General features: G+C 71.4%; 45 protein-coding genes and 2 pseudogenes (2 of these 47 cut by a window edge). 35 read left to right on the forward strand and 12 right to left on the reverse strand.

Going from position 1 to position 57,671, the window contains the following annotated elements; all coding sequences use genetic code 11:
• Positions 1-1,317 carry the 3' portion of a DUF4407 domain-containing protein gene (locus tag BLS25_RS05455; RefSeq protein WP_074694704.1) on the forward strand. It extends 324 nt beyond the left edge of the window, so the window shows 1,317 of its 1,641 coding nt (coding positions 325-1,641); its start codon lies off the left edge, out of view; it ends in the stop codon at positions 1,315-1,317.
• Positions 1,317-1,796, forward strand: a complete 480-nt coding sequence (locus tag BLS25_RS05460; RefSeq protein WP_074694705.1) for an NUDIX hydrolase — start codon at positions 1,317-1,319, stop codon at positions 1,794-1,796. The genes BLS25_RS05455 and BLS25_RS05460 overlap by 1 nt, the downstream gene beginning before the upstream one ends.
• A gap of 169 nt (positions 1,797-1,965) precedes the next feature.
• Here BLS25_RS05460 and BLS25_RS05465 read toward each other — a convergent pair whose 3' ends face one another.
• The gene (locus tag BLS25_RS05465) at positions 1,966-2,940 is read right to left on the reverse strand and encodes a zinc-binding dehydrogenase (protein WP_074694706.1); all 975 of its coding nucleotides are present in this window, start codon (positions 2,938-2,940) and stop codon (positions 1,966-1,968) included.
• Between the two features lie 113 nt (positions 2,941-3,053).
• Here BLS25_RS05465 and BLS25_RS05470 point away from each other — a divergent pair, with 113 nt between their 5' ends.
• A complete protein-coding gene (locus tag BLS25_RS05470) occupies positions 3,054-3,629 on the forward strand; it encodes a TetR/AcrR family transcriptional regulator (RefSeq protein WP_235556908.1) in 576 nt (191 codons plus the stop codon).
• Between the two features lie 30 nt (positions 3,630-3,659).
• Here BLS25_RS05470 and BLS25_RS05475 read toward each other — a convergent pair whose 3' ends face one another.
• On the reverse strand, positions 3,660-3,974 hold the full coding sequence (locus tag BLS25_RS05475) for a YbjQ family protein (RefSeq protein ID WP_056224521.1): 315 nt from the start codon (positions 3,972-3,974) through the stop codon (positions 3,660-3,662).
• Between the two features lie 144 nt (positions 3,975-4,118).
• Here BLS25_RS05475 and BLS25_RS05480 point away from each other — a divergent pair, with 144 nt between their 5' ends.
• The 5 genes and pseudogenes from BLS25_RS05480 to BLS25_RS05500 form a co-directional block, all read left to right on the forward strand.
• Positions 4,119-4,748 carry a GntR family transcriptional regulator gene (locus BLS25_RS05480; protein ID WP_056224519.1) on the forward strand — a complete coding sequence of 210 codons (630 nt, stop codon included), beginning with the start codon at positions 4,119-4,121 and terminating at the stop codon, positions 4,746-4,748.
• The gene (locus BLS25_RS05485) at positions 4,745-6,271 is read left to right on the forward strand and encodes an MmgE/PrpD family protein (protein ID WP_074694707.1); all 1,527 of its coding nucleotides are present in this window, start codon (positions 4,745-4,747) and stop codon (positions 6,269-6,271) included. The genes BLS25_RS05480 and BLS25_RS05485 overlap by 4 nt, the downstream gene beginning before the upstream one ends.
• Positions 6,272-6,449: 178 nt before the next feature.
• Positions 6,450-7,349: a methylisocitrate lyase gene (gene prpB / locus BLS25_RS05490; protein WP_056224515.1), complete on the forward strand. Its 900-nt coding sequence runs from the start codon at positions 6,450-6,452 to the stop codon at positions 7,347-7,349.
• Between the two features lie 142 nt (positions 7,350-7,491).
• On the forward strand, positions 7,492-8,676 hold the full coding sequence (locus BLS25_RS05495) for a bifunctional 2-methylcitrate synthase/citrate synthase (protein WP_074694708.1): 1,185 nt from the start codon (positions 7,492-7,494) through the stop codon (positions 8,674-8,676).
• Positions 8,676-9,851: pseudogene (locus BLS25_RS05500) on the forward strand (thiolase family protein); the annotation flags it as partial. The gene BLS25_RS05495 and the pseudogene BLS25_RS05500, both read left to right, overlap by 1 nt.
• Before the next feature lie 114 nt (positions 9,852-9,965).
• Here BLS25_RS05500 and BLS25_RS05505 read toward each other — a convergent pair.
• Positions 9,966-10,400 (reverse strand): GNAT family N-acetyltransferase, encoded by a 435-nt coding sequence (locus BLS25_RS05505; protein ID WP_074694823.1) that lies wholly within the window; start codon positions 10,398-10,400, stop codon positions 9,966-9,968.
• A gap of 108 nt (positions 10,401-10,508) precedes the next feature.
• Between BLS25_RS05505 and BLS25_RS05510 the strand changes: the two genes are divergently transcribed.
• Positions 10,509-11,240, forward strand: a complete 732-nt coding sequence (locus BLS25_RS05510) for a Type 1 glutamine amidotransferase-like domain-containing protein (RefSeq protein ID WP_056224509.1) — start codon at positions 10,509-10,511, stop codon at positions 11,238-11,240.
• A 109-nt stretch (positions 11,241-11,349) separates the two neighbouring features.
• On the opposite strand, the gene BLS25_RS05515 is transcribed toward BLS25_RS05510, so the two are convergent.
• Complete coding sequence (locus BLS25_RS05515; RefSeq protein WP_074694709.1) at positions 11,350-15,096, reverse strand: choice-of-anchor I family protein; 3,747 nt, start codon at positions 15,094-15,096, stop codon at positions 11,350-11,352.
• 150 nt (positions 15,097-15,246) lie between these two features.
• On the opposite strand from BLS25_RS05515, the gene BLS25_RS05520 reads away from it, so the two are divergent.
• From BLS25_RS05520 to BLS25_RS05530, 3 genes are all read left to right on the forward strand, one after another.
• Complete coding sequence (locus BLS25_RS05520; protein WP_074694710.1) at positions 15,247-15,981, forward strand: VIT1/CCC1 transporter family protein; 735 nt, start codon at positions 15,247-15,249, stop codon at positions 15,979-15,981.
• An 80-nt stretch (positions 15,982-16,061) separates the two neighbouring features.
• Positions 16,062-17,240, forward strand: a complete 1,179-nt coding sequence (locus BLS25_RS05525; protein WP_056224505.1) for an acyl-CoA dehydrogenase family protein — start codon at positions 16,062-16,064, stop codon at positions 17,238-17,240.
• A 217-nt stretch (positions 17,241-17,457) separates the two neighbouring features.
• Positions 17,458-18,246 carry an enoyl-CoA hydratase-related protein gene (locus BLS25_RS05530; protein ID WP_056224502.1) on the forward strand — a complete coding sequence of 263 codons (789 nt, stop codon included), beginning with the start codon at positions 17,458-17,460 and terminating at the stop codon, positions 18,244-18,246.
• 109 nt (positions 18,247-18,355) lie between these two features.
• On the opposite strand, the gene BLS25_RS05535 is transcribed toward BLS25_RS05530, so the two are convergent.
• Positions 18,356-18,883 (reverse strand): MarR family winged helix-turn-helix transcriptional regulator, encoded by a 528-nt coding sequence (locus BLS25_RS05535; RefSeq protein WP_056224499.1) that lies wholly within the window; start codon positions 18,881-18,883, stop codon positions 18,356-18,358.
• Positions 18,884-19,060: 177 nt separating this feature from the next.
• Here BLS25_RS05535 and BLS25_RS05540 point away from each other — a divergent pair, with 177 nt between their 5' ends.
• From BLS25_RS05540 to BLS25_RS05550, 3 genes are all read left to right on the forward strand, one after another.
• Positions 19,061-19,837: an electron transfer flavoprotein subunit beta/FixA family protein gene (locus BLS25_RS05540; RefSeq protein ID WP_074694711.1), complete on the forward strand. Its 777-nt coding sequence runs from the start codon at positions 19,061-19,063 to the stop codon at positions 19,835-19,837.
• Positions 19,837-20,814 (forward strand): electron transfer flavoprotein subunit alpha/FixB family protein, encoded by a 978-nt coding sequence (locus BLS25_RS05545; protein ID WP_074694712.1) that lies wholly within the window; start codon positions 19,837-19,839, stop codon positions 20,812-20,814. The genes BLS25_RS05540 and BLS25_RS05545 overlap by 1 nt, the downstream gene beginning before the upstream one ends.
• Before the next feature lie 615 nt (positions 20,815-21,429).
• Positions 21,430-22,803 (forward strand): cytochrome b/b6 domain-containing protein, encoded by a 1,374-nt coding sequence (locus tag BLS25_RS05550; protein WP_256335541.1) that lies wholly within the window; start codon positions 21,430-21,432, stop codon positions 22,801-22,803.
• A 34-nt stretch (positions 22,804-22,837) separates the two neighbouring features.
• On the opposite strand, the gene BLS25_RS05555 is transcribed toward BLS25_RS05550, so the two are convergent.
• Positions 22,838-23,392: a TetR/AcrR family transcriptional regulator gene (locus BLS25_RS05555; protein ID WP_056224492.1), complete on the reverse strand. Its 555-nt coding sequence runs from the start codon at positions 23,390-23,392 to the stop codon at positions 22,838-22,840.
• Positions 23,393-23,446: 54 nt separating this feature from the next.
• Here BLS25_RS05555 and BLS25_RS05560 point away from each other — a divergent pair, with 54 nt between their 5' ends.
• The 5 genes from BLS25_RS05560 to BLS25_RS05580 are packed head-to-tail and all read left to right on the forward strand — an operon-like array spanning position 23,447 to position 27,473.
• Entirely contained in the window at positions 23,447-24,043 is a 597-nt protein-coding gene (locus BLS25_RS05560) for a biotin transporter BioY (protein WP_056224490.1), read from the forward strand.
• Complete coding sequence (locus BLS25_RS05565; RefSeq protein WP_074694714.1) at positions 24,040-25,113, forward strand: AMP-binding protein; 1,074 nt, start codon at positions 24,040-24,042, stop codon at positions 25,111-25,113. The genes BLS25_RS05560 and BLS25_RS05565 overlap by 4 nt, the downstream gene beginning before the upstream one ends.
• A gap of 4 nt (positions 25,114-25,117) precedes the next feature.
• Complete coding sequence (locus BLS25_RS05570) at positions 25,118-26,203, forward strand: thiolase family protein (RefSeq protein WP_074694824.1); 1,086 nt, start codon at positions 25,118-25,120, stop codon at positions 26,201-26,203.
• Positions 26,200-26,883 carry an energy-coupling factor ABC transporter ATP-binding protein gene (locus BLS25_RS05575; protein WP_074694715.1) on the forward strand — a complete coding sequence of 228 codons (684 nt, stop codon included), beginning with the start codon at positions 26,200-26,202 and terminating at the stop codon, positions 26,881-26,883. The genes BLS25_RS05570 and BLS25_RS05575 overlap by 4 nt, the downstream gene beginning before the upstream one ends.
• Positions 26,877-27,473 carry an energy-coupling factor transporter transmembrane component T gene (locus BLS25_RS05580; RefSeq protein ID WP_074694716.1) on the forward strand — a complete coding sequence of 199 codons (597 nt, stop codon included), beginning with the start codon at positions 26,877-26,879 and terminating at the stop codon, positions 27,471-27,473. Before BLS25_RS05575 ends, BLS25_RS05580 begins: the two co-directional genes overlap by 7 nt.
• A 115-nt stretch (positions 27,474-27,588) precedes the next feature.
• On the opposite strand, the gene cofE is transcribed toward BLS25_RS05580, so the two are convergent.
• Both cofE and BLS25_RS05590 read right to left on the reverse strand, forming a co-directional pair.
• Entirely contained in the window at positions 27,589-28,365 is a 777-nt protein-coding gene (cofE, locus tag BLS25_RS05585; RefSeq protein WP_074694717.1) for a coenzyme F420-0:L-glutamate ligase, read from the reverse strand.
• Position 28,366: 1 nt separating this feature from the next.
• Positions 28,367-28,873 carry a GNAT family N-acetyltransferase gene (locus BLS25_RS05590; protein ID WP_074694718.1) on the reverse strand — a complete coding sequence of 169 codons (507 nt, stop codon included), beginning with the start codon at positions 28,871-28,873 and terminating at the stop codon, positions 28,367-28,369.
• Between the two features lie 142 nt (positions 28,874-29,015).
• Between BLS25_RS05590 and BLS25_RS05595 the strand changes: the two genes are divergently transcribed.
• Positions 29,016-29,576 (forward strand): acyl-CoA thioesterase, encoded by a 561-nt coding sequence (locus tag BLS25_RS05595; protein ID WP_056228042.1) that lies wholly within the window; start codon positions 29,016-29,018, stop codon positions 29,574-29,576.
• 13 nt (positions 29,577-29,589) lie between these two features.
• On the opposite strand, the gene BLS25_RS05600 is transcribed toward BLS25_RS05595, so the two are convergent.
• Positions 29,590-30,567 carry an acetylxylan esterase gene (locus BLS25_RS05600; protein ID WP_074694719.1) on the reverse strand — a complete coding sequence of 326 codons (978 nt, stop codon included), beginning with the start codon at positions 30,565-30,567 and terminating at the stop codon, positions 29,590-29,592.
• A 265-nt stretch (positions 30,568-30,832) separates the two neighbouring features.
• On the opposite strand from BLS25_RS05600, the gene BLS25_RS05605 reads away from it, so the two are divergent.
• Positions 30,833-36,340, forward strand: coding sequence for an alpha-L-arabinofuranosidase C-terminal domain-containing protein (locus BLS25_RS05605; protein WP_081349694.1), 5,508 nt, complete (start codon positions 30,833-30,835; stop codon positions 36,338-36,340).
• A 247-nt stretch (positions 36,341-36,587) separates the two neighbouring features.
• Here the strand turns inward: BLS25_RS05605 and BLS25_RS05610 are convergent, their stop codons facing one another.
• Positions 36,588-37,688, reverse strand: a complete 1,101-nt coding sequence (locus tag BLS25_RS05610) for a S1 family peptidase (RefSeq protein ID WP_235556906.1) — start codon at positions 37,686-37,688, stop codon at positions 36,588-36,590.
• A gap of 224 nt (positions 37,689-37,912) precedes the next feature.
• Here BLS25_RS05610 and BLS25_RS17295 point away from each other — a divergent pair.
• The 5 genes and pseudogenes from BLS25_RS17295 to rocD form a co-directional block, all read left to right on the forward strand.
• A pseudogene (locus BLS25_RS17295) lies at positions 37,913-38,968 on the forward strand (proline dehydrogenase family protein); the annotation flags it as partial.
• 207 nt (positions 38,969-39,175) lie between these two features.
• On the forward strand, positions 39,176-41,626 hold the full coding sequence (locus BLS25_RS05615; protein ID WP_442586993.1) for an aldehyde dehydrogenase family protein: 2,451 nt from the start codon (positions 39,176-39,178) through the stop codon (positions 41,624-41,626).
• Between the two features lie 201 nt (positions 41,627-41,827).
• Positions 41,828-43,342 carry an arabinosylfuranosidase ArfA gene (gene arfA, locus BLS25_RS05620; protein WP_074694722.1) on the forward strand — a complete coding sequence of 505 codons (1,515 nt, stop codon included), beginning with the start codon at positions 41,828-41,830 and terminating at the stop codon, positions 43,340-43,342.
• Between the two features lie 241 nt (positions 43,343-43,583).
• Positions 43,584-44,468: a dimethylargininase gene (gene ddaH / locus BLS25_RS05625; protein ID WP_056224470.1), complete on the forward strand. Its 885-nt coding sequence runs from the start codon at positions 43,584-43,586 to the stop codon at positions 44,466-44,468.
• On the forward strand, positions 44,465-45,682 hold the full coding sequence (gene rocD, locus BLS25_RS05630) for an ornithine--oxo-acid transaminase (protein ID WP_074694723.1): 1,218 nt from the start codon (positions 44,465-44,467) through the stop codon (positions 45,680-45,682). Before ddaH ends, rocD begins: the two co-directional genes overlap by 4 nt.
• A gap of 84 nt (positions 45,683-45,766) precedes the next feature.
• Here the strand turns inward: rocD and BLS25_RS05635 are convergent, their stop codons facing one another.
• Positions 45,767-47,305 carry a molybdopterin-dependent oxidoreductase gene (locus BLS25_RS05635; protein WP_074694724.1) on the reverse strand — a complete coding sequence of 513 codons (1,539 nt, stop codon included), beginning with the start codon at positions 47,303-47,305 and terminating at the stop codon, positions 45,767-45,769.
• A 145-nt stretch (positions 47,306-47,450) separates the two neighbouring features.
• Here BLS25_RS05635 and BLS25_RS05640 point away from each other — a divergent pair, with 145 nt between their 5' ends.
• The 7 genes from BLS25_RS05640 to BLS25_RS05670 all read left to right on the forward strand — a co-directional run bounded on the left by BLS25_RS05640 (position 47,451) and on the right by BLS25_RS05670 (position 55,533).
• Positions 47,451-48,497, forward strand: coding sequence for an acyl-CoA dehydrogenase family protein (locus BLS25_RS05640; protein ID WP_256335542.1), 1,047 nt, complete (start codon positions 47,451-47,453; stop codon positions 48,495-48,497).
• Positions 48,494-49,858 (forward strand): bifunctional PIG-L family deacetylase/class I SAM-dependent methyltransferase, encoded by a 1,365-nt coding sequence (locus tag BLS25_RS05645; protein WP_256335543.1) that lies wholly within the window; start codon positions 48,494-48,496, stop codon positions 49,856-49,858. The genes BLS25_RS05640 and BLS25_RS05645 overlap by 4 nt, the downstream gene beginning before the upstream one ends.
• Positions 49,855-50,574, forward strand: a complete 720-nt coding sequence (locus BLS25_RS05650; RefSeq protein ID WP_074694725.1) for a glycosyltransferase family 2 protein — start codon at positions 49,855-49,857, stop codon at positions 50,572-50,574. Before BLS25_RS05645 ends, BLS25_RS05650 begins: the two co-directional genes overlap by 4 nt.
• Before the next feature lie 85 nt (positions 50,575-50,659).
• Positions 50,660-51,841 carry a zinc-dependent alcohol dehydrogenase gene (locus BLS25_RS05655; protein ID WP_056224462.1) on the forward strand — a complete coding sequence of 394 codons (1,182 nt, stop codon included), beginning with the start codon at positions 50,660-50,662 and terminating at the stop codon, positions 51,839-51,841.
• Between the two features lie 143 nt (positions 51,842-51,984).
• On the forward strand, positions 51,985-53,715 hold the full coding sequence (locus BLS25_RS05660; RefSeq protein WP_074694726.1) for a circularly permuted type 2 ATP-grasp protein: 1,731 nt from the start codon (positions 51,985-51,987) through the stop codon (positions 53,713-53,715).
• The gene (locus BLS25_RS05665; RefSeq protein WP_056224458.1) at positions 53,709-54,641 is read left to right on the forward strand and encodes an alpha-E domain-containing protein; all 933 of its coding nucleotides are present in this window, start codon (positions 53,709-53,711) and stop codon (positions 54,639-54,641) included. Before BLS25_RS05660 ends, BLS25_RS05665 begins: the two co-directional genes overlap by 7 nt.
• Positions 54,642-54,687: 46 nt before the next feature.
• Positions 54,688-55,533, forward strand: a complete 846-nt coding sequence (locus tag BLS25_RS05670) for a transglutaminase family protein (RefSeq protein WP_056224456.1) — start codon at positions 54,688-54,690, stop codon at positions 55,531-55,533.
• Between the two features lie 6 nt (positions 55,534-55,539).
• Here BLS25_RS05670 and BLS25_RS05675 read toward each other — a convergent pair whose 3' ends face one another.
• Entirely contained in the window at positions 55,540-56,160 is a 621-nt protein-coding gene (locus BLS25_RS05675) for a TetR/AcrR family transcriptional regulator (RefSeq protein ID WP_056224455.1), read from the reverse strand.
• Between the two features lie 83 nt (positions 56,161-56,243).
• Here BLS25_RS05675 and BLS25_RS05680 point away from each other — a divergent pair, with 83 nt between their 5' ends.
• Positions 56,244-57,671, forward strand: the 5' portion of a protein-coding gene (locus BLS25_RS05680) for an MDR family MFS transporter (RefSeq protein ID WP_074694727.1). The gene runs 45 nt beyond the window's last position; 1,428 of the gene's 1,473 nt are visible here — the first part of the coding sequence; the start codon lies at positions 56,244-56,246; its stop codon lies off the right edge, out of view.

Raw genomic sequence — 57,671 nt, forward strand, 5'->3', positions numbered from 1 at the left:
CCCGACGAGGCGCCCGAGCCCGTGGCATCCGAGCCCGCGGCATCCGAGCCGCGCCAGCCCCGCCTGCGCCGTCACGATCCTCGACGACCGCGTCTGTCCCTGATCCGCCGGATGGCGGTGCTCGGCGGCGCCGACAACGACGTCCTCGACGAGGTGCCCGAAGAGGTGCCGCGCTTCGTGCAGATGTTCCTCGTGCTCGCCGGAACCGCTCTGGTCTCGTCGCTGTCGATGATGTTCGCGCTGCTGACGGGAGTGCGCGTGAGCCTGTGGCTCGCCGTGCCGCTCGCGATCGTGTGGGGCCTCATCATCTTCAACCTCGACCGCTTCCTCACCTCGACGATGCGTTCGACGAAGAACATCTTCCGCCTGCTCGGCCTGGCCATGCCCCGCGTGATCATGGCGGCACTGATCGGCATCGTCGTCGCCGAGCCGCTCGTGCTGCAGGTGTTCCAGAACGACATCGTGCGCGAAGTGAACTCCACCAACGTCACACAGGCCCTCACCGACCAGGATGCCGTGACCAGCGGCCCCGAGAAGCAGGCGCTCGACGCCGCGAGCGCGCAGGTGTCGGCGCTCGAGAACCAGGCGGCGACCGGCATCGTGACCGGAACCTCGTCGACCTCGGCCGAATCCGCCGCGGCTCAGCAGAGCGTCGATCAGCTGACGCAGCAGCTCGCCGCGCAGCAGACCGTCATCGACCAGGCGCGCGCGGTGTACCAGTGCGAGCTCACGGGCCAGGGCGCCGGGACGGTTCCGGGCTGTACGGGCGTCGCCGGCAACGGCGCGAGTTCCGATGCGGCGCAGGCGCAGCTCGCTCAGGCGCAGTCGGCCTACGACTCGCTGTCGACCCAGCTCGCGCAGGCGCAGTCGACCCTCGCCGCCGCGAACTCCGCCGGGGCCGAGGCCGCCGCCTCGTCGGCCGACCAGAACAAGCAGCAGGCCGAGGACCAGTTGCCCGCCGCGCGAGCGCAGTACGAGTCGGCGCTCGCCGCGTACAACGCGCGGGCGTCGTCCGTCGCCGACGGCAACGCGGGAGCGGTGGGTCTGCTCAGTCAGATCACGGCCCTCGAACGCCTGTCGGACCGCGAACCGACGCTGCGCTGGGCGCACTACCTGATCGCCGCGCTGTTCTTCATGATCGAGCTGCTGCCCGTGCTCGTGAAGGTGCTCACCGGGTTCGGTGGTCCCTCCCTGTACGAGAAGGCGGAGAAGATGCGCGGTCAGATCGCCCTCGACCGCGTCTCGGCGCGGACGTTCCGCAAGCGCGCCGACATCATCGCCGACGAGGCGAACCGCGTGCCGGCCACCGTCACCTGATGGTCGTGTGGAGCGCGGGACTGCTGCTGTACCGGCTGACGCCGGAGCCGCAGGTGTTCATCGCGCACATGGGCGGACCGTTCTGGGCGAAGAAGGACGCCGGCGCCTGGTCGATCCCGAAGGGCGAGTTCGACCCCGAATCCGAAGGGGCTCTGGATGCCGCGCGCCGCGAGTTCCGCGAAGAGCTCGGCGTCGAGCCGCCCCAGGTCGAGTGGGCGGAGCTCGGCACCTTCGCGTCCTTGAGCGGCAAGAAGGTGGTCGTCTTCGTGGGCGACGGCGCCGGGTTCACGGCATCCGACTTCACGTTCGGCACATTCGAGATGGCGTGGCCGCCCCGCTCCGGGAAGACGGCGTCGTTCCCCGAGGTCGACCGCGCGGAGTGGATGGCTCCGGATGCCGCGCGCGAAGCGCTCGTGAAGGGCCAGCGCCCCGCGATCGACGCGCTCGAAGCCGCGCTGTCGGAGCTGCCCGCGTCCTGACGCGCCCCGGGCAGAACGCAGGAGAAACGGCGACGGCCCCGACGCCGACCCGCGTGATTGCGGGGGCGCCGGGGCCGTCGGCGTGCGGATCTCCGGAGTTCTGCACGCGAAGCGCGGCGGACACCGGGCCCGCGGCGCCGCGCAAGAGCGGCACCGCGGGCCCGGGACGTCACGGACGCAGCAGGATCTTGCCGACGCGGGGCGCGTCGCTCGCGGTGACGGCCTCGACGATGTCGTCGAGACCGAAGGTGGCCGCGACCGGGAGCGTCAGGGTGCCGTCGGCGAGGTAGCGCGACAGCTCGCCGAACAGGGCGCCGCGGGTCTCGGCATCCATCGTCTTGCTGACGACACTGCCCCAGAAGCCCTTCACGGTGGCCTGGCGGAAGATGAGGTCTCCGGCGCCGAGTTCGAGCTTGCCGGCGCCCATCGATCCGAAGATCACGAGCGTGCCGTTCTCGCTCAGCAGCGACAGCACCTGGCCGGCCGCGGGGCCGCCGACCGAGTCGACGCCCGCGACGACCGTGCCGTCGCCGACGAGGGCGAGAGCCTGCTCGCGCCAGTCGTCGGCGTCGGTCGACACGACGTTGTCGATGCCCTGGGCGGCGAGCTCCTCGACGGCGCTCTGGCGGCGCACGAGACCGACGACGTTGACGCCGCGGGCCTTGGCGATCTGCGCGACCATGCGGCCGACGGCACCGTTGGCGGTGTTCTGCACGATCCAGTCGCCGGCCTTCAGGTCGAGCGAGTGCAGCAGGCTGATGGCACTGAACGGCATCGAGACGAGCTGCGAGGCGACCTCGTCGCTCAGGCCCTCGGCGACGGGGATGAGGCCCGCGGCCTTGGTGACGACCTGCTCGGCCCAGACGCCGAAGGTGCCGCCGGTGGCGACGCGCTCGCCGACGGCCAGGTTCTCGACGCCCTCGCCGAGCTCTTCGATGACGCCGACGGCTTCCGTGCCGGCGCGGGCGGGCAGCTCGGGCTTGAAGCCGTAGGTGCCGCGGATGGTCCACAGGTCGTGGTTGTGGATGGGCGACAGCAGCACGCGCAGGCGCACCTCGCCGGGGCCGGGGGTCGGGGTCTCGACCTCTTCGACGCCGAGGACGTCGGCCGGCTCGCCGAACTCGTGGTGGATGACTGCGCGCATGGAATGCCTCCTGTGGTTATTTTGTAACGACTGGTCTAATATAGACCTCGGGCCTGTGAATGCAACCCGGACGACGCTGGACAGCCGAAAGGCGGAGGAAGAACATGGGCCGGATGCCGAGCTTCGATCGCTCCGCCGTCGTCGACGCCGCGCGCGACGTGTTCTGGCGGCGCGGGTACGCCGAGACGGGCATCGCCGAGCTCGAGGACGCCACGGGGCTGACCCGCTCGAGCCTGTACAACGCCTTCGGTAGCAAGCGCGGACTCTTCGACGCTGTCCTCTCGGCCTACCTCGACGATGTGGTCCGCACGCGCCTGCGCCCACTGGGCGGAGGTGACCCCGGCGCCCTCGAGGCCTACGTCGACGACATGCGTTCGGCCATCGAAGCCGACGCCCCGCGCGCTCGCCTGGGATGCCTACTGCTCAACGCCGGCTCCTCGCCCCTCGCGAGCGAGGACGCCGAGGTGCGCACGCTCGTCTCGGACTACGCGGCCGAGATGCGCGCCGCGATCCGCTCGGCGGTCGCCGACCGTCGCCCCGACCTGACCCCGGATGCCGTGGACGCGCTCGCCGCGGTCTGCGCCTCGCTCGTGGTGGCCGGCCTCACCCTCGCCCGCGCGGATCGCGACGCGGCGCTGGGGACGTTGGCATCCATCCCCTCGACCCTGGAGTCGTGGGGGCGGAGCTGATCCCGCCGCGGCGTCCACTCGAAGGTCGGGTCAGCCCAGCTTGACGGCCGTGCCGTAGGCGACGACCTCTTGGAAGTTCTGCGCCACCTCGCTCGTGTCGAAGCGCATCGCGATCACCGCGTCGGCGCCGACGGCCTGGGCCGCCTCGACGAGACGCTGCTTCGCCTCGTCGCGGCTCTCCTGCAGCTGCTGGGTGAGACCCTGCAGCTCGCCGCCGAAGATCGATTTGAGGCCGGCGCCGAACTGCACCCCGATGTTGCGGGCGCGCACGGTGAGGCCGGTCACTTCGCCGTACACTTCGACGATCTGACGGCCGGGGACATCGTTCATGGTCGTGACGAGCATGCGCTCAGTGTGTCAGGTGATCTAGCGGTGCGCGAGGGGGTGCGCGGAACCACTTTGTGTATACCTAAGACGCGTCCATGGTAGCGTTTTCGCCTTTCGGGGCGCGGAATGCATACACTGGAGGGATGACGGCGAGGGGGCAGCATGCGAGCGAGTGAACGCGCGTACGCGACGCTCCTCGACGAGATCCAGACGGGGGTGCTTTCGCCGGGCACCGTGTTGGGCGAGGTCGACCAGTCCACCCGGCTCGGCGTCAGTCGCACCCCGCTTCGCGAGGCGCTGCGCCGGTTGGCATCCGATGGTCTCGTCGCTCAAGCATCGGCCCGCGTGACCGTCGTCGCCGGCATCGACGTCGACGACATCCGCTCCCTCTTCGATCTGCGGCGCGCGCTCGAGACCGAGGCGGCACGCCTGGCGGCCCGGCGCGGTGACCGCGCCGCCTTCCTCGAACTCGCGACCGAGTTCGCCGGCGTCGACACCGCGGACGCCGACGCGTACTACGCCCTCATCGCCCGCTTCGACTCCGCGATCGACGACGCCGTCGACAACGCCTATCTCTCCGCCGCGCTGCGGAGCGTCCGTACTCATCTCGTACGGGTGCGACGCATGGCGCGAGACAACCCCCTTCGCCTCTCGGCATCGACCGGGGAGCATGAACTGATCGCGAGAGCGATCGGCGCCGGCGACCCCGAACTCGCCGCCCACGCCACCCACGTGCACCTGCACAATGCCCTCACCACCATCCTCGAAGCCCTCACGGAGGACCCCTCATGACGATCACCCACCACGTGCGCGTGCACCGCAGCGACGAGAACCTCGCCCGCGAGGGCCAGCTCGCCTGGGCGCTCGCGCGCGTCGCGGTCGACCCGGTGGCCGTCGACGACGACGTGACCGAGATGATCGTCAACCGCCTCATCGACAACGCCGCGGTCGCCGCAGCCTCGCTCACGCGTCAGCCCGTGAGCGCGGCGCGCCAGCAGGCGCTGGATCACGCCGTGTCGATCGGCGGAGCGGGCGCGACGGTGTTCGGCTGCGCGCTCGAGCGGCACTCCAGCCCCGAGTGGGCGGCCTGGGCCAACGGCGTGGCCGTGCGCGAGCTCGACTACCACGACACCTTCCTCGCCGCGGACTACTCGCACCCCGGCGACAACATTCCGCCCGTACTGGCCGTCGCCCAGCACACCGGTCGCGACGGCGCCGCCCTCGTGCGCGCCCTCGCCACGGCCTACGAGATCCAGATCGACCTCGTGCGCGCGATCTCGTTGCACAGGCACAAGATCGACCACGTCGCGCACCTCGGACCCGCCGCCGCAGCCGGCATCGGCACCCTGCTCGACCTGGACCAGGAGACGATCTACCAGGCGATCGGCCAGGCCCTTCACGTCACCACCGCCACGCGCCAGTCGCGCAAGGGAGAGATCTCGACGTGGAAGGCGCATGCCCCCGCCTTCGCCGGCAAGATGGCGATCGAGGCCGTCGACCGCGCGATGCGCGGCGAGACGAGCCCCTCGCCCATCTACGAAGGCGAAGACGGCGTGATCGCCTGGATGCTCGACGGCCCCGACGCCTCGTACGACGTGCCCCTGCCCGCCGAGGGCGAGAGCAAGCGCGGCATCCTCGACTCGTACACGAAGGAGCACTCCGCCGAGTACCAGGCGCAGGCGTGGATCGACCTCGCCCGACGCCTCGGCACCGAGCGCCCGGAACTGCGGGACCCCGCCAACGTGGCATCCGTTGTCCTGCACACGAGCCACCACACGCACTACGTGATCGGTTCGGGGGCGAACGACCCGCAGAAGTACGATCCGACCGCCTCGCGCGAGACGCTCGACCATTCGATCCCGTACATCTTCGCCGTCGCCCTGCAGGACGGCGCGTGGCACCACGTCGACTCGTACACCCCTGAGCGCGCGGGCCGTGCCGACACCGTCGAGCTGTGGCACAAGGTCACCACGGCCGAAGACGCGGAGTGGACGCGCCGCTACCACTCCGAAGACCCCCACGAGAAGGCGTTCGGCGGCCGCGTCGTCATCACGCTGACCGACGGGTCGATCGTGGAGGACGAGATCGCCGTCGCCGACGCCCACCCGCTCGGCGCGCGGCCGTTCGCCCGCGAGGACTACGTGCGCAAGTTCCGCCTGCTCGCCGAGCCCGTGCTGCTGCCCGACGAGATCGAGCGCTTCCTCGAGCTCGTGCAGCGCCTGCCCGAGCTGACCCCGGCCGAGGTCATGCAGCTCTCGATCGTCGCGAAGCCGGGCGTGCTGGCGCTGGCACCCGCGCCGAAGGGGCTGTTCTGATGCGCGTCGGCGGGTGCGCGCCAGAGAAGCCTGAGCCGCCGGTGGAGGCGCGTTCCGCGTCGTGCGAAACTCCTGACTCTCGTGTAGTCAACGGGCCCCGACGCGCACGGTTCCGCGGAAGCCCGCCCGTTGCGGCACGGTTTTTCAGGAGTTTCGCACGGAGTACGGGAGAGAACTGATGCTGTACGCCCAGACCACCGCTCAGCAGAAGCGTCGCGCGCTGCGCGAGAAGCTGGCATCCGGAGAACTCGTCCGGATGCCGGGAGCCTTCAACCCGCTGTCGGCTCGACTCATCGAGCGCAAGGGCTTCGAGGGCGTCTACATCTCGGGCGCTGTCATCTCGGCCGACCTGGGCCTGCCCGACATCGGACTGACCACGCTCACCGAGGTCGCCGGTCGCGGACAGCAGATCGCCCGCATGACGGAGCTGCCCGCGATCATCGACGCCGACACCGGGTTCGGCGAGCCGATGAACGTCGCACGCACGATCCAGACGCTCGAAGACGCGGGGCTCGCGGGCACCCACATCGAAGACCAGGTCAACCCGAAGCGCTGCGGTCACCTCGACGGCAAAAGCGTGGTCGACGCCGACACGGCGATCAAGCGCATCCGCGCGGCGGTCGACGCCCGGCGCGACCCCGACTTCCTCATCATGGCCCGCACCGACGTGCGCGCCGTCGAGGGGCTCGATGCCGCGATCGACCGCGCGAAGGCCCTGGTCGACGCCGGCGCCGACGCGATCTTCCCCGAGGCGATGCGCGACCTCGGCGAGTTCGAGGCGATGCGCTCGGCGCTCGAGGTGCCGATCCTCGCGAACATGACCGAGTTCGGAAAGAGCGAGCTGTTCTCGACGCAGCAGCTGCGCGACGCCGGCGTGAACCTCGTCATCTGGCCGGTCTCGCTGCTGCGCCTCGCGATGGGCGAAGCGGGTCGGGGCCTCGACGCCCTGGCATCCGAGGGTCATCTGCGAGAGCAGCTCGGACAGATGCAGCACCGCGCCGACCTCTACGACCTCATCGACTACGAGGGCTACACCCGCTTCGACGCCGACGTGTTCGACTTCACCGTCGAACGCTGAGGCCCCGCAGGGCCAGTGAGGTGACCATGTCCCGAAATGCGCAAACCATGTCCCAAAAGTGGTCGTCTGGGCAGGGCTCAGACAACCGAAATCGGGACATGAGCCCCCGTACGAACACTGCACACGACTCAAGGGAGAGACGATGACCGACATCAAGAAGGGCCTCGCCGGGGTCACGGTCGACGAGACCGCCGTCAGCAAGGTGAACCCCGAAACGAACAGCCTGCTGTACCGGGGCTACCCCGTGCAGGAGCTCGCGGCCACGCAGTCGTTCGAGGCGGTGGCGTTTCTACTGTGGAACGGAGAGCTTCCGGATGCCGCGCAGCTCGCCGACCTGCGAAAGACCGAGCGAGCGCACCGGGCGTTGACCGACGACGTCCGCGCCGCGATCGACCTGCTGCCCACGAGCGCCCACCCGATGGACGAGGTGCGCACCGCCGTCAGCGTCATCGGTGCTCGCGAGACGGCCGGGATCTCGAACGTGATGGATGCCGTGGGCACCCCCGAAGAGAACCTCGAGCGCAGCATCCGCCTGTGGGCGCAGCTGCCGGCCGTGGTCGCGTACGGCCAGCGCCGCCGCCGCGGCGAAGAGCTCATCGAACCGCGGGACGACCTCGACTACGCGGCGAACTTCCTGTGGATGACGTTCGGCGAGGAGGCGGACGAGGTCGTCGTCGACGCGTTCAACCGCTCGATGACCCTCTACGCCGAGCACTCCTTCAACGCCTCGACCTTCACCGCCCGCGTCATCGCCTCGACGCTCAGCGACCTGTACTCGGCGGTGGTCGGTGCGATCGGAGCGTTGAAGGGCCCGCTGCACGGCGGGGCCAACGAGGCCGTGTTGCACGTGTTCACCGAGATCGGCTCGGCCGAGAACGTCGGACCCTGGCTCGACACCGCCCTCGCCGAGAAGCGCAAGATCATGGGCTTCGGCCACCGCGTCTACAAGCGCGGCGACTCGCGCGTTCCCACGATGAAGGCCGCGCTCGACACCCTGGTGGAGCACTACGACCGCCCCGACGTCGCCGCCCTCTACGACGCCCTCGAGTCGCAGTTCGTCGAGCGCAAGGGCATCTACCCGAACCTCGACTACCCCTCGGGGCCCGCGTACGACCTGATGGGCTTCGACACCCTGACCTTCACCCCGCTGTTCGTCGCGGCGCGCGTGACGGGCTGGACCGCGCACATCCGCGAGCAGCAGGCCTCGAACGCGCTGATCCGGCCGCTGTCGGAGTACGTCGGTGCCGACGAACGGCACATCGAGGGCTACGTTCCGGATGCCGATGACCTCGAGGCCCAGGCACGCCCCGAGGAAGCAGCGGGCTGATGTCGGCGCCGAAGATCGTCCTCGTCTCGGGAGCGCGCACGCCCATCGGGTCGTTCGGCGGCGCCCTGTCGGGCGTCGACGCGTACGAGCTCGGTGCGGTCGCGGTCTCGGAGGCCCTGCGTCGCGCTGGCGTCGCGAAAGACGACGTCGACGAGGTCGTCATGGGTTGCATCGCCCAGAACGGCCCCGACGCCTACAACGCGCGTCGCGTCGCGCTCGCCGCGGGACTGCCCACGCGCGTGCCCGCTTTCACGGTGAACCGCCTCTGCGGCTCGGGCCTGCAAGCCATCTGGTCGGCGGCTCAAGAACTGCGGTGGGGCGGCATCGACGTCGCCGTGGCCGGGGGCGACGAGAGCATGTCGCGCACGCCCTTCCTCGAGTACGGCGCGCGGGGCAACTCCCGCCTCGGCGACCGGACGCTGCTCGACGGCACGCTCGCGATCCTCACCGACCCGTTCAGCGGCCGGCACATGGGGACGACGGCCGAGGTCGTGGCATCCCGATTCTCCGTCTCTCGAGAAGAGCAGGACGCTTTCGCCGTCGAGAGTCAGCGGAGAGCTGCGACGGATGCCGCGCGCGCGGCCTTCTCGGAAGAGATCGTGCCCGTGACCACCGGTGGCCGGAAGCCGATCGAGGTCTCGGTCGACGAGCACCCGCGGCCGGGGACGACCATGGAAGCCTTGGCGGGGCTTCGGCCCGCGTTCGAGAAGGACGGCTCGGTCACGGCGGGCAACTCCTCGGGCATCAACGACGGGGCTGCGGCGACCGTGCTGATGCGCGAGGACGACGTGCGCGAGCGCGGGCTGACGGGCCTCGCGACCCTCGAGGCCGTGACCACCGCGGGCGTCGACCCCGAGATCATGGGCTACGCCCCGATCATCGCCCTGCAGCGGCTGTGGGAGCAGACGGGGCTCACCCCCGCCGACGTCGACGTGATCGAACTGAACGAGGCCTTCGCAGCTCAAGCGGTCGCGGTGATCCGCGACGGCGGCCTCGACCCCGAGAAGGTGAACCCGTACGGCGGGGCGATCGCGCTCGGCCACCCGGTCGGCGCGACGGGCGCGATCCTCACCGTGCGCGCGGCCCTCGACCTGCAGCGCCGCGACCTCGAGTACGCGGTCGTGACGATGTGCATCGGCGGCGGTCAGGCCCTCGCGGCGCTGTTGCGGCGGTACCGACCCGGGGCGGGCGCTCGCGCGCTCGCGCGAGGGGTCAGAAAGTGTCGCCTGGCCGCGCTCCAGGCGACAGGAAACGACCCCTCACGCGGGGTGCGGGTTCGGTCCGACCCCTCACGCGGGAGGCGTGAGGGACAGGAACACGTCGACCTCGTCTTCGGAGTCGAGAGAGAAGCCGGCACGCTCGTAGAGGCGGCGGGCGGGGCTGCCCTGCAGCACGTTCAGGCGCGTCGGGCCGTCGTGCGGTTCGGCCAGCACCTGTGCCAGCACGGCGCCGCCGACGCCGCGACCCTGCAGCGCGGATGCCAGGTAGAAGTGCTCGATCCAGCGGCTCGCTCCGTCGGGCCGGACCGTGATGGAGCCGGCATCCGCCCTGTCGACGACGATGATGCGCGTCCGCTCCGGGTGGAAGCCGTCGCGCAGGCGCTGGCGCACGCGATGTTCGTCGAAGCGGCCGAGGCGTTCGAGGTCGGCGCGCAGCACCTCGGCGCGCAGCTCGACGAGCCACTCGATGTCACCGGCGACGGCCGGGCGCAGGCGAAACTCCACCCCTGAAGCCTAGAACCGCGTGAGTCGCCAGATTCTGTCGCCGGCGGGCCGGTTGAAGCGACACATTCTGGCGACTCACGCGCGGCGCGGCCCCGGGATACTGGTCGTATGAGCGTGTTCCTTCTGGGCGGCGGGCGCGATGTCGCGCGCTGCGGCGAGCTTCTGCGTCCTTTCGTCGCCGAGGCGCGACAGCGAGCCGCGGATCGCGCGCCCGAGATCGCGCTGCTGCTCGTGCTCGAAGCCGACGACGATTCGTCGGTCGCGCGCTTCACGGCGATGCTCGAGAGCGCGGGCGCGGCAGCGGCGGAGATCCGCGTCGAGTCGATCGTCGAGGGTGAGGTCTTCGCGGCCGCGGCGCTCGAGGCCGATGCTCTGATCGTGGGCGGCGGCCTGACTCCGGCGTACCTGGACGCATTCGAAAAGATCCGGGATGCCGTGACCGACCGCGTCCGCGAGGGAGTCCCGTACGCGGGGTTCTCGGCCGGATCGGCGATCGCCGCCGGGCCCGCGCTCGTCGGCGGATACCGCGTGCGCGGAGTCGAGGTCGGCTCGGAGGACGCGGCCGAAGAGCTCGAGGAGGTCGAGGTGCGCCCGGGCCTGGGGCTTCTGGACTTCGCCGTCGACGTGCACGCCGCCCAGTGGGGGACCGTGTCGCGCCTCGTGGCCGCGATCGACGCGGGGCTCGTCGCCGAGGGCGTGGCGATCGACGAGCACACGGCCCTGGTGATGTCGGCGCAGGCGGCCCCGGCCGTCCGGGGCAGTGGGCAGGTCTGGCGCGTCGAGTCCGCGGCATCCGGAGTGCACGTCCAGGTGCTCCGCACAGACGTCTCACCCGCGTGAGGGGTCGATAAGCGTCGCCTCCCGCGCGTCCGGGCGACACTATCTGACCCCTCACGCGAAGGGGAACGGCCCCCACCCCATCGGGTGAGGGCCGTTCCGCTGTCCAGCGTCAGACCGCGCGACGTCGGCGCAGTGCGAAGGCGAGACCGCCCGCGACCACGAGCATGCCGCCCGCGAGGGCGATGCCCCAGGGGCCCTGTGCCCCGGTCGCGGCGAGAGTGCCCGCGCGGGCGACCTGGATCGTGAGCGCGGGGAGCACGGTGCCGTCGGCGCGCGCGATGACGACCGTGTGCGCGCCGGGCTCGAGAGCCGCGGGTACGCCCACCCGGAAGGTCACCGTGCCCGAGGCATCGGCGGCCGGGATGCCGGTGATGACGATCGGCGTGCTGTTCAGCGTGGCCGTCAGCTGCTCGCCCGCGTTCAGCCCCGAGACGGTGACCGTGAACGATCCGCCCTGCTCGACGCGGGTCGCGCTCGCACTCACCGTGACCGAGGTCGACGGCGACGACGTCGGGGTGCCGCCGGGCTGACCCGTGGGGCTCGTCGTCGGGGTCGGGGTCGGGGTCGGCGTCGGCGTGGCAGTTCCCTCGTCGACGGGCTTCGTGCCGGTCAGGTAGGCCCGACCCAGCGGCGACGGGGCGATGCTCTTCTTCGCGGTGAAGAAGTCGACGGTGGCCTGCAGGTCGATCTGACCGGAGTCGGCCTTGCTCGTGCCCTGTGCGAAGGCGGTGAAGTTGTCGCCGCCGGCCGCCAGGAACGAGTTGGTCACGACGCGGTAGGACGCCTTTTCGTCGATCGCCTTTCCGTTCAGCTGGACCGACGTGATGTGTGAGCCGGCGGCGGCGTTCGGGTCGTATTCGAAGGTGAAGCCCTTCGAGACGCCGAGCGCGAGAACCGGTCGCGCGGCACCCGAGGGCTGCCACTGCTGCTCGAGCACCTGCTTCAGCTGGGCCCCCGTGAGCGAGAGCGTCACGAGGGTGTTGCCGAAGGGCTGCACGTTCGCCGCCTCGCGGTACGAGACCGAACCGTTGTCGGAACCGTAAAGCAGGTCGGCGCGCAGGCCGCCGGGGTTCATGAACGCGATCTGTGCGTCCTGTCCGTTGAATGAGGGGTTCTCGCTCGTGGCCCAGAGGTAGACGTCGGCCACGGTGTTGCCGAGGGTGGAGTACGCGCCGCGGTCTTCACCTCCGGAGCCGTTCTTCGCGCGGGTGATGTCGGCGGTGATGGTGCCGACCTCGACCTTGCCCTTCGTCTCGGCGGTGGCCTTGGCCTCGGCCACGATCTTCGCCGTCGCCGCCTGCGGATAGGCGATGTACTGCGTCACCGCGGGGTCGAGCAGCGCGCGCACACCGGGCGTGATCGAGGCGAGCGTGCCGTCGGCATTCAGATCGATGTCGAGCGTGCCGAGGTTCGTGCCGTACGAGCCGGTCTGGATGACCGAGCGACCGCCGATGGTGCACGAGTACTTCTGGTGCGTGTGCGCCGAGACGATCGCGTTCACATCGGCCGAGGCGCCGCGGACGACGGCGCCGAAGTCGGTCGTCTCGGTGGCGATCGTGGTGCAGTCCGTGCTCTCGGAGCCGTCGTGAACCAGGACGATGACGATGTCGGCACCCGCCGCGCGGGCGTTCTTCGCCTCGCGGTTGATGGCCTCGGTCTCGTCACCGAACTCGATCGTGGTGATCTTCGACGGGTCGACCATGCCCGCGGTCTGGGGCGTCACGGTGCCGACGAACGCGACCTTCGTGTTGCCGACCTGCTTGATCGTGTACGGCTTCAGAGCGGGGGTCTTCGTGCCCTTGTTGTAGACGCTGGCCCCGAGGGCGAAGTCGCTGAAGGCATCTGCGTTCGGATCGGCCTCGTACTTCTGGATGACTCGTCCGGTGAGGTCGGCGAAGCCGCGGTCGAACTCGTGGTTGCCCACCGCGCTGACATCGAGCGTCGCGGCCCGGAGGGCTTCGATCGTCGGGGTGTCCTGGTCGATGAACGACTCGAAGGCGCTCGCGCCGATGTTGTCACCCGCCGACACGAACAGCGTGTTCGGGTTCTGCTGGCGGTACTTCTCGACCGCCCCCGCGAGCACGCCTGCGCCCGCGACGCCCCCGGTCTCCTGGAGCAGGCGCCCGTGGAAGTCATTGATCGTGAGGATCTGCAGGTCGGGCGTCTTCGGCTGCGTCGGGCGGACCTCGAACACGGTGGTGGTGCCCGAGACCTCGTTGCCGGTGACCAGCAGCGGCACGCCGGTCGGCGAACGCAGGGCCGACACGAAGGCGATGCCCTCGGGGCCGAGGTCTCCGGCGGCGGCCGTCTTGACGTCGGCTGCGGCGTTGCGGTTGTTGACGTAGGTGACGTACGTCGCCGTGGTCGGGTCGGTGATGTCGTAGACCATCACGCCGCCCGCGCGCTCGAGGCCGATGAAGGCGTAGGTGCGACCGTCGACCACGCCGATCGTGACGTTCTCGGGCTCGGGGCCCTTGTCGTCGCTGCGGTCGTCGACGGTGTTGTTGTCGTTCGAGACGTTGAACAGCTGCGGGGCGACCTCTTTGAGCTTCTGCTCGAACTGGTCGCCCGAGTCGAAGACGAGCGCACCCTTGGTGTCCCAGATCGAGAACGAGCGGCCGCCGTAGGCGTAGAGCTCGCTGTAGCAGCCGTCGGCGGTCTTGCCGAGGTCGGTCACGACCTTCAGCCGACCGAGGTCGGTGTCGGCCGAGCGGCCGGCCAGCGGTGAGGTGGCGCAGACCGCGCCGAGGCCGTTCTTGCCGAGGTCCTTGATGCGGGCCTCGTCGGTGAACGTGCCCCACTCGCGGCCGTCGCCCTCGTTCGCGGTGACGAGGTACGTCGCCGCCTTGCCGTTGGTGGTCGCCGAGTACGACGCGATCCCGTCCGGCATGTACAGGCCCTTCAGGCCCGCGACGGTGCGGATGTTCGCGCCGTCCTTGTCGCTCGGGTCGAGTCCGACGGTGCCCCAGTCCTTGTAGCCGAGGGGCAGGATGCCGGTCACCTCGGCCTTCGTGAGATCCACCGTCGCGACGGCGTTGTTCTCCTGCAGGGTGACGTAGGCCACGGTGCCGTCGGTCGTGATGTACTCCGGCTCGAGGTTGCGCGAGACGCGGTTGGTCGACAGGGGCTCGGCACCCTGGTTCGGGGCGGCGACGTCGGGGCCGAACACGCGAACCTTGGAGTCGAGCGTCTTGCTCCCGCCGGGCTCGAAGGCGCGGAAGCCCGCCGTCTTGACGGCGCTCTGCGCGGGGGCAGAGAGCGCGGACGACAGCGCGATGACGCTGACCGAGCCCTCGGGGTCGACCGAGAAGTTCGCCGCCGGCTCGCCCTCGTTGGCGACGACGGCGTAGGAGCCGTCCTTCGAGAAGGTCACCATGTCGGGAAGAGCGCCGACGGTGACCTCGCCGAGCTTCGCGCTCGCGGCATCCGTCTTGTTGGCGTCGAAGAAGACGAGGTGACCGGGGTCGGTCTTCGTGGTCGCCTCGAAGGCGATGACGCCGAGGCCGTCGTCGCGGACCGCGACCGAGTTGGCGACACCGTTCGAGGAGATGTCGAACAGCTTGACCGGCTTCTTGGGGTCGCTGTTGTCGAGCACCGTCACGGTACCGGCTTGCGCGTTGACGACGAAGAGGCGGTCGCGGTAGGCCTGGACGATCTCGGCCGCGGATTCCTTGTAGACGCCGGTGTCGTAGGAGCCGACCGGAGTGACCGACAGGGCGGCACCGGCGGCGCTGTTCGAGACGGGCTGGGGGACGATCGCGGCGGAGGCCGCGGTGGCGCTCGACAGGGCGAGCGCGCACACCGCCGCGGTCGTCGCGGTGAACGCGGCGGCGCGGCGGAGGAAGGTCGAAGGCATGGCTGTGTCCTCGGGTTCGGGTGGGGGAACGACCCGCGCGGGCGGCGCGATCTTGTGGATTTTGCCTGCAGTTCGTGACGACCCGGTGAACGGGGAGGGAACGCGCCGACGTGGGTCCCCGATGCCTCCGGGCGGTCTTACCCTCGTCGCATGAGTGAGAACGTCTCGGCGGCCGCCCCCGGCGCGCACCCCGATGAGCCCCACCGCCAGGGACTCTCCCAACGACTCAACTGGCTGCGCGCCGGCGTGCTCGGCGCCAACGACGGCATCGTCTCGACCGCCGCGGTCGTTGTCGGTGTCGCGGGCGCCACGAGCGACACCGGTCCGGTGCTCGTCGCGGGTCTCGCCGCCCTCGTCGGTGGCGCCATCTCGATGGCGCTCGGTGAGTACGTCTCCGTGTCGAGCCAGCGCGACAGCGAGCACGCCCTCATTCAGAAAGAGAAGCGCGAGCTCGCCGAAGATCCCGAGGCCGAGCTCGCCGAGCTCGTGGGCATGTACGAGGCGCAGGGTCTGTCTCGCGACACCGCGACGCGCGTGGCGAACGAGCTCACGGCAGCCGACGCCCTCAAGGCCCACCTCTCGGTCGAGTTGAACATCGACGCCGAAGACGTCGTGAGCCCGTGGGCCGCGGCCTTCGCGTCGGCGGTCGCCTTCACCATCGGCGCCCTCTTGCCGCTCGCGACGATCCTGCTCGCGCCGGTCGAGATCCGCGTTCCGCTCACCTTCGTCGCCGTGCTCATCGCGCTCGCGATCACGGGCTACGTCGCCGCCGTGCTCGGTGGGGCGCGGCGCGGGCGGGCGGTGCTGCGCACGGTGATCGGCGGGGCGCTCGCGCTCGCCGCGACCTACGCGGTCGGTGCGTTGTTCGGGGTCTCCGCCTCGTAGTCGGTACCTCTATCAATTAGTAGGACGTCCAGCTAATCTGAGGGGAGCGACGACGCCGTCGCCTTCCGAAGGAGAGCCGCATGGACACCACCCCTGCTCCCGCGCTCGACGCCCCGTCGACCGGCACCCTGAGTTCCGACGAGCGCGACGCCATCCTCGACGCCGTGCGCGACTTCGCCGCGACCGAGTTCGCCCCGCACACCCTCGAATGGGATGCCGAGAAGCACTTCCCCCGCGACGTGCTGCGCCGCGCGGGGGAACTGGGTCTCGGCGGCGTCTACGTCAACGACGACGTGGGCGGCGCCGGGCTGTCGCGTGCCGACGCGGTGGCGATCTTCGAGGAGCTCGCCTACGGCGACCCGACGGTCACGGCCTACATCACGATCCACAACATGGTGGCGTGGATGATCGACACGTACGGCACCGCCGAGCAGCGCGAGCGGTGGCTGCCGTCGCTGGTGGCCATGGAAGACCTCGGCGCCTACTGCCTCACCGAACCGGGTGCCGGGTCGGATGCCGCGGCCATCGCCACCTCGGCCATCCGGCACGGCGAGACCTACGTGCTGACGGGGGTCAAGCAGTTCATCTCGGGCGCCGGCGAGGCGTCGGTCTACGTCGTCATGGCGCGGACCGGGGAGCCCGGAGCACGCGGGATCAGCGCCTTCATCGTTCCCGCCGACGCCAAGGGGCTGTCGTTCGGACCGAACGAGAAGAAGATGGGGTGGAACGCTCAGCCCACCCGCCCCGTGATCCTCGACGAGGTGCGCGTTTCCGCCGAGAATCTGCTCGGCGGTGAGGGGCGCGGCTTCTCGATCGCGATGAACGCCCTCAACGGCGGCCGCCTCAACATCGCCACGTGCTCGATCGGCGGGGCGCGCTGGGCGCTCGACCGTGCGATCTCCTACGTGCACGAGCGCTTCACGTTCGGCGAAGCCCTCGCCGAGAAGCAATCGGTCGTGTTCGCGGTGGCCGACATGGCGACCGAGCTCGAAGCCGCGCGACTGCTCGTGCGCGATGCGGCGACCGCGCTCGATGCGAAGGCTCCGGATGCCGCGACCCGGTGCGCCATGGCGAAGAGGTTCGCGACCGACGTCGGCTTCCGCGTCGCCAACGAATCGCTGCAGCTGCACGGCGGCTACGGCTACCTGCAGGACTACGGCATCGAGAAGGTCGTGCGCGATCTGCGCGTGCACCAGATCCTCGAGGGGACCAACGAGATCATGCGGCTCATCGTCGGCCGCAGCGTCCTCGCCGCGTGAGGTGCGCCGTGTTCGGTTCGGGGCGGATTCCGTCACTCGGGGCGTGAATTCCCTGCCCCGAACGGCAGGATCCGCCCCGAACCCGGCCGACGCCACCGCGGACAGCGCCGACGCCGACGCGCCGCGGCAAGACCCTCGATCGATGTCGGTGGGGCGTGCGAGCATTCGAGGGCGGGCGAAACCGCTGCGACCATCACTCGAGACGACGGGAGTCACCATGACCGAGCCGGATGCCGGATACGAGACGATCCGCGTCGAGCAGCGGGGGCGCGTGGGGTGGATCTTCCTCGACCGGCCCGAGGCGCTGAACGCCCTCAACACGCAGTCGATGCGCGACGTGGTCGCCGCCGCCGAAGCCTTCGACGCCGATGACGGTGTCGGGGCGATCGTGGTGACCGGCAGCGAGAAGGCCTTCGCCGCGGGCGCCGACATCAAAGAGATGGAGCAGAAGTCGGGTCTCGACATGATGCTCACCGACCACTTCGGCGCGTGGTCACGGTTCGCCGCCGTGCGCACTCCGGTGATCGCCGCGGTGTCGGGGTATGCCCTCGGCGGCGGATGCGAGCTCGCCCTCATGTGCGACGTAATCCTGGCCTCGGATCGGGCGAGGTTCGGCCAGCCCGAGGTGCAGTTGGGCGTGATCCCGGGCATGGGCGGCACGCAACGACTCGTGCGCGCCCTGGGGTACTACAAGGCCGCCGAGCTCGTGCTGACCGGCCGCATGATCGACGCCGCCGAGGCCGAACGGGCGGGTCTCGTCTCGCGCATCGTGCCGTCCGCCGACCTGCTCGATGAGGCCGAGAAGGTCGCGCAGACGATCGCCGAGAAGCCGCTGCCCGCGCTGTACGCGGCGAAGGCGGCGCTCGACGTCGCCCTGGAGTCGACCCTCGCCGAGGGCGTGCGGTTCGAGCGCCAGGCCTTCGCGGCCCTGTTCGACACCGCCGATCAGAAAGAGGGGATGGCGGCGTTCCGCGAGAAGCGCGCGCCGTCGTTCACGCACCGATGAGCGGGCGCGGGTGGCGGGAGCGAGTCACGGGTGAGAACGCCCGCGGCGGTGCGCTGTCGTCCGCCCGCCCGCGCGCATCGCGGAGCGCGGCGCCAGGGATCGCGCCGGCTCAGAGCGGATCGGGCACGGGAGCCGGGTCGGCGAAGTCGCCCGCACCCTTGCGGAAGCGCGCGATGATCCGCACGAGCGCCGTCGCGTCGTCGTCGTCGAGGCCGAGGTCGGCGAACACGATGTTGAGCGCGTCCGTGGCCTCATCGACTCGCTTCCGCCCCTCGTCGGTCAGCGCGAGCAGCGCCGCGCGGCCGTCGGTCGGATGCGGCTCGCGCGTCACGTACCCGTCGCGAGCGAGCCGCTCGACCGTGTTCGTGACGCTCGTCGGATGCACCTGCAGGCGCGCGATGGCGCTGGCCATCGGCATCCGCCCCTCTCGCGTGAAGGCGAGCAGCCGCAGCATCTCGAAGCGCGAGAACGACAGGTCGAAGGGCTTGAGCGCGCGGTCGATCGCCGCCATCAACAGCTGGTGCGCGCGGATCACCGAGGTCACCACGGTCATGCCGTCGGCGGCGTCGTGCCAGCCGTGCGCGAGCCACTGGCGCTTCGCCTCGGCGATCGGGTCGACAGGCAGTCGTCGCGTCATCGGTCCTCCTCGCGATTCACGGTACCGCTCGCGCGGCTCGGGTACGCGGCATCCGGTCGCTTCGACGGGCTCGGGGACCTGGCGTTCGCGGCTGGAGCCACCGACCACCACGCGCCCTGAACTCTCCCGTTGCCGCGGGGTCGCGGCATCCGCCCCCTCACCGAAGGAGCCCCGTCGATGAAGATCGTGGTCCTGATCAAAGAAGTGCCCGACACCTGGGGTGAGCGCCGGCTCGACCTCGAGACCGGGCTGACCGACCGCGCGGGCGCTGCCGCCGTGCTCGACGAGATCGACGAGCGGGCCGTCGAGGCCGCCCTCGCCTACGCCGACGCGCACGCCGGCACCGAAGTCGTCGTGCTGACCATGGGGCCCGCCTCGGCGACCGCGTCCGTGCGCAAGGCCCTCGCGATGGGGGCCACCTCGGCGGTGCACGTCGCCGATGACAGCCTGCGCGGCGCCGACCTCGTGCTCACCGCCGAGGTGCTCGCTGCGGCCATCCGGCGCACCGGATTCGATCTGGTCATCGCGGGCAACCTGTCGACCGACGGGGGAGGGGGCGTGCTGCCGGCGATGGTCGCGGAGATGCTGGGCGTGGCGCAGCTCACGGCCCTGTCGAGTCTCGACGTCTCCGACACCGCAGTGTCGGGCGATCGCGTGAGCGACGCCGGCACCATGCGAGTGTCCGCCGAACTTCCGGCCGTCGTGTCGATCACCGAGGCGATGCCCGAGGGGCGGTTCACGACCTTCAAGGGAATCATGGCGGCCAAGAAGAAGCCGTACGAGACCCTGGATGCCGCCGAACTCGGCGTCGAGGTCGAGGATCCCGCGGTCGCGCGGTACATCATGCTCTCCGTCGCCGAGAGGCCGCCGCGCGCGTCCGGCACGAAGATCGTGGACGAGGGAGACGCGGGCGAGAGACTCGCGGCCTTCCTCGTGGCCGAGGGGGTGGCGTGATGGCCACCGCTCTCGTGCTGCTCGAGGTGCTGCCCGGCGGAGCGCTGGCCGCCTCCGCTCCGGGCTTGCTCGCCGCCGCCGCGACCGTCGGAGACCCCGTCGCTCTGGTCGGCTCGACCGCCGACTCCCTCGAGAAGGCGTCGTCCGAGGCGGCCGCGCTCGGCGCGACGCGCGTTCTCACCGCCGTCACCGACGCCGACGCCCTGACCGGTCCGGTCGTCGACGCGCTCGCCGCGGCGGTGGCGAGAGAGAATCCCGATCTGGTGCTCGCCTCGCACGCCGTCGAGTCGCGCGACACGCTCGCGCGCCTGGCCGCGCGCCTGCGCATGCCCCTCGCCACCGACGTCGTCGGCGTCGGCCGCGATGACCTCGGTGTCGTCGCCCATCACGCGGTCTTCGGTGGGGCCTTCACCGTGGACGGGGCTCCCACCTTCGGCCCCCTCGCCGCCACGCTCCGCCCCGGCTCCGTCGAGGCACGTCTCGACGCGCGACCGCTCGTGGTCGAGAGCCTCGAGGTCGCGGCATCCGGAACTCCCCACGCCCGCATCGAAGGGTTCGCCGAGACCGCCGTCGCCTCGTCGCGTCCCGAACTGCGCGGGGCCGCGGCGGTCGTCGCCGGCGGTCGAGGCGTGGGTTCGCGCGAGGACTTCGCGCTCGTCGAGCAGCTCGCCGATGTTCTCGGTGCTGCGGTCGGCGCCTCGCGGGCCGCGGTCGACGCGGGCTACGTGCCCGCCGCCGCCCAGGTCGGGCAGACCGGGGTCACGGTGTCGCCGCGGCTGTACGTCGCGCTCGGCATCTCGGGGGCCATCCAGCACCGCGCGGGCATGCAGACCGCGCGCACGATCGTCGCGATCGACAAGAACCCGGAAGCCCCCATCTTCGAGATCGCCGACTTCGGTATCGTCGGAGATCTGTTCACCGTCGTCCCGCAGCTCATCAGCGCGCTCGACGCCCAGAAGAAGTCCTCCCGAGAGTAGATGGCGTCCACACCCCGCACCCCGCGACGCGGGCTGCCGCGCACCCCCGGCGGGGAGCCCTGGCCGCCCGCGGCCTCGGACGCGCCCGCAGTAGGCGACGGGGCGGAGGGCACGGATGCGGTCGCGAGCGCGACGGATGCGGGTCCGCGCGACGGATCCGCCCCCGAGGCGCCCGTGGGTGCGCATCCGGTGCAGCCGTCCGAAGCCCCTGCTTCTGCGTCGGCCGCTCCTGCCTCGCCCGAGGCCGGGGCGTCGCCCCCTCCCGGGTCGCCGACGGCCGGGGCGCCAACCGCGCCTGCGCCGGCCGCGGCGGATTCTCCGGCGGGGAGTGTGCGGCGCGGGCTGCCGCGCGAGCCCGGCGGGGAGCCGTGGCCCCCGGCATCCACCGTTCCGCCCATCGCGGAGCGTCCCGGTGCCGCATCAGCATCGGGGAATCGCGCCGGGACAGGATCGACCGACCCCGCGCGCCCGATCCCGCGTGGATCGGATTCGAGAGCGGATGCCGGCACCCCGGCGCCCGTGACGGCGAGCGGATCCGCCCCCGAGGCCCGGAATGCCCACGCGTCCGCTCCTGGATCGGATTCCGCGACCCCGGTGGGCGAGGAGTCGACCGGCGTGCGTCGGGGACTCCCGCGCGAGCCCGGCGGAGCGCCCTGGCCGCCGGCATCCGCCATTCCGCCCTCTGCCGCGCAGCCCGCCGCTGCCGAAGAGGAGAATCGCGCCGGAATCGGAGACGTCGAGCCCGCTCGTGCGACGTCGGTGAGCGCACCCGAGTCCGGAGCGGATGCCGAGACGCCGGCGCCCGCGACGGTGAGCGGAACCGACTCCGGCGCGGAAGCCGGGACGGCGGCGCGTTCCGGCGAGACGGTGGCGGCGTCCGCCGCTTCGATCGACGACCACGAGGTGAGCCCCGCCGCGTCGGCGAACGACGCCGTGGCATCCCCGCGCCCGCCCCTCACCGTTCCGCGAACGGTCTGGCCGGGAGCCGCGGCCCGCAACCGCGCGACGCCGCCCGCCCTCGCGCAGAAGCGTCCGACCGCCCCGCTGCGTGCCGGGGCGAAGACGCGGCTCGCCGACTTCTCACCCGTGCAGCTGCTCGGCTCGACCGCGGTGCTCGGTGTCTTCGCGCTGGCTCTCGTCGGCATCGCCGTGCTGATCGCACGCTTCGTTCTCGCGATCGGGCCCGGGCGGGAGTTCCTCGCGGCGTTCCCCGGCGAGTACCACCTGCCCGCGTCGGCGCCCGTGGGTCTTCCGGCCTGGCTGAACTGGTCGCACTTCCTCAACAGCTTCTTCCTGCTGCTGATCATCCGCACCGGGTGGCAGGTGCGGCGCGAGAAGCGACCGGCGGCGTTCTGGTCGCCGCGGAACAACAAGAAGCGGCGGATCAGCCTGGCGCTGTGGTTCCACCAGGCGCTCGACATCCTATGGATCGCCAACGGCGTGGTCTTCGTCGTGCTGCTGTTCGTGACGGGGCAGTGGATGCGGATCGTGCCGACGTCGTGGGAGGTCTTCCCCCACGCGCTGTCGGCCGCCCTGCAGTACGCCTCTCTCGACTGGCCGACCGAGAACGGGTGGGTGAACTACAACAGCCTGCAGCAGTTGTCGTACTTCGCGATCACCTTCGTCGCCGCGCCCCTCGCGATCATCAGCGGCGTGCGCCTGTCGGGGGTGTGGCCCAAGGACGCCGAGCGGCTCAACAAGCTGTACCCAGCCGAGTGGGCGCGCAAGGTGCACTTCCCCACGATGCTTTTCTTCGTCGCGTTCATCGTCGTGCACGTCGCGCTCGTGCTGGCCACCGGGGCGCTGCGCAACCTCAACCACATGTACGCCGCGCGCGGATCGGAAGACCCCGCCGCCTACACGAGCGACCCGACCGGATTGCTGATCTTCGCCGCCTCGCTCGTCGTGATGGCCGCGGCCTGGGTGGCGGCGCGGCCGGCGGTGCTCGTGCCGATCGCGCGCCTGTTCGGCGAGGTCAAGCAGCGCTGAGGCCGTCGCGGGTCGAGACCGCCCCGCCGGCGCGTCAGACGCGTCCGCGCGCCCGCAACCCCGCGGCGATGAGGTCCACCCCCGAGGCGAAATCGTCGTCGGCGAGTCCGCCCGCCGCGCCCGCGCGAGCCCCCGCGCTGTCGTACTGCAGGCGCTGCTGCTCGTGCCACACGAAGCCAAGCACGTAGTGCAGCACCGTGGTCGCGACGCGGCGGGCGGTCTCGTCGTCGAATCCCTCAGCGGTCACGGTCGCCGCGAGTCGGTCGTGCGGCAGCGATGACCCCAGTCCCATGGCCAACGTGCTCGAGACCACTTCTGCGCCGTCGCGGTAGGCCAAGAGGGCCTCGCGCAGGGCGCGGGCCTCTGCCGCGAGGTCGACGGAGGGGCCGGATGCCATGCGCCCGACGATCCGGTCGGACAGTTCCGCGAGCAGGGACTGCTTGTTCGGGAAGTGCCAGTACAGGGCGCTCGCCTGCACGTCGAGGGCGGTCGCGAGACGTCTCATCGTGAGGTCGGGCAGACCGTGGTCGTCGAGGATCTGCAGCGCGGTGCGCGCGACGTCGTCAGCCGTATGCCCTCGGGGTGCCATGCGGATGAGTATAGTGAACGCCGTTCAGTGAACATCGTTCAGGAAGGCCCCCTCATGACTCGCACCCTCGACGCCACCGACCTCGCCCGCGTCGCCGTCTTCGCCGCGCTCATCGCCGTGCTGGGGCTCCCGGGCAGCTTCCCGGTGTTCGGCGGCGTGCCGATCACGGCTCAGACGCTGGGCGTGATGCTCGCGGGGGCCGTGCTCGGGCCGTGGCTCGGCGCGCTCTCGGTCACCGTGCTGCTCGCGCTCGTCGCGGTCGGGCTCCCGCTGCTCGCCGGCGGTCGTGGCGGCATCGCGGTGTTCCTCGGGCCGAGCGCGGGGTACGCACTCGGGTGGATCCTGGGCGCGGCGGTCATCGGCATGCTGGTGCACGCGGGCGGTCGGCGGCCCGTGCTGTGGCGGACGGCTCTCGCGATGGTCGCGGGCGGCGTTGTGGCGATCTACGCGGTCGGAATCCCGGTGCAGAGCCTCGTGACGCGGCTTCCCCTCGGCGAGACCGCCCTGACGAGCCTCGTATTCCTGCCCGGCGACCTGCTGAAGGCTGCGGTGGCGACCGCGATCGTCGTCGCGCTGGTCCGGGCCTATCCGCGGGGCTTCCGCCGCACGTGGAGGCTCGGCGCGCACGCACCGGAGGCCGTCTCCGCGTGATCACCGTCGTCGACGGTGACGCACCCGGGCTTCTCGATCGCATCGCCGAGGTCCGTGCGGCCGGGCGGGCCGTGCTGGTCGCCGATCCCCGATGGAGTGCCGCGCAGCGCCACGACGTCGAGGCGCTGATCCGAGAGGACGAGGTGCCCGCCGACGCGGCCTGGGCGACGCTCACCTCGGGAAGCTGCGGCGCCCCGCGCGTGGTGCTGCGCACGGCCGCATCGTGGAGCTCGTCGTTCGCGACCGTTGCGGCGCTTCTCGACGCGGGGTCGGACGATTCGATCGCGCTGCCCGCTCCGCCGGCGGCATCCCTGACGCTCTTCTCCCTCGCGCACGCGCTCGCCGGCGGTCCCCGCCCCGTTCTGGGGGCCGACGTCGACGCGACGTGCGTTCACGCGACCCCTCAGGGCCTGCGCGCGCTCCTGGATGCCGGTGGGGCTCCGCGACGCGCGCTGGTAGGCGGGTCGCACCTCGACCCGGCTCTGCGCGCGCGAGCCGCGGTCGCGGGTGTGGAGGTCGTGTCGTACTACGGTGCCGCGGAGCTGTCCTTCGTCGCGATCGACTCGGGCGAGGGGCTCCGGGCCTTTCCCGGCGTCGAGCTCGATGTGCGAGGCGGCGAGGTGTGGGTGCGTTCGCCTTTCGTGGCCCTCGGGTATCTGGGCGCGGGCGGACCTCTCGAGCGCGCGGGCGGGTGGGCCACCGTGGGCGACCGCGCCGAGGTGAGGGACGGCGGCCTGCACCTGCGCGGGAGGCGAGACGGGGCGATCCTCAGCGCGTCGGCGACGGTCGTCCCCGACGAGGTCGAGGCGACGCTGCGCGGCATCCCCGGAGTGCGGGATGCCGTCGTGTTCGGCATGCCGCGCCCCGGCGTCGGTGCGCTCATCGCCGCGTTCGTCGAGGTGGAGGGGGCCGGACCCGACGATCTGCGGCGGGAGGCGGCCGCCCGGCTCGTCCCCGCCCACCGGCCGCGGCGGTGGTTCTTCGGCACGATCCCCCGCACGCTCTCGGGCAAGCCCGCGCGCGCCGACGTGGAGCGGATCGCGGCCGGGACGGGACGGGATCGTGGGTGACCCGGTGATCGTCGCTGCACGCCGCACGCCTCTCGCCCTGCGGGGACGTGGGCTCCGCCACCAAGACGTCACCGCACTGAGTGCCGCAGTGGTGTCGGCGGTCGCGGGCGATGCTCGGGACTTTCCGATCGCCGACGTGGTGATGGGCAATTGCGCCGGGCCAGGCGGGAACGTCGGGCGTCTCGCCGCTCTGGCGGCCGGGTTGGGTCCGCACGTGCCCGGCGGCACCGTCGACCGGCAGTGCGGTAGCGGGCTGGCGGCGATCGTGGATGCCGCGAACGCGGTGCGGGTGGACGGGATCGCGCGCCTCGCGGGTGGGGTGGAGAGCGCGTCGACCGCGCCGTTGCGCGCGCTCGCAGGCGTGCCGTACACGCGTGCTCCCTTCGCTCCGGCGGGCTTCGCCGACCCCGACATGGTGCGGGCCGCCGACGACCTGGCGCGGCACGACGGGCTCACTCGCGAGCGTCAGGACGTCTTCGCGGGCCGCAGCCACGCGCGCGCCGCGAACGCCGACAGGGAGGGGAGGTTCCGGGCCGAGATCGTCCCGGTGGGCGGACTGACCCGCGATGAGGGGGCCGGGGTGTCCCCTCGGGTGTTGCGAAGACTCGTCCCTCTCGTGGACGGAGGCACGGTGACGGCCGGATCCTCGACCCGGATCGGAGATGGGGCGGCGGCTGTGATGGTCGCCCCGGCGGGTGCCGGCCCCGGCCTCGCCCTTCGCGCTGCCGTGATGACGGGGAGCAATCCGGCTCTGCCGGGTCTCGGGGCGGCTCCCGCCATCGCCGCCGTGCTCACACGGACGGGCCACGCCGCGGGGGACCTCGCCGCGATCGAGCTCGTCGAGGCGTTCGCCGCGCAGAGCATCGCCGTGCTGTCGCGCGTCGGGCTCCGTGACGACGACCCGCGCGTCTGCGCTGACGGCGGAGCGCTTGCTCTCGGGCACCCGTGGGGCGCGAGCGGGGCCGTCGCGGTGGTGCGACTGTTCGCCCGGCTGGTGCGTGCGGGGGCCGCGGACGGGACGATCGGACTGGCCGCGGCGTCGGTCGGCGGGGGGCTCGGTGTCGCGGCGGTCTTCGAGGTCGTGCGATGACCCTTCGTTGCTCGAACCTGACCGTCAGCCTCGACGGCCGGGCCGTCCTGAACGATGTCACCCTCGATCTCGATGCGCGCACCATCGCCGTGGTGGGCGACAACGGCTCGGGAAAGTCGACCTTCGCCCGGGTCGTCGCGGGTCTCGTGCCGCGTGCCCGGGGCTCGCTCGAGGTGCTCGGCCAGGATCCGATTCGGGATGCCGCGGCCCACCGTCGTCGTGTGGCCCTCGTGCTGAGCAATCCCGACGCCCAGATCGTCATGCCGGTCGTCGCCGACGACGTCGCCTTCTCGCTCCGCCCCGAACGACTCGCGCGGGGCGAGCGAGCGGCGCGCGTGAGCGCCGCTCTGGAACGGTTCGGTCTGGCCGAGCTCGCCGACCGTCCGGCATTCGACCTGTCGGGCGGGCAGAAGCAGCTCCTCGCTCTCTGCGGTGCCTTCGTGCGAAACCCCGCACTGGTCGTCGCCGACGAGCCCACCGCCTTCCTCGACGACCGGAACGCCCGCCGGATCGCCGACCATCTGCTCGGTGACGGTTCGCACCGCGCCCTCGTGGTCACGCACGATCTCGTCCTCGCTCGACGGTGCGACGCGGCCGTGCTGTTCGCCGACGGTCGCGTGGTCGCCGCGGGCGCGGCATCCGGGGTCGTCGACCGGTACGAGCAGTCGCTGGCATGCTGAGCGGCTCCCGACCCGCGACGGGAATCGTGCATCGCCTGCCCGCGGGTCCGAAGATGCTCGCGGTGGCCGCGATCGCTCTCGCCATCGCGATGCTGCCGACCACCCTGTGGGCCGCGGGGGTCGCGGTGGCAGTCGCGCTGGCGTGCGTCGTGGCCTCGGGCGTCGGGGCGCGGGAGTTCTGGCGGCAGGCGTGGGCCCTGCGCTGGGTCGTCGTCGTCACGGCCGCGGGGCAGCTGATCTTCCTCGGCGTCGAACCCGCCGTCGCGAACACGGCGCGTGTGGCGGCGGCTCTTCTCGTTGCGGCATTGCTGCCGCTGACAACGCGGGCGGAGGCGATGCTCGACGCCCTCGAGCGTGGACTCGCTCCGCTGGGGAGGATCGTAGTGGATGCCGAGCGCACGGCGCTGCTGCTCGCGGTGACGATGACGACGATCCCCGTGCTGGCGCGACTGGCCGCAGAGGTGCGCGAGGCGCAGCGGGCGCGGGGTGTGCGACCGTCGCTCCGTGTCGCGGTCCTGCCGTTCCTCGTGCTCGCACTGCGGCATGCCGATCAGCTCGGTGAAGCCCTCGCGGCCCGCGGGGTACGCTGACGGCCCGCTCCGTCTCGCCGGGGCCGCAGGCGCCGCTCGACCGGTCGGTGAGGTGCACCCGAACCGGGGTGATCTCGCTGACGCGACCGCCCCGCGACCGCTGCCCGGCCCGCGCTCAGCCCGCGGCGGCCCGCCCCGCGGCGAAGCCCTCGGCGTACGCCTCGTCGGCGCCCTGGCGGAACATGTCGCGCGCGGGATCGCGCACGATCGAGCGGGCGCCGGGCAGGTCGAGGTCGCCCACGAGGTCGGCGCGTCCGCGCACGATCGCGACCGGTCGGCGCGCGGCCTTGCCTTTGACGAGGTCGGTGGCGGCGGCGATCTCGTCGGCGACGCAGGGCAGGGTCACCACGAGGGGGCGGCCCTCGGCATCCGTCGTCCCGCGGAGGTCTTCGAACACGTGGATGCCGCCGGCTCCGATCGCGTGATCGGTCTGGCCTTCGCGCCACGCGCGCCCGAGGGTGTCGGTGACGATCACGCCCACGTGCGCTCCGGTCGCGGCCCGTAGCCCCGTCGCGAGGGCGCGGGCCGAGGCGTCGGGGTCGACCGGCAGCAGCAGCACGGTGCCCTCGGGGGTGTTGCTCGCGTCGACCCCGGCGGCGGCCGAGACGATGCCGAGCGGGTTTTCGACGATCCGCGTGACGTGCCCGGTGGGGGAGGTGCGGGATGCCACGAGACGCACGGTCTCGCGCGTGATGGCGTCTTCGCGGTCGTCGGCGCGGATGATGCGTCCCTCGGCCTTCGAGACGACCTTGCTGGTGACCACGACGATGTCGCCGTCGCGCAGGGCGCCGTCGTCGTCCGCGCGCGCAGAGACGGCATCGACGATCACCCGGACGAGGTCATCGCCCGGAGTGATCTCGCGGATGCCGTCGAGGGCCCAGATCTGCAGCACGTCAGCGGACGAAGCGCACCTCGGTGAGCTCCTCACCGAGGAAGGGCTCGGTGTGCGAGGCACCATCGAGGGCGAACCCGTTGCGCTGGTAGAACCGGTGGGCGCGCGGGTTGTCGTCGGCGACCCACAGGTACGCGCCCTCGCCGCCGTCGATCGCGGCATCGAACAGCTGCTGGCCGATGCCGGTGCCGTGGTACGCATCGAGCAGGTAGATGAAGTACAGCTCGCGCTCGCGGGGAGCGTCGTCGTCGCGGGCCGGACCCGAGCCGACGAAGCCGACGATCTCGCCGTCGACGAGGGCCGCGTGCATGCGGTAGTCCTCGCCCTGGGCGGCCCAGTGGGTCCAGAGCTCGGCCATGCGGCGCGGCGAGACGGCCTCGAGGGCGGCCTTGCTGATCAGGTGGTCGTAGGTCTCGTGCCAGCAGGTGGCGTGCACGCGACCGAGGGCCTCGGCATCCACATCTCTTACCGGACGGACGACGATGTCGGTTCGGGCTTCCGCAGTCATGGCGCGACTCTACGCGGGGCGTCGGCGCGGGTGAAATCGGGGCGGATCGGCCATCGGATGCGCTATGCGCCGCCGCGCCGGAGTTGTCGATGACGCACAACGACATCGCCGTTCCGTGGTCGAATCGCTACGCTCGCCCCTCGTGAACGTCCTCTGGCGCACCCTGCTGGTGCTCGCTCGTGCCCGCCGTCGCCTTCGTCGCGAAGGCCCCCTCGACCCCAACACCGTCGCGCGGATGTCCATCCGGGTGCTGCCCACCGACATCGACCTGCTGCGGCACATGAACAATGGCCGCTACCTGTCGCTCTTCGACCTCGGGCGTTGGGACCTGCTGACCCGCACGGGACTCCTCGCGGCGATGACGAAGCAGGGCTGGTACGCGGTGGTCGCCGCCGAGACGATCACGTTCCGCCGCTCCCTCGAGCTGGGGCAGCGCTTCGAGCTCGAGACGCGACTGATCGGCCACGACGATCGGGCGGTGTACCTCGAGCACCGCGCGCTGGTGAAGGGCGAGATCTACGCCCGCGCGATGATCCGCGCGCGCATCCTCCGTCGCACGGGCGGCACGGTCCCGCACGACGAGCTGTTCGCCGCGGTCGGGCGTCCCGAGGGCCTGCCCGACATCGAGCCGTGGGTGCACGACTGGGCGGCGGGCTCGGCCCTCCCGTCGACGAAGCGCCCGGCGCCCAGCGTCTGGGAGTGACGCGGACTCGCCATCACATGCCGAAGCGGGCGTCGAGCCAGGCCACCTGCTTCATCCAGTGGCGGTGCCCGCCGCCCTCGTGGCCGTTGTAGGGATACTCCTCGATGGCCGCATCGTCCGACGCGAGGGCGTGGAACGCGGCGAAGACGCCCGACGGCAGCACGACGTCGTCCATGAACGCCACCGAGAAGAACGCGGGCTGGGTGATGCGTCGGGCGAGGATCGCGCCGTCGACGTACGACAGGGTGCGGAGCACGCTCGCCGTGTTGTCGCGATGCACCGCGAGATAGCGCGTGATCTCGGTGAACGGCGCCGAGGGCGTGCGCGTGATGGCGTTGGGGAAGTCGCACAGGAAGGGCACGTCGGGCAGGACCGCCGCGACCGCCTCGCCCGCGAGGGCCGCCGCGGCGATCGAGAGCCCGCCGCCCTGGCTGCCGCCGGTGACGGCGACCCGCGAGGGATCGACCCCGGGGAGCTCGCGCACCACGTCCACCAGGCGCACGGCGTCGGTGAACAGGCGGCGGTAGTAGTAGTCGTGCGGATCCCGGATGCCGCGCGTCATGACGCCGGGGAAAGCGGCCGCGGAGCCGTGGGGGTCGGGGGTGTCGCCGACGCTCCACGTCGACCCCTGGCCGCGGGTGTCCATGATGACGTGCACGTAGCCGGCGGTCGCCCAGTTCAGACGCTCTCCCGGCAGGCCGCGGCCGCCGCCGTAACCGATGTACTCGATGACGGCGGGCAGGAGCGCGTCGCCGTGCGGGCGCACGACCCAGCCGCGGATCTCGTCGCCGTCGAAGCCGGTGAAGGTGAGGTCCGAGACGCTCAGGGCGCGCACGGGGGCGTCGATCGGGGTCAGGGTGGCGGGCCGAGCCGCAGCGCGCGCCTCGGCGATCGTGGTCTCCCAGAACGCCTCGAGATCGGCCGGTGCCTTGAGGGCGGGGCGATAGGCCCGCAGAAGCTCGATCGGCATGTCGGTGAAGGTGACGGCCATGGTTCCTCCTGGTGTCCGGGGCGAACCGACAGTAGCAACGGGTGGCGTCACCGGGGGCGGCGGCCCCCGCTCAGCGCGCGTGGATTCCGCGTCGTCGGAAACAAATGTGAGGCTTCACATTCTTCTCGCTTCTGCGGTCTAACGTTGCAAATCATCCTTGACAGCATTCCCAGCCGCCTCCAATATTGCGGATAGTGAGCGCTCACATTGAGATGCTCACGTCGCGCCGGCCCCCGCCGGACACCCATCGTCGAGGAGGACGAGCATGGTGCTGTCACGACCTGTTTCCGAGGACCGGAGCCGGAGGGGCATCGTGCGACGCGCGGGCTCGCTCGTCGCGGCTGCCGCCGTCGTCCTGAGCGGCCTGGTCCCCGCCGTCGCCGCCTCGGCAGCGCCGCTGCCCACGCCGCTGGCGTCGTACGACTTCGCCGCGACGACCGGAACCACGGTCCCCGACTCCTCGGGGCACGGACGCGACGCGGTCATCCGCGGCACCGGCTCGAGCGTCGACGGAGACGCCCTCTCGCTGCCGGGCGGAGCCTCGGGCTCCTCGGCCGCCTACGTCGAACTGCCCACGGGGCTCTTCGACGGCAAGAGCACCGTCACCGTCTCGGCCTGGCTGCAGGACCGCACCGGAGCGGGCAACCAGGCGGCGATGTTCTTCGGCACCACCGAGAACCTCCCCCAGCAGTACTGGTTGCTGAACCCCGCCAACCCGGCCGGCCAGGTCAAGTCGGTGCTGACGGACGGACCACGGATCGCGCAGCCCTGGACCCTCGAGCGGGGGATCGCGCCGACGGACGGAGCCCGCGGCATCCCGGGTCCCTCCGCCACCTCCGAGTGGGCGCTGTACACCACCGTGATCACCCCCACCTCGATCACCGCCTACCTCGGCGGCACCAAGATCGGCACGGTCGCCACCTCGCGCTCGGTCGCCGAGTTCGGCTCGGGCCTGGTCGCCTACATCGGGCGCTCCTCGTACCCCGACCGCGTGTGGAAGGGCGGCGTCCGCGACGTCGCCGTCTTCGACAGCGCGCTCAGCGACGACGACGTCAAGGCGCTCGTCGCACAGGGCACCCCCACGAACCAGCAGGACGTGGACACCGCCGCGCAGGCCCTCTCGGTCCCGGATGCCGATGACGTGCGCGGCAACGTGACGCTGCCCGCGACCGGGACGAATGGGACGACGGTGTCCTGGTCGTCGTCGAACGCGCAGGTCGTGACCGCCACGGGCGAGGTCACCCGGCCCGCCACGGGATCCGCCGCCGTGACCGTGAAACTGACCGCCACGATCGCGAAGGGATCCAGCCAGACCACTCGCGAGATCGAGCTCATCGTGCAGCCGAAGCCGGCGGCGCAGAAGCTCGAGGGCTACTTCTTCCCCTTCTTCACGGGGGAGAGCACCACCACCGACGAGGAGATCTCGTTCGCCACGAGCCGCGGGGACGACCCGAAGAACTGGCTCACCCTCAACGACGGCACGCCCGTCCTCACCTCGGACCAGGGGGAGAAGGGCATCCGCGACCCGTTCGTCATGCGCTCGCCCGACGGGGACCGCTTCTACATGCTCTCCACCGACCTGAACATGTTCGACCTCTACAACGGCGACTTCGGCCGCGCGCAAGAGGTCGGCAGCCGCAAGCTCAACGTCTGGCAGTCCGACGACCTCACGACGTGGAGCCCCCTGCGCCAGATCACCGTCTCGAGCGAGTTCGCGGGCAACACCTGGGCGCCGGAGGCCACGTGGGACGCCGACCGCGGGGAGTACGTCGTCTACTGGGCCTCGAACCTCTACCCGAGCGCGTCCACCACGGGTCGCAAGGCGGCCGACACGTATAACCGCATGATGATGGTCACCACTCGCGACTTCGTGACCTTCAGCGAGCCGCAGCCCTGGGTCGACGTCAAGCGCGGCGCGGGCAAGGGCACCATCGACGCCACCGTCGTGCGCGACGGCGACACCTACTACCGCTTCATCAAGGACGAGGCGTCGATGACCGTGCGCCAGGAGCGCTCGACCTCGCTCACCGCCACGGTCACCGGATCGCTTCCGACCACGACGTCGAGCCCCGGCTGGCAGCTCGTGAAGGAGCAGATCGGCGTCGGACAGCCCAACCCCTGGGGCGGCACGTTCACCAATGGCGAGGGTCCCACGGTGTTCGCCGACAACGCCGAGCCCGGTCACTGGTACATGCTCATCGACCAGCCGAGCTACCACGGCGGTCAGGGCTACATGATGTTCGAGACCCGCGACATCGCGTCGGGGACCTGGACCTCGGTTCTGGATGCCACCCTCCCGGCGCGCCCGCGCCACGGAACCGTCCTGCCGATCAGCGCCGCCGAGCAGCAGCGACTGCTCGCGGCGTATCCGACCGATGAGACCTCGGACTTCTCGATCACGGCTGACCCGAGCGCGAAGGGCGCCGAGATCGACGACGCGATGTACGGCGTCTTCTTCGAGGACATCAACAACGCGGCCGACGGCGGCCTGTACGCCGAGCTCGTCCGCAACCGTTCGTTCGAATTCCTGCCCGTCGATAACCGGGGCTTCACGGGGATGACCGCGTGGACACCGGTGGCCCTCGGCGGCGGCGCGGGCTCGGCGCAGCCGGTCAACGACGACAAGCGCATGAACGAGCGCAACCGCACGTACCTGCAGCTCGACCTCCGCAACGGGGCCGGGACCTACGGCGTCGAGAATGCCGGCTTCGACACGGGTGTGGCCCTTACGAAAGACGAGACCTACGACGTGTCGTTCTGGGCGCGGACCACGGCGACCGGCGGAACCCCCGTCTCGCTCGTGCTGCGTTCGGCCGACGGCACCGCGCTGTCGAACCCGTTCACGGCGACCGTGGGCGGCGACGGCTGGGTGAAGTACCGCGGCTCCGTGACGGCGACGGCCACGACCGACGCCGCCCGCGTACTCGTCCAGGCCGCCGGCACCGGGACCCTGCGCCTCGACGAGGTCTCGGTCTTCCCGCGCGACACGTTCATGGGGCGGACCAACGGTCTGCGCAAGGACGTCGCTCAGAAGATCGCCGACCTGCACCCGAAGTTCGTCCGCTTCCCGGGCGGGTGCATCGTCAACGTCAACAGCCACGCCGACTACTCGGCCGGCTCCAACTACGAGCGTGCGCGCTCGTACCAGTGGAAGGACAGCGTCGGCCCGGTCGAGACCCGTGCCACCAACGCCAACTTCTGGGGGTACAACCAGTCCCTCGGCCTCGGGTACTACGAGTACTTCCAGTTCGCCGAGGACATCGGCGCCAAACCCGTCCCCGACGTCCCCGCGCTCCTGAACGGGTGCGGGCAGGCGCTGCAGGCGACCGATCCGGCGCAGCTGCAGCGACACATCCAGGACACGCTCGACCTCATCGAGTTCGCCAAGGGCGACGTGACCACGACCTGGGGGAAGCTTCGTGCCGACATGGGGCACCCCGCTCCCTTCGCCCTCGATCGCATCGAGATCGGCAACGAAGAGAACTACCCCGAGGCCTTCATGGCGAACTTCGTGACCTTCCGGGATGCCATCGCCGCCACGTACCCGGACATGATCCTGATCAGCAACTCGGGCCCGGACGACACCGGGGCGGTGTTCGATCAGCACTGGGCGCAGAACCGGGCCCAGAAGGTCGACATGGTCGACGAGCACTACTACAACGACCCGTCGTGGTTCCTCTCGAACAATCACCGCTACGACTCCTACGACCGTCAGGGTCCGAAGGTCTGGATCGGTGAGTACGCCTCGCTCGACAACCGCTTCGCCAACGCGCTGTCGGAGGCGGCGTACATGACCGGCCTGGAGCGCAACGCCGACGTCGTCAAGATGGCCTCGTACGCGCCGCTGCTCGCCGACACCAGCAGCACGCAGTGGCGGCCCGACCTGATCTGGTTCGATCGCGACCAGGTGTGGGGCTCGGCGAACTACGAGGTGCAGAAGCTCTTCATGAGCAACGTCGGCGACCGGGTCGTTCCGACCACGGCGGGCGGGGATCTGGCATCCACCGATCTCGCCGGCGCCGTCGGCCTGTCGACGTGGAGCACTTCGGCCCGGTACGACGACGTGAAGGTGACGACGCCCGACGGGAAGACGCTCTTCTCCGACGACTTCGCCGACAAGAACGACGACGGGTGGTCGAAGCTCGCGGGCGCCGGATCGTGGTCGGCCGCCGACGGCAGCTACGTGCAGTCCTCGACGACGGCGAACAACACGCTCGTCGCCGGTCCCGCACTGACCGCCACCGACTACGACGTCTCGCTCAAGGCCACGAAGCTCGCCGGTGCCGAGGGCTTCCTCGTCGGCTTCGGCGTGAAGGGGTCGGCCGACTACCTGTGGTGGAACCTCGGCGGGTGGGGCAACACCCGTAGCGTCGTCGAGAAGGCCGCGGGTGGGGCGAAGTCGATCGTGGCGGACACGGGCACCCCCCGCGTCGAGACCGGTCGGACCTACGACCTGCGCATCCAGGTGCGCGGCGCCCGGGTGACCCTCTTCGCCGACGGCGTGCAGCAGGGGCAGTTCACCAACACGGCGGTCGAACCGTTCGCGCAGGTCATGACGACGGACGACACGAACGGAGACGTGATCCTCAAGGTCGTCAACGCCCAGGCCAAGGCCGCGGTGACCAAGGTGGATCTCGGTGGGCTCACCGTGCTCCCGACCGCGGACGTGACGACCCTGCAGGCGGCCCCGACGGCGCTGAACACGGCGACCTCGACGCCCGTGGCTCCGAAGACCTCGCAGATGCCGGTCTCGAGCACCTTCACGCACTCGTTCGAGCCGTACTCGGTAACGTTCGTGCGGATGCACACCCGTCCGGCCGACAAGACGGCGCCGACGGTGGCTGTGAAAACGGATCCGGTCTCGCCCGATGGCGCCGAGGGGTGGTACGTGTCGCAGCCGTCGATCACGGCCACGGCGACCGACGACATCGACCAGGCACCGCGCCTCGAGGTCAGCGCCGACGGGGGGAACACCTGGGCGACGTACACCGGCGCGGTGACCCCGGCGGAGGGGACGTCGAACGTGACCTTCAAGGCCACCGACGCCGCGGGGAACGTCTCGCCCTTCGTCACGGCGACGGTGAAGGTCGACCGCACGGCCCCGACGACGACCACGACGGTGGATGCCGCAGCCCGCACGGTCACGCTCGCCGCGAGCGACAGCGGGTCGGGAGTGGCGCGCCTGGAGTACCGCGTCGGCGACGCGGCGACCTGGACGACCGCGTCCGGAGCGCAGGCGGTCGTGAGCGTCGGTGCGGGGGCGACCACCGTGTCGTACCGAGCGGTCGACGTGGCCGGCAACATCAGCGGGACGGGATCGACCGCGGTCGGCGCGAACGCCGGAGACCCGACCCTGTCGGTCTCGGGCAACCTCGTCGCCGGGGGCGTCGTGACGGTGTCGGGAACGGGCTGGCCCGCGAACGCCGACGGGGAGCTCGAACTGCGCTCCACTCCGGTGCAGCTGGGCGCGGTCCGCACCGATGCCGGTGGGGCGTTCCTCGTGAACGTCACCCTCCCCGCGGACACCCCTGCGGGCGCGCACCGGGTGATCGCGCGTATCGGCGGAGTCGAGGCAGCGGTGGGAATCGAGGTCCGGGCCGCCGCGGGTGGCGCCGTCCCCGTCGTTCCCGCGGCTCCGAGTGCGCCGGCCGGTTCGACCCCGTCTCCGCTGGCGGTGACCGGCGGGGTGGTCTCGGGTGCGGCCCTCGCCCTCGGACTGCTCGCGGTGCTGGTCGGTGCGGCCCTGAAGCGCCGCCGCCGGGCGATCGGCTGAGGCCGGGCCGCCCGCAAGAAGGAACGAACGACGCCCCGGTCGCCGAGAGGTGGCCGGGGCGTCGGCGTTCCTCCGACGAGAAGAACGTTGCCCGGCCGCCGCAAGGCGACCGGGCAACCTCGGTCTGGAACAAGCAAGAACGTTGCCCTGCCGCCGTAAGGCGACCGGGCAACCCTGCTCGGAAACAAAAAGAACGTTGCCCGGCCGCCGTGAGGCGACCGGGCAACGGGGTACACCCGGAGGGGGATCAGCTCGTGAGCAGGCGCAGGCCGTAGGTCTGCAGGATCTCGTTCACGGGCTGGAAGTACGTCGTTCCGCCGGTCGAGCAGTTGCCCGAGCCTCCGGAGGTGACGCCCTGGGCCTGGTTGCCCGCGAGGAGCGAGCCGCCCGAGTCGCCCGGCTCCGCGCAGACGTTCGTGCGGATCAGGCCTGAGACCGACCCCTCGGCGTAGCGCACCGTGGAGTTGAAGCCCTGGATCTGGCCGCAGTGCCAGCCGGTCGTGGAGCCCGAGCGGCAGACGGTCGCGCCGACCGCGGCTGCGGTCGAGCCCTTCACGGCGACGCTGCCGCCGGCGTAGTTGGTCACCGATCCGACCGGGGTGTGGGTCGGCGTGCTCACCCAGGCGTAGTCGTTGCCGGGGAACGACGAGCCCTGGAAGGTGCCGTAGGTGGTGCTGTCGCCCGCGACGCCGCAGTGGCCGGCGGTGACGAACCCGCCCTGGACCGCGAAGCCCACGGAGCAGCGGCTCTGGTTGTTGATGTTGTAGGCGACACCGCCCTGGATCGTCGCGAACGTTTCGGGGGCCTCGGCCCCGGTCTCGAGTCGCACGGCACCGGCGGGGGCGTCGAGGGTGGCGACGAAGTCGGTCGCGGCCTGGTCGCCGCCGGCCACCACGTCGACGACGAGGTCGTTCTGTTCGACGTCGATCCACCACGACGGGATGACATCGGGCACGGTGCTCGATTCGATCTTCGCGGCGATCGCTTCGAGATCGTCGAGCGAATGCTCGGCGGCGACGGGCACGGCGCCCGCGTCGGCTGCGGCTTCGCGGGCCGCGTCGGTGGTGGCGGCGGCGTACACGGTGCGGGTCGACTCGTCGAGCCAGGTGCCCGCGAACGCCTCGCCCGCGACGGCGGCGACGTCGTCGGCGGTGTCGGCCGCGTCGGCCTGGAAACGCAGGACGTCCTGCGCGCCGGCGACGTCGGTGCCGAGGTCGGCGGCCATCGCCTCGAGCAGCTGCGCGTCGACTCCGTCGACGGCCGCGTCGGGCGACGACGTGGGGGTCTGCGCCAGCGCGGGGGCAGTGGCGGCGGTGGTCAGGAACAGGCCGAGGGCGGCTGCGCCCACGACGGTTTTCGATATGCGGTTCACGTTGGAGTGACCTTCCATCCAGGGGGATAAATGGCGGGGTACCCACCGCCATACAAACACGAGCCGGACGAAAAGCGAAGGATTTCCTGTGAATATCTGATCGGAGTCCAACAAGATCGCTGGCAGTCGCGGGCGGCCGATCCTCGGGTTGCGCGGCGGGCCGCCGAGGTGCCACGCGCGCGGTGTTTAGGCTGACGGGCATGAGCACGAACGACTCCGGCACCCCCGTTTCCGCGCTCTCCTCGGACCTCCCCGGCCGTGCCGCTCGTATCGCCGGGACTCTCTCGCGCCGGACGCCACCGACCGCCTCGCCCCGTCGTGGCGCGCTGCCCACGGACCCCGCCGCGGCGGACTTCCTGGCCGCCGCGATCGACGGGATCTCGCGCCCGGAGTCCCTCACCTCGGCGGCCTCCGCCCTGCACCGCCTCGTCGACGATCTGCCGACGTCGCTCAACTGGTTCGTCCGCGGCGCTCTGCAGGTGGGCGGCGCCGTCGCCCCCGTCCTGCCCAGTCCCGCCGTGCCGATCGCGCGTCGGGCTCTGCGCGATCTCGTCTCGGTCCTCGTCCTCGACGCGCGGCCCGAGCGTCTCGGGCCGTCGCTCGAGGCTCTCGAATCCCCGGTCGAGGTGCGCCTGGTCGGCCCCGCGGTGGTCGGCGATGCCGGGGCGCGACGCCGGCTCGACGGCATCCGATCGCTGCTCGTTCGAGAGGACGTGGAGCGGATTTCGCTCGCGATCTCCGACGTCGTGGTCGCACCGTCGCCGTGGGCCTTCGACGCCGAGGTCGAGCACGCGGCCGAGCGCCTGCTGCCGGTGTTCCTCGACGCGGTCGCCGCGCGCACGCACGTGACCCTCGTCGCCGAGGGGCGCGATGACCTCGATCTCACCGTCGCCGTGCTCACCCGCGTGCTCGAGGAGCCCCGTCTGACCGGGCTGCGGGCCGGCATCCAGGTGCCGATCGCCGTCGCCGAGACGGCCGCCGCGGTCCGCGAACTGTCGGCGTGGGCGCGCGTTCGCACCTCCGCGGGCGGTGCCCGCCTGACGGTGCGGCTGAGCGACGCCGTCATCGAGACCCCGGATGCCGTTTCGGCGGCGCGCCACGGGTGGCCCGCCCCCTCGGTCACGGCGCGCGACGACGTGGACGCCGCGCTCGTGCGCGGCCTGCGCGAGGCGCTGAGCGCGCGCGGGCAGGAGGGGTTCGCGGTCGAGGTCGCCACCGCCGACCCCGAGCGCGCCGCCCTCGCGCTCGCCCTCGCGGCGGAGGCCGGGGCCGAGATCGTGCTGGCGCTGCCGCACACCACCGCCTGGCTGCCGGGGGACGGGTACGTGCAGACGGCCCCCGCCGCGCATCCCGATGACCTCGACACCGTCGTCGCCCGCCTCGCCGCCGGGTACGCGCGAGCCGTGGCCGGAGCGCCCGACCTTCCCCTCGCTGTGCCCGATCCGCCCGCCGGCGCAGACGAAGTGGACGCCGACCCCCCGGGTGCCGTCGAGGCACCCGAAACCGCGTCGATCGCGGCCCGGGTGCGTCGCGCTCTCGCCGCGGCCGAGCTCCCCGGGCCCGCCGCGCGCGTCGCACGGCGCGGAGTCGAGGGCGATCCGGCGATCCTGCGGGAACGCGTGGGCGACGACGCCGCCGAGCCCGGGCTCACGCAGGCGGTGCTGGGCATCGCGCGAGAGGCCGCGGCATCCGGAGACACCTCCGCCCTGGGACCGGACGTGCAGCAGATGCTCTTCGGCGGCCAGTCGTTCGTCGACACGGCCGTGTTCTCGGCCCGCGAGAGCGCCGAGCTCGCCGGAGGAGCTCCCGGGTTCCGCAACGTCGCCGACACCGATCCGACCGTGCCCGCCGACCGTGCCTGGGCGGTCGCCGTCCTGGGCCGGGTGTCCGACTCGACCGCCGGTGACGCCACCGCCGCCGCCGGGCGCGTCGACGACGAGGCGGGACTCGACGCGGTGATCGACCGCGTGCGCACCGCCGCCGAGTCGTGGGGTGCGCTCGCCGCCGCGGACCGCGCCGCCGTCCTGCAGTCGGCCGCGCGCAGTCTCGAGCAGCGCCGCGCCGAGGTGATCGAAGTGCTCGCCTCGGAGGGAGGGGCGCTGCTCTCCGAAGCCGACGCCGAAGTGAGCCAGGCGGTGGATGCCGCCGCCTACTACGCGGCGACGGCGAAAGAACTCGACCGCGTCCCCGGGGCCGTGTTCGTGCCCGATCGGGTGAGCGTGGTCGCCCCCCGATGGAACGCCCCCGTCGGCCTCTGCGCCGCCGAGACCTTGGCCGCTCTCGTCGCGGGGTCCGGAGTGGTGCTCACACCCTCGCCGCGCGCTCGTCGTGCCGGAGCCGTCGTGGCCGAGGCGCTGTGGGCCGCGGGAGTACCGCGCGACCTGCTCGCCTACGTCGACCTCAACGAAGACGCGTCCGGGCGGGCCCTGATCGCGCACCCCGGCGTCGACCGTGTGCTGCTCGCCGGCGCGCGCACCACCGCCGAACGCTTCGCCGCGTGGCGCCCCGCGCTGCCCGTGCAGGCGTTCACGGCCGGACGGAATGTCGCGATCGTCGCCCCCTCGGCCGACCTCGACGCCGCCGTGACCGACATCGTGAGCGGCGCCTTCGCGCGCGCCGGTCAGGCCGCCACGGCCGTGTCGCTCGTGATCCTCGTGGGCGCCGTCGGGCGGTCCACGCGCTTCACTGAGCAGCTGAAGGATGCCGTCTCGTCGCTGCGAGTGGGACCTTCCGACGACCCGCTGTCCGACATCGGCCCGCTCGTCGAAGAACCCGCGGGAGAGGTGCGGCGCGCCCTGACCGTCCTCGGCGACGGCGAGCGGTGGCTCGTGGAGCCGCGAGAGCTCGACCTCGGGCCCGAGACGGCCGGCCGGTTCTGGTCGCCCGGCGTCCGCACGGGCGTCACCGCCGGCTCCCACCTGACCCGGGCCGCGGTCGCGGCGCCGGTGCTCGGCATCCTGCACGCTCCCACCGTCACCCGCGCGATCGAGTTGCAGAACGCGATCGGATCGGGGTTCGTGGCGGGCCTCCACACGCGCGATGAGGCAGACCTCGACCTCTGGCTCGACAGCGTCGAGGCGGCCGTCCTGCGGGTGAACCGCCCCTCGACCGGAGCGGTGATCCAACGCGAGCCCCTCGGTGGCTGGGGTGAGGCGTCCGCCGGTGACGGCGCCATGTCGGGCGGGCCGAACCGCCTCGTGACCCTCGGCTCGTGGCGCCCCTCGACGGGCGGGGCGTCGTCGTCGACCCTGCACCTGCGCGGCCTCGACTCGCGGATCACGGCGCTCATCGAGGCGGCTCAGCCCACCCTGTCGTACGAGGCGTTCGACTGGCTCCGTCGCGGAGCGCTCGCCGACGCCGTCGCGTGGGACCGCGAGTTCGGTCGCGTGCGAGACGTCTCGCGCCTGGGCGTCGAGCGCAACCTCCGTCGCTACCGGCCGGTCGACGTGGCCGTGCGTGCGACCGCCGACGCCGCGTGGCAGGCGGTCCTGCGCGTCCTCGTCGCCGCCGTCCGGTCGGGTTCGACCTTCAGCCTCAGCACGCCGGTGGGGCTGCCCGCGGCGGTCCGGCACCTGCTGGGCGAGAGCGGTGTCGCCGTGTCGGTCGAGAGCGATGCCGAGTGGCTGCAGCGCCTGGCGGGTGGCATCCCGGATGCCGCCGCCGACGACGCCGACACCCTCGTCGCGGCCCCGCGACCGGGTCGCCTGCGCCTGGTGGGACCGGCCGACACCGTCGCCGCGCTGCGCGCGGCCGTCGCCGAGACGGTCGGCGGGGACGTCTCGCTCACCGTGTACGCGAACGAGGTCACCACCGCGGGTCGCCTCGAGCTGCTGCCGTTCCTGCGGGAGCAGGCGGTGTCGATCGGGGCGTTCCGCTTCGGTGCGGTCGACGCGTGGAGTGCTGCGGTCATCTGAGCGGTGTCCCGTCCTCGGCGCCGGCTGAGCCCCGCCCGTGCGCCGAGGACGCCCTCGTTCGCCGAGGACGCACGTGATTGGCGCCCGTTTCGTGCGGCTTCGCCGAAGGGACGCGTCCTCGGCCGCCCCCACGGGGTTTCGAAAACGTTTAGCGTGAACCCCGCGCCGGGGTAGCGTTCGTCGAAACCTCGAGGAGCACCGATGACCGCTGCCCACCTGACCGTCGACCCCCGCTTCGCGATCGGCCACGTGCGCCGACGCCTGTTCGGCGGATTCGTCGAGCACCTCGGTCGCCACGTCTACGACGGCATCTACGAGCCGGGCCACCCGGCGGCGGACGAGCAGGGGTTCCGCACCGATGTGCTCGAGCTCGTACGCGAGCTGGGCGTGTCGATGATCCGCTACCCCGGGGGCAACTTCGTGTCGGGGTTCCGCTGGGAAGACAGCGTCGGCCCGCGTGAGCAGCGCCCCCGCCGTCTCGACCTCGCGTGGCACTCGACCGAGACGAACGAGGTCGGCCTGCACGAGTTCGCCGACTGGCTCGACAAGGCCGGCTGCGAGCTCATGCTGGCCGTCAACCTCGGCACGCGCGGTGTTCTCGAGGCGCTCGACCTGCTCGAGTACAGCAACGTGCCCGGCGGCACCGCCCTGTCGCAGCGGAGGATCGACAACGGCCGCGCCGAGCCGTTCGACGTGCGCGTGTGGTGCCTCGGCAACGAGATGGACGGATCGTGGCAGCTCGGTCACCGCTCGGCCGACGACTACGGCACGCTCGCGGCGCAGACCGCCCGGGGCATGCGGCAGATGGACCCCTCGATCGAACTGGTCGTGTGCGGGTCGTCGGGGGCCGCGATGCCCACGTTCGGGGAGTGGGAGCGCGAGGTGCTCACCCACACTTACGACGACGTCGACATGGTCTCGTGCCACGCGTATTACCAGGAGCACGACGGCGACGCGGCCTCGTTCCTCGCCTCGGCCGTCGACATGGACCGCTTCATCGAGGCGGTCGTCGCCACCGCCGACCACGTCGGCGCCGCCCGCGGCAGCAGCAAGAAGATCGACATCTCGTTCGACGAGTGGAATGTCTGGTATATCGACCGCGTCGACGCCGTGAAGCCCACCGCGATCGACGACTGGCCCATCGCGCCGCGCCTGCTCGAAGACGTGTATTCGGTCCTGGATGCCGTCGTCTTCGGCAGTCTCCTGATCTCGCTGGTGAAACACGCCGATCGCGTCGCCTCGGCCTCGCTCGCACAGCTCGTGAACGTGATCGCCCCGATCATGACCGAGCCCGGCGGCCCCGCGTGGCGCCAGACGACGTTCTTCCCCTTCGCCCTCACCTCGCGCCTCGCGCGGGGCGAGGCGGTGCGTCTGCGGGTCGAGGCGCCCACGATCGACACGGCGCGGTACGGCACGGTTTCCGCGGTGGATGCCGTGGCCACCGTCGACGACGCAGCGGAAGCCGTCGCGGTGTTCCTCGTCCACCGCGGCCTCGAGCGACCGGTGGACCTCGAGATCGACGTGAGCGCCTTCGGCGAGGTCGGGGTGGTCGAGACGCACCTGCTGCACGACGACGACCCCGGGGCGTCCAACACTCTCGACGACCCCGAACGCGTACGGCCGCGAACGGTGCAGACGCGCCTGGGGAACGGCATCCTGTCCCTGACTCTGCCGCCGGTCGCGTGGGCTGCGGTGTCGCTGCGCCGGGTCGGCTGAGTCGCGCGTCAGCGGTCGTTGCCCTTCGCGGGCGTCTCCGTGAAGGGCGACCCTCTTCGCGGCGGACCGCCGCGCCGAGCCACTCGCTCTCGCGTGCGGGCGCGTGCGAGAATGACACCGGCGTGCCCGGACCGACCTTTCCCCGCACGGCGCCACATCGATCCGATGAGCGCCGCACGGGTTCGAAGGGCCACCGGGCCCCAGGACAGCGTCCGCCGCACCTTTCCTCCGAGGAGCAGAGATGTCCGCTACCCCCACCGCCACCGCCGCCGAGTCCTCGACCGGCGCGCGCGTGCAGCAGCACCGCCGGTACCTCATGTGCCGCCCCGAGCACTTCACGGTGAGCTACAGCATCAACCCGTGGATGGAGCCCTCGCGGCCCACCGACACGAACCTCGCCGTGCAGCAGTGGCAGGCGCTCTACGACACCTACGTCTCGCTCGGGCATGAGATCGAGCTCATCGACCCGCTCGAGGGTCTGCCCGACATGGTCTACACGGCCAACGGCGGCTTCGTGATCGACGGCATCGCGTACGGCCCGAAGTTCCGCTTCCGCGAGCGTGCCGCCGAGGCCCCCGCGTTCATCGACTGGTTCGCGGCGAACGGCTTCGAGGTCGCCGAGCCCGTCGAGGTCAACGAGGGCGAGGGTGACTTCCTCCTCGTGGGAGACACGATCCTCGCCGGCACCGGCTTCCGCTCGACCGGTGACAGCCACCGCGAGGTCGGCGAGGTCTTCTCGCGCGAGGTCGTGTCGCTGACGCTCACCGACCCGCGCTTCTACCACCTCGACACCGCGATCTCGGTGCTCGACCCCGTCGAGGGCCCGGGCGGCGTCGAGAAGGCCAACATCGCCTACCTCCCCACCGCGTTCGACGAGAAGAGCCAGGCGATCCTCCGCGAGCGCTACCCCGACGCCATCCGGGTGGCGGATGCCGATGGCGCGGTCTTCGGCCTCAACTCGGCCAGCGACGGCAAGAACGTGATCATCTCGCCGCGTGCCGTCGGCTTCGAGGCGCAGCTGCGCGAGCGCGGCTACACCCCCGTCATGGTCGACCTCTCCGAGCTGCTGCTCGGCGGCGGCGGCATCAAGTGCTGCACCCTCGAACTGCGAGGCGGATCCCGATGAGCACCACCGTCGACGACCTCGGCGCCCGTCTCATCGCCGAAGAGGGCGCCCACCTCGCCCACAACTACCACCCGCTGCCGGTCGTCGTCTCGCGCGCCGAGGGCGTGTGGGTCACCGACGTCGAGGGCAAGCGCTACCTCGACCTGCTCTCGGCCTACTCCGCGCTGAACTTCGGCCACGGCCACCCGGCGATCCTCGCGGCCGCGCGCGAGCAGCTCGACCGCTTGACGCTCACGAGCCGCGCGTACCACAACGACCGTCTCGGGCCCTTCGCCACGGCGCTCGCGCAGCTCTGCGGCAAAGACACCGTGCTGCCGATGAACACCGGCGCCGAGGCCGTCGAGACCGGCATCAAGGTCGCGCGCGCCTGGGGTTACCGCACCAAGGGCATCGCACCTGATGCCGCGACCATCATCGTCGCGAACGGCAACTTCCACGGCCGCACGACCACGATCGTCGGCTTCAGCGACGACCCCACGGCGCACGACGACTTCGGTCCGTACGCTCCGGGCTTTGTGCACGTGCCGTACGGAGACGCGGATGCCATCGCCGCGGCGATCGACGAGAACACCGCCGCGGTGCTGCTCGAGCCCATCCAGGGCGAGGCCGGCGTCGTCATCCCGCCCGAGGGGTTCCTGCAGCGCGTGCGCGAGATCTGCACGGCGAACAACGTGCTGTTCATCGCCGACGAGATCCAGTCGGGCCTCGGACGCGTCGGTGAGACCTTCGCGTGCGACCGCGAGGGCGTCGTGCCCGACGTGTACCTGCTCGGCAAGGCGCTGGGCGGCGGCATCCTGCCCGTGTCGGCCGTCGTCGCGGACGACGACGTGCTCGGCGTCATCCACGCCGGTGAGCACGGGTCGACCTTCGGGGGAAACCCGCTGGCTGCGGCCGTGGGTCTGCGGGTCGTCGAGATGCTGGCATCCGGAGAATTCCAGACCCGCGCGAAGGCGCTGGGGGCGCACCTCGAGGCGTCTCTGCAGACCCTCGTCGGCCACGGCGTCACCGCCGTGCGCATCGCGGGCCTGTGGGCCGGCGTCGACATCGATCCGGCGTACGGCACCGGCCGCGAGGTCGCCGAGAAGCTCCTCACCCGCGGCGTGCTCGTGAAGGACACGCACGGCCAGACGATCCGCATCGCCCCGCCGCTGACGATCCGCGCGACCGAGCTCGACTGGGCCGTCGAGCAGATCCGGCACGTGCTCGCGGGCTGAGCGCGCTTTCCCCGCGCGAGGGGTCAATTCCTGTCGCCTCCGGACACCCCAGGCGACCGAAGATGACCCCTCACGCGAGGGGGCTCAGACCACCGACACCGTGCGCTGATCCCAGCCCGTCGCGCCGTCGGGCGCGGGAGCGGCCGTGTCGGAGGTCTGGGTCTCGCCGGTGGCCGACACCGCGCGGCAGCGGATGACGTGCGAGCCGCTCTCGGCGTTCCACGGCAGGCTCCACTGCACCCACGTGTCGGCCGAGATCGCCGTCGCGAGCGTCGCCTTCTGCCAGGGCCCGTCGTCGACCTGCACCTCGACACCCGAGACGCCGACGTGGGTCTGCCACGCGACCCCGGCGATGACCGTGTCGCCCGCGGCGAGCTGCGCGCCCGAGCGGGGCACGTCGATGCGCGACTGCAGCTTCACGGGTCCGCGCTCCGACCAGCCGCGCGAGGTCCAGTAGCCCTCGGCGCGGTCGAAACGGGTGACCTCGAGCTCGCTGACCCACTTGGTCGCCGAGACGTAGCCGTACAGACCGGGCACCACCATGCGCACGGGGAAGCCGTGCTCGATCGGCAGCGGTTCGCCGTTCATTCCGATCGCGAAGAGCGCGTCGCGGTCGTCGGTGAGGGCCTCGAGGGGGCTGGATGCCGTGAACCCGTCGACCGAGCGCGAGAGCACCATGTCGGCCTCGGCGGTCGGCTTCGCGCGGGCGAGGATGTCGCGGATGGGCACGCCGAGCCAGCGCGCGGTGCCGATGAGGGAGCCGCCCACCTCGTTCGAGACGCACACGAGGGTCGCGACGGTCTCCTGCTGGGGGAGGGCGACCAGGTCGTCCCACCGCAGCACGACCTCCTGCTCGACGAGACCGTGCACGCGCAGGGTCCAGGTCGAGGGGTCCACCTGGGGCACGACGAGCGCGGTGTCGATGCGGTAGAAGTCCGAGGCGGGCGTGATCACCGACGCGAGCCCGTCGATGCCGAGGTCGGCGGCGGCGGGAACCGTCGTCGTGGTGGCCGGGGTGGGCAGCCGCAGCGCCGCTCGGATCGCGCTCACCGCTCGCGCCCCCCCGCTCAGCGCGAAGGACCCGGCGGTGGCCATCACCCCGGCCAGCACGGCCACGCCCGAAAGGGCGAGCACGCTGCGGCGCGAGACGCCGTCGTCGGCGGGGGTCTGCACGGAACGCCGGCGGAGCCGGGCGACCAACAGCCCGGTCACCAGAGCGGCAGCCGCCCCCGCCACGAGCGAGGGCAGGGGCGACAACGTCCCGGCATCCGCCCGCGTCATCGAGACGATCGCGCCGATCACGCCCAGTGCGACGAGGACGACGCGTCCCCACGGGGCTTTCCGGCGCTCGAGCACGCCGGCGACCCCGGCGACGACCAGCAGCAGCACCGCGATGCCGACGAGCAGGGCGGCCTTGTCACCCGTGCCGAACAGATCGATCGCGAGGTTCTTCGCCCAGGCCGGAGCGAGGTCGATCATGCCGCCGCCGATGACCGCGAAGGGGCTCGCGGTGGGCGACACGATCGCCGCGGCGAGCTCGCCGAGGCCGGCGCCGAACACGGTGGCGGCGATGGACGCGACGATCGCTGCGAGGTCGCGGCGGCGGGAAGATGCGGGGGTCACGAAGGGAGCCTAGAGAGCGCCGGGCGCTCGGGCGCCGGGCGCGCGGTATTCACAGCCAACCGGCATCCGTCGCTCCGGCCAGTACGGGACGGACCCCCGTGTCAAGGTTCTGTCGGTTTCTTCCCGTCGTCCGCATGCTGTCGCGGTGAACCACCGCGGCCACTCGGCATTCCCCCTGCTCCTCCCCGACGACACCCCCGACCTCGATGAGGTCCGTGCGGCTGTGGGGCGGATGGATGCCGACGGTGCCTCCGCCACCGACGTCGCTGCCACACTCGCCTGGGCGACGAGCCTCGTCCCGCCGCGTTCGCTCGGTGCGACCTGGGAGCTGCTCGCGTCGGTCGCCGCGCGCGATGTCGCGATCGCCCGCATGCTGGAGCCGCACCTCGACGCCCTGTCGATCCTCGCCGAAGCCACCCGCGAGGGGATCGACGTCGACCTCGAACCGGGTGGGTCGTGGGGTGTCTTCGCCGCGGAGGGATCGGGCATGCGCCTCGAGGCACGGCACCACGACGGCGTCTGGACGCTGCACGGCTCCAAGCCCTGGTGCTCCCTCGCCGCCGACCTGGACCGCGCTCTCGTGACCGCGTGGGTCGATGACGAACGCCGGCAGCTCTTCGCCCTCGATCTGCGAGACCCGGCCGTGAGGGTGCGGACCGGTCCCTGGCACGCGCGCGGGCTCGAGCGGGTCGTCAGTGCCCCGATCGACGTCGATGGAGCGGTCGCCGTCCCCGTGGGCGAGCCCGGCTGGTATCTCCGTCGACCCGGCTTCGCGCACGGTGGGGTCGGGGTGGCCGCGTGCTGGTGGGGCGGAGCCCTGCCGCTCCGCGACGCGCTGCGCGAGGCCGCCGCGTCCGACCGAGCGGACCAGCTTTCGCGCGTGCACCTCGCTCGCGCCGACACCGCGCTCTGGGCCGCCCGCACCGTGCTGCGCGAGACGGCGGCGGTCTTCGGTGCGGGCGGTTCGGCATCCGAGGGTCTGCGCGCCACCCGCGCCCGCACGGTCGTCGCGGAGGCCGTCGAGACGACCCTCGCCGAAGCCGCGCACGCCCTGGGGCCGCTGCCCCTCGTCGCGGATGAGGCACACGCGCGACGCGTCGCCGATCTGCAGATCTACCTGCGCCAGCACCACGGCGAGCGCGATGCCGCGAGAATCGGCGGCGACATCGCGACGGGAGCGGGCGCGTGGTGAGCTTCGACCATCGCGAACCCGGGACCGACGAGCGCGTCTGGGCGGACGCCCTCCGCCGCGACTCGCCACCTCTCGATCTGGACGTCGACCACCTGATCATTGTCGCCGCGCACCCCGACGACGAGAGCCTGGGAGCGGCGGGGCTGCTCGCGACCGCGGCCGCACGTGGCATCCGGATCGATCTCCTCGTCGTCACCGACGGCGAAGGCTCTCACCCCGAGTCGCCGACGCACAGCCCCGCGACTCTCGCCCTGCTTCGCCGCCGAGAACTCGTCGACGCCGCACGCATCGTGGGGCTGGTCGCCGACCCGGTCTTCCTCGGTCTGCCCGACGGCGGGACGGACGAGCATCGGGATGCCATCACCGAGGCGCTGCGCGAAGCGATCGACGCCGCGGCGGGCCGGCGCGTGCTGGTGGTGTCGCCCTGGCGAGGGGACGGGCACCGCGACCACCGGGTCGTCGGAGAGATCGTCGAGCAGGTCTGCGCCGCGCGCGGCGTGCGATCGCGCGCCTTCCCGATCTGGCTGTGGCACTGGGGCGGCCCCGACGACGTGCCGTGGGATCGCGTCGAGCACCTCGCCCTCGAGCCTCGTGCACGCGACCTTAAGACCCGCGCTCTCGACGCGCATCGCAGTCAGCTCGAGCCGCTGTCAGCCGCTCCGGGGGACGAGCCGATGATCCACGCGCGCATGCACGCCCACTTCGTCCGCGATGCAGAGGTCTTCCTCGTTCCGGAGGCGCCCTCGACCCCGGCGGGAAGCGTCGGCCGCGAGTACTTCGACGACATGTACGCCCGGCACGAGGACCCCTGGGGCTTCGACTCGCGCTGGTACGAGGAGCGCAAGCGCGCCGTCCTCCTCGCCGCTCTCCCGAGGCGCACGTATCGCTCGACGCTCGAGGCCGGGTGCTCCACGGGTGCTCTGACCGCGCAGCTGGCCGACCGCAGCGACCGGGTGCTCGCCGTCGACCTCGCGCCCACCGCCCTCGATCGCGCGCGGGCGCGGCTCGCGGGGCGCGAGAACGTCGAGTTCCGCCTCGCGACGCTGCCCGCGGCGTGGCCCGAGGGCGAGTTCGAGCTGGTGGTGGTGTCGGAGGTGGCGTACTACTGGGCGGGGGCAGACCTGGATCGCGGGCTCACGGCGGCCGTCGCCTCGCTGAGCACCGACGGTCACCTGGTCGCGTGCCATTGGCGGCATCCCGTCGCCGAGTACCCGCACACCGGCGACGAGGTGCACGACGCGCTCGCCGCGCGACCCGACCTGGTGCGCCTCGCGCGGCACGAGGAGCAGGACTTCGTGCTCGAGGTGTACGCGCATCCGGGCGCTCTTTCGGTGGCGGCCGAATCGGGGCTCGTCGCATGAGGGCCCTGGCCGTGGTCATCCCGGCGCACGACGAGGAGGCCCTGATCGGTCGATGCCTGGCATCGGTCACCCGGGCGGTGTCGCTCGCGCGCGAGAGCCAGCCCGACCTCGACATCGCGGTCGTCGTCGTGCTCGACGCGTGCAACGACACCACCGCCACCCAGGTGCGGCGCTGGCCCGTCGAGGCGGTCGAGATCGCGGCACGTCGCGTGGGCACCGCCCGTCGGATCGGCGTCGCGCACGCTGTGACGCGGCTCACCGCCGGCGCCGACGACACGTGGATCGCGATGACGGATGCCGACACCGTCGTGCCCCCGAACTGGATCACGCACCAACTCGACCTCGCCGACGCCGGGGTCGACCTCGTCCTGGGAACGGTCCGCCCCGACTTCGCCGACCTCAGCGCCCGACACGTCGCGTACTGGCGTGCCACCCATCACCGGGGCAGACCTCCCGGAAACGTCCACGGAGCCAATCTGGGCGTGCGGGCGAGCACGTACGCCCGGGCAGGTGGCATCCCGGATCTCGCCGAGCACGAGGACGTGGCCCTCGTCCGCGCGGCACGCACCCTCGGTGCGCGGGAGCGGGCGAGCGACGTGCACGAGGTCGAGACCTCGGGCCGTTTCACCGGCCGCTCGCCCGCGGGATACGCCGCGTTCCTCGCGCGCGTGCACGCCTGGGTCGACGCTCCACCGCTGGCGGCTCCCGGCGCCTGACCCACCGGGTGGGGGTTCGTCAACCACCTCCGCCGCTCCGCACCTTCGCCGCAGACTGGCCATCCCCGGAATGAGAGGCATCACCATGAAGGCACTGACCTGGCAGGGCAAGCGCAACGTGAGCGTCGAGGAGGTTCCCGACCCCGAGATCCTCGAGCCCACCGACGCGATCGTGAAGATCACCTCGACGGCGATCTGCGGCTCCGACCTGCACCTCTACGAACTGTTCGGACCGTTTATCGACAAGGGCGACGTGCTCGGCCACGAGCCGATGGGCGTGGTCGTCGAAGTCGGCTCGGCCGTGACGAACCTCGCCGTCGGCGACCGGATCGTCGTGCCCTTCAACATCTCGTGCGGCCACTGCTTCATGTGCCGCCGCGGACTGCAGTCGCAGTGCGAGACGACGCAGGTGCGCGAGTACGGCAGCGGTGCCGCGCTGTTCGGTTACACCAAGCTCTACGGCCAGGTGCCGGGCGGCCAGGCGGAGTATCTGCGCGTGCCGCTCGCCGACTACAACCACATCCGCGTCGGCGACGACCTGCCCGACGACCGTTACCTCTTCCTCAGCGACATCGTGCCGACCGCCTGGCAGGGCGTGCAATACGCGAACGTGCCCGAGGGCGGGACGCTCGCCGTCATGGGCCTCGGCCCCGTCGGCCAGTTCGCGGCCCGCATCGGCGTGCACCTCGGCTACCGGGTCCTCGCGATCGAGCCCGAGCCCGAGCGCCGCGCGATGGCCGAGCGCCACGGCGTGCTCACCTACGACCTGACCGACACGGTGGTCGACGAACTCGTCGATCTCACCGAGGGGCGCGGGGCGGATGGAGTGGTGGATGCCGTGGGCATGGAGGCCCACGGGAACGGCGGCATCAAGCTGGCCCAGAACGCCGTCGGGCTGCTCCCCGACGCCCTCGCGCAGAAGCTCATGGACAAGGCCGGACTCGACCGCCTCGCCGCGGTCTACGCCTCGATCGACCTCGTGCGCCGAGGCGGAACCGTCTCACTGAGCGGTGTCTACGCGGGTGAGGCCGACGTGCTGCCCATGAAGACGATGTTCGACAAGCAGCTGAACCTGCGCATGGGCCAGTGCAACGTCAAGCGCTGGATCGACGACCTGCTGCCGCTCGTCGAAGACTCCGCCGACCCGCTCGGCGTGATGGACCTGGTCACGCACCACGCCCCCCTCGAAGACGCCCCCGGCCTGTACGAGACCTTCCAGAAGAAAGAAGACGGCTGCATCAAGGTCGTGCTGCGCCCCGGCGCCTGAGCCGCGCCGCACCCGCGTGAGGGGTCGATTCCTGTCGCCTGGAGCAGCGCCAGGCGACAGTTTTCGACCCCTCGCGCGCGCTCGCGGCGCAAGAGCGCGGGTGGGAAACGTGTCCGCAACACGGTGCTGGGTAAAGTCGTCGCATGGGTGACCTGTTCGACGGTTACGGCTCCACGCTGGCGCCGCGCAAGACCGCATCCGGCATCCCGGCGTTCGACGAGATGTTCGGCGTTCCGGCGAGTCCCGGAGAAGCCGCCCCCTCGCGCGAGGCGTACCGGGAGCTGTACCAAACGCTCGCGCAGATGACGCAGGAAGAACTGCGCGGGCGCACCGAGTCGCTCGCGAGTTCGTACCTCGCGCAGGGCGTGACCTTCGACTTCGCGGGGGAGGAACGTCCCTTCCCCCTGGATGCCGTGCCCCGGGTCATCGCGTACGACGAGTGGTCGCGCATCGAGGCCGGCGTGAAGCAGCGGGTCAAGGCGCTCGAGGCGTTCCTCGACGACGCCTACGGCAATCAGCACTGCGTGCGCGACGGCATCCTGCCCGCGGGTCTCATCTCGTCGTCGCAGTACTTCTACCGCCAGGCGGCCGGCATCCGCAGTGCGAACGGCGTGCGCATCCAGGTGTCGGGCATCGACCTGATCCGCGACGAGCACGGCGAGATGCGCGTGCTCGAAGACAACGTGCGCGTGCCCTCGGGCGTCTCGTACGTCATCTCGAACCGCCGCGTCATGGCGCAGACGCTGCCCGAACTGTTCGTGTCGATGCGCGTGCGCCCCGTCGGGGACTACCCGAACAAGCTGCTCGCCGCGCTCAAGGCGTCGGCCCCGCCCGGGATCGACGAGCCCAACATCGTCGTGCTCACCCCCGGCGTCTACAACTCCGCGTACTTCGAGCACACGCTGCTCGCGCGTCTGATGGGCGTCGAGCTCGTCGAGGGGCGCGACCTGTTGTGCATCGGCGGCAAGGTGTTCATGCGCACGACCCGCGGCCCGCAGCGCGTCGACGTGATCTACCGCCGCGTCGACGACGACTTCCTCGACCCGCTGCAGTTCCGCGCCGACTCGATGCTCGGGGCGCCCGGGCTCATGCTCGCCGCACGCCTGGGCAACGTGACCATCGCCAACGCGGTGGGCAACGGCGTCGCCGACGACAAGCTGCTGTACACGTACGTGCCGGACCTCATCCGGTACTACCTCGCCGAAGAGCCGATCCTCAAGAACGTCGACACCTGGCGTCTCGAGGATCCCGGCGCCCTCGAAGAAGTGCTCGACCGCCTGCCCGAGCTCGTGGTGAAGCCGGTCGACGGCTCGGGCGGCAAGGGGCTCGTCGTGGGTCCCGATGCTTCGCCCGCCGAGCTCGACGCGCTGCGCAAGCGGCTCGCGGCCGACCCGCGCGGCTGGATCGCCCAGCCCGTGGTCATGCTCTCGACCATCCCGACGCTCGTCGAAGACGGCATGCGTCCCCGTCACGCCGACCTCCGCCCCTTCGCGGTCAACGACGGCGACGACATCTGGGTGCTGCCCGGTGGCCTGACCCGCGTGGCGCTGCCGGAGGGCCAGCTCGTGGTCAACTCCAGTCAGGGCGGCGGCTCGAAGGACACGTGGATCGTCGGCGGCTCGGCCCCCTCGCACGTCGAGTACGGCCAGGGCAACGGCGTCTCGGGACTCGTCGCCGACCAGGCCGCGGTCACCGAGTCGATCCCGATCATCTACGACGGACAGCCCGCTCCCTCGACCTCGCCGCGCGATCCGCGCCCGGGCGGAGGGCCCTCGGGCAAGGAGCAGCAGGAGCAACAGCAGCAGGATGCCGCCGTGCAGCACGGTCCGCAGGCCGAGCAGCAGCAGCAGGCGCGGGAGGCGGGGTCATGCTGAGCCGCATCGCAGAATCGCTGTTCTGGATCGGCCGCTACATCGAGCGCAGCGACGGCACCGCCCGCATCCTCGACGTGCACCTCCAGCTGCTGCTGGAGGACCCGTGGATCGACGAGGACACCGCGTGCCGCTCCCTGCTCAGCGTAATGGGGTCGGCGTGGCCCGAGAACGTCGACACCGTCCGCCGCGACGACGTGCTCGCTCGCCTCGCGGTCGATCGGATGAACCCGTCGAGCATCGCGTACTCGATCACCGCGGCTCGCGAGAACGCCCGGCGTGCTCGCGAGATCGTGTCGACGGAACTGTGGGAGATCCTCAACACCACGAACGCGCGGATGCCGCGGCGCCTGCAGACCGACAAGGTCCACGAGTTCTTCCAGTGGACGCGCGAGCGGGCGGCGCTGGCCATCGGCATCGTCGATTCGTCGACCAACCGCGACGAGGCCTGGCAGTTCTTCACCCTCGGCCGGAGCATCGAGCGCACGGACATGACCGCGCGACTGCTGGCCACCCGCTCGCTCACCGAGGTGTCGGGCCCGTCGTGGACGACGATCCTGCGTTCGTGCGGCGCGTACGAGGCCTACCTGCGCACCTATCGCGGCATGCCGAGCGCCCGTAACGCGGCGGAGTTCCTGTTGCTCGACCGCCTCTTTCCGCGCTCGATCATCTACTCGATCCAGCGCGCCGAGGACTGCATGAGCGCGATCGACCCCCGCGCCGATCGCGTCGGGCACTCGAACACGGTGCTGCGTGCTCTCGGTCAGATCCGCAACGATCTGGAGTACCGCCCGGTCAGCGACATCCTGGCCGAGTTGCCCGAGCACATGCAGCGGGTGCAGACGGTCACGCGCGAGGCGTCGGAAGCGATCCGCTCGCGCTTCTTCCCCACTCAGGCCGAACCGTCGTGGATCGGAGAGATCTCATGACGGATGCCGCGACCGCCGTCCGTGCGAAGACCTCGGGAGGTCGGCGATGAAACGCCTGCGCATCGAGCACCAGACCGGGTTCGTCTACCCCGGCGACGTCGTCGCCTCGTACAACGAAGCCCGCATGCTGCCGCATTCGACCGACAGCCAGTTCGTGCTGAGCTCGTCGCTCGACATCGAGCCGTCGACCTCGGTCAATCAGTACGTCGACTACTTCGGCACGCGCGTGGCGGCCTTCGACGTGTTGTCGCCGCACGGCGCGCTGACCATCACCGCGCGTTCGCTGGTCGAGGTGCGCCCGCGGCCCATCGAGCACGCCGACATCACCTGGGAGCAGCTCGCGGCGGAGGCGGCGCGGTCGATCTCGACGGTCGAGCAGCTGACTCAGACGCGGCGCACGACCCCGCACGCCGAGGTCGCCGAGCTCGCGCGCTCGATCGCCGCCCAGCACGACCGGCCCGGGCCCGCGGCGCACGCGATCGCCGAGGCCATCGGGAACGCGATCGACTACATGCAGGGGGTGACCGGCGTGCACTCCACGGCGGTCGACGCCTGGGAAGCGCGAAAGGGCGTGTGTCAGGACATCGCGCACATCGCGATCGGGGCCCTGCGCGAGGTCGGCATCCCGGCCCGCTACGTGTCGGGGTACCTGCACCCGAAGCCTTCCGCCGAGGTCGGCGAAGCGGTGACCGGAGAGTCGCACGCCTGGGTGGAGTGGTTCGCCGGTGACTGGCAGGGCTTCGACCCGACGAACAACATCGAGATCGGCGACCGCCACGTGCTGGTCGGTCGCGGCCGCGACTACAACGACGTCCCGCCGCTGCGCGGCGTGTACGCCGGTCCCGGCAAGAGCAACCTCAAGGTGAAGGTCACGATCACGCGCGAGACCTGACCCCGGTCAGCCGGATGCCGCGGCGCCCAGGAGCTTCTGGACGTCGCGGTGCAGGCGCGGAAGGTGAGCGTCTTCGCTGCGGTCGGCGCGGCGTGCCCACTCGTCGAGGGCGGTGCGCATCTCGAGGGCGGCGAGGCCGATCGCGGAGCGCACGTCGAGTTCGCTGAGGCCGATGCGCGTCGCGATCTCGGGGACGAACAGGTCGGATGAGGTCGTCTCACGTCGGATGGCGGCACCGAGCAGCGTGGGCTCGTGACCGATCAGCCGTCGGACGCGGAGGAATCTCGCTCTCGCCTGCGCGTCGGCGTGCAGTCGATCGAGTTCGCGGGCGAACACCGTGCGCAGGGCTCGGGTGAGAGCGGCGATGTCGTCGCCCGCCTCGCCGACCTCGGCCAACGCCGCGACGAAGCGCTCGTCGTCGATGAACACGGCGTCTTCTTTGGTGCCCGCGAGGCGGAAGAACGTCCGGGCCGAGACGCCCGCTCGCGCGGCGATCTCGTCGACCGTGGTCCGGGCGACGCCCTTCTCTTCGAACAGGTCGAGGGCGGCCGCGCAGATCTCGAGGGTCGTCTCGCGGCGTCGCCGATCGCGCAATCCCTCCCCGGAGGGGGCCGGTGCGATCTCCATGTCGGCTACAGTAGTCCATGTCTTATTGGCAGTCACTGCCAGAATGTCATTCACTGCTCGTTAACCGTCCAGAGAGGTCGACCATGGTCGCCACCGGAACCGTTCCCACCGCCGCGCCGCCCGGAAAGGCCGCCGTCCGCCCCGGCGCCGTCATCGCGCTCCTCGTCGTCGCCGCGTTCGTCGTCATCCTGAACGAGACGATCATGGGCGTCGCCCTGCCCGAACTCATGCGCGAGCTCGACATCACCGCCGCGACCGCGCAGTGGTTGACCACCGCGTTCCTGCTCACGATGGCGGTCGTCATCCCGACCACCGGCTTCCTCATTCAGCGCTTCCCGCTGCGGGCCCTCTTCTTCACCGCGATGGGTCTGTTCACCCTGGGTACCGTCGTCGCCGCGGCCGCCCCCGGGTTCGGCGTGCTGCTCCTCGGCCGCATCGTGCAGGCCTCGGGTACCGCGATCATGATCCCGTTGCTGTTCACCACGGTGCTGAACGTCGTGCCCGCGAACCGCCGCGGACGCATGATGGGGCTCATCTCGATCGTCATCTCGGTGGCGCCCGCGGTCGGCCCCACCGTCTCGGGGCTGATCCTGTCGACGTTCCCGTGGCGCGCCATGTTCATCGTGATGATCCCGATCGCCCTCATCGCGGTCGCCCTCGGCGCGCGCTGGGTGCGGAACCTCACCGAGACCCGTCGCGTGAGCCTCGACGTCGTGTCGGTGGTGCTCTCGGCCCTCGCGTTCGGGGGCATCATCTTCGGCCTGTCCAGCATCGGCGAGGCGGCGGGCGGCCACGCGATCGTGCCGGTGTGGATCCCCCTCGTCGTGGGCGCCCTCGCTCTCGCGACCTTCATCGTGCGGCAGGTGCGCCTCGGTTCGACCGACCGCGTGCTGCTCAATCTGGCGGTGTTCCGTCATTCGACCTTCACGCTCGCGGTCATCCTCGTGGTCGTCGCCATGACCACTCTGTTCGGCGTGCTCATCCTGCTGCCGCTGTACCTGCAGAACGTCCTCGGTCTCGGAACCCTCCCGACCGGTCTCATGCTGCTGCCCGGAGGTCTGCTCATGGGCCTCATGGCGCCCATCGTCGGCAACCTCTTCGACCGTTTCGGCGCGCGCCCTCTCGTGCTGCCGGGGGCGATCGTCGCGAGCATCGCGTTGTGGGGCTTCGCGACCCTGTCGGCGAGCACTCCCATCGGTCTCGTCATCGCGGTGCACTGCGTGCTGAGCCTCGGTCTGGCCTTCATGTTCACCCCGCTGATGACCGCAGCCCTCGGGTCGCTGCCGCGCGAGCTCTACCCGCACGGCTCCGCGATCGTCTCGACGGTGCAGCAGCTCGCGGGCGCCGCCGGGACGGCCGTCTTCGTGACGCTCATGACAGTCGGCGCGGCCGCCGCGATGACGAACGGGGGAGCGTCGATGGTGGATGCCACGGCATCCGGCATCCACACGGCGTTCTTCGTGGCGGCGTGCCTGTCGTTGGCGGTCATCGTGCTCGCTGCATTCGTTCGC

It is taken from the genome of Microbacterium testaceum StLB037 (assembly GCF_900104345.1).
In the GTDB taxonomy this organism is placed as follows: domain Bacteria; phylum Actinomycetota; class Actinomycetes; order Actinomycetales; family Microbacteriaceae; genus Microbacterium; species Microbacterium testaceum_A.

Excerpts from the sequence above, each read along its gene's own strand:
- BLS25_RS05460 (WP_074694705.1), top strand. The coding sequence starts at position 1,317 with ATGGTCGTGTGGAGCGCGGGACTGCTGCTGTACCGGCTGACGCCGGAG.
- BLS25_RS05530 (WP_056224502.1), top strand. The coding sequence starts at position 17,458 with ATGACCGAGCCGGATGCCGGATACGAGACGATCCGCGTCGAGCAGCGG.
- BLS25_RS05575 (WP_074694715.1), top strand. The coding sequence starts at position 26,200 with ATGACCCTTCGTTGCTCGAACCTGACCGTCAGCCTCGACGGCCGGGCC.
- BLS25_RS05475 (WP_056224521.1), bottom strand. The coding sequence starts at position 3,974 with ATGCTCGTCACGACCATGAACGATGTCCCCGGCCGTCAGATCGTCGAA.
- BLS25_RS05525 (WP_056224505.1), top strand. The coding sequence starts at position 16,062 with ATGGACACCACCCCTGCTCCCGCGCTCGACGCCCCGTCGACCGGCACC.
- BLS25_RS05605 (WP_081349694.1), top strand. The coding sequence starts at position 30,833 with ATGGTGCTGTCACGACCTGTTTCCGAGGACCGGAGCCGGAGGGGCATC.
- ddaH (WP_056224470.1), top strand. The coding sequence starts at position 43,584 with ATGTCCGCTACCCCCACCGCCACCGCCGCCGAGTCCTCGACCGGCGCG.
- BLS25_RS05480 (WP_056224519.1), top strand. The coding sequence starts at position 4,119 with ATGCGAGCGAGTGAACGCGCGTACGCGACGCTCCTCGACGAGATCCAG.
- BLS25_RS05555 (WP_056224492.1), bottom strand. The coding sequence starts at position 23,392 with ATGGCACCCCGAGGGCATACGGCTGACGACGTCGCGCGCACCGCGCTG.
- BLS25_RS05590 (WP_074694718.1), bottom strand. The coding sequence starts at position 28,873 with ATGACTGCGGAAGCCCGAACCGACATCGTCGTCCGTCCGGTAAGAGAT.
- BLS25_RS05465 (WP_074694706.1), bottom strand. The coding sequence starts at position 2,940 with ATGCGCGCAGTCATCCACCACGAGTTCGGCGAGCCGGCCGACGTCCTC.
- BLS25_RS05485 (WP_074694707.1), top strand. The coding sequence starts at position 4,745 with ATGACGATCACCCACCACGTGCGCGTGCACCGCAGCGACGAGAACCTC.
- BLS25_RS05600 (WP_074694719.1), bottom strand. The coding sequence starts at position 30,567 with ATGGCCGTCACCTTCACCGACATGCCGATCGAGCTTCTGCGGGCCTAT.
- BLS25_RS05540 (WP_074694711.1), top strand. The coding sequence starts at position 19,061 with ATGAAGATCGTGGTCCTGATCAAAGAAGTGCCCGACACCTGGGGTGAG.
- BLS25_RS05665 (WP_056224458.1), top strand. The coding sequence starts at position 53,709 with ATGCTGAGCCGCATCGCAGAATCGCTGTTCTGGATCGGCCGCTACATC.
- BLS25_RS05650 (WP_074694725.1), top strand. The coding sequence starts at position 49,855 with ATGAGGGCCCTGGCCGTGGTCATCCCGGCGCACGACGAGGAGGCCCTG.
- arfA (WP_074694722.1), top strand. The coding sequence starts at position 41,828 with ATGACCGCTGCCCACCTGACCGTCGACCCCCGCTTCGCGATCGGCCAC.
- BLS25_RS05580 (WP_074694716.1), top strand. The coding sequence starts at position 26,877 with ATGCTGAGCGGCTCCCGACCCGCGACGGGAATCGTGCATCGCCTGCCC.
- BLS25_RS05670 (WP_056224456.1), top strand. The coding sequence starts at position 54,688 with ATGAAACGCCTGCGCATCGAGCACCAGACCGGGTTCGTCTACCCCGGC.
- BLS25_RS05545 (WP_074694712.1), top strand. The coding sequence starts at position 19,837 with ATGGCCACCGCTCTCGTGCTGCTCGAGGTGCTGCCCGGCGGAGCGCTG.
- BLS25_RS05675 (WP_056224455.1), bottom strand. The coding sequence starts at position 56,160 with ATGGAGATCGCACCGGCCCCCTCCGGGGAGGGATTGCGCGATCGGCGA.
- BLS25_RS05510 (WP_056224509.1), top strand. The coding sequence starts at position 10,509 with ATGAGCGTGTTCCTTCTGGGCGGCGGGCGCGATGTCGCGCGCTGCGGC.
- BLS25_RS05655 (WP_056224462.1), top strand. The coding sequence starts at position 50,660 with ATGAAGGCACTGACCTGGCAGGGCAAGCGCAACGTGAGCGTCGAGGAG.
- BLS25_RS05535 (WP_056224499.1), bottom strand. The coding sequence starts at position 18,883 with ATGACGCGACGACTGCCTGTCGACCCGATCGCCGAGGCGAAGCGCCAG.
- BLS25_RS05515 (WP_074694709.1), bottom strand. The coding sequence starts at position 15,096 with ATGCCTTCGACCTTCCTCCGCCGCGCCGCCGCGTTCACCGCGACGACC.
- BLS25_RS05495 (WP_074694708.1), top strand. The coding sequence starts at position 7,492 with ATGACCGACATCAAGAAGGGCCTCGCCGGGGTCACGGTCGACGAGACC.
- rocD (WP_074694723.1), top strand. The coding sequence starts at position 44,465 with ATGAGCACCACCGTCGACGACCTCGGCGCCCGTCTCATCGCCGAAGAG.
- BLS25_RS05470 (WP_235556908.1), top strand. The coding sequence starts at position 3,054 with ATGCCGAGCTTCGATCGCTCCGCCGTCGTCGACGCCGCGCGCGACGTG.
- BLS25_RS05660 (WP_074694726.1), top strand. The coding sequence starts at position 51,985 with ATGGGTGACCTGTTCGACGGTTACGGCTCCACGCTGGCGCCGCGCAAG.
- prpB (WP_056224515.1), top strand. The coding sequence starts at position 6,450 with ATGCTGTACGCCCAGACCACCGCTCAGCAGAAGCGTCGCGCGCTGCGC.
- BLS25_RS05560 (WP_056224490.1), top strand. The coding sequence starts at position 23,447 with ATGACTCGCACCCTCGACGCCACCGACCTCGCCCGCGTCGCCGTCTTC.
- BLS25_RS05520 (WP_074694710.1), top strand. The coding sequence starts at position 15,247 with ATGAGTGAGAACGTCTCGGCGGCCGCCCCCGGCGCGCACCCCGATGAG.